The sequence below is a fragment of the Streptomyces sp. NPDC050504 genome, from assembly GCF_044458065.1.
Lineage (GTDB): Bacteria > Actinomycetota > Actinomycetes > Streptomycetales > Streptomycetaceae > Streptomyces.
The window spans coordinates 4141-61811 of sequence record NZ_JBITHO010000017.1 but is presented as its reverse complement, the minus strand read 5'-3'; the positions used below and the strand labels follow the sequence as shown (position 1 = coordinate 61811).

Sequence of the window (57671 nt, the reverse complement as noted above, 5' to 3'; positions counted from 1 at the left end):
TCGACCCCGACGGCGCCTGGCACCGCGTGTACCGGGGGCGCATCCACCTGTTGGCGGGACGCCACACCGAAGCGCTCGCCGATTTCGACCGGGCGGTCGAACTCGACGCCGAGCAGGACTGGGCCCTGGCCAGTCGTGCCGAACTCCACCGCGTTCAGGGGCGGTACCAGGAGGCGCTGGCGGATCTGGACCGCGCGCTCGGCATCGACCCGCAGTACACCTGGGCCTACGCGGAGCGCTCCCGCTGCCTGTGCCGACTGGAGCGGTGGGACGAGGCCGTCCGCGACCTGGCCAGGGCGGCCGACCTGGACTCCGGGCCGGGGTGGTACCGCGTCCGGCTCGCCGACCTGCTCCTGGACCTCGGACGGCACGCGGAGGCCCTTCACGAGGCCGACCGGGCCCTGGCCGACCGGGCCTTGGCCGACCGGGCCTTGGCCGACCGGGACGAAGAAGGACCACGCGGCCGGCCCTGGCCGTACACGCTCCGCGCCTGGGCACTGCACGGCCTGGGCCGCGACGCCGAAGCCCTGGCCGACCTCGACCACGCGATCTCCCTCGACGACTCGTGGGAGATCGCCTTCGCGATGCGCGGATGGCTGCGGTGGGAGGCGGGGCGACTCGCGGAAGCGGAAGAGGACTTCGACCACGCGCTGTCCGAGTACGGGCAATGGCCGTGGTGCCTGGCGGGCCGCGGCGTGGTCCGCGTGTACGCCCAGCAGTACGAGGGAGCCGTCGACGACCTCGCCGGGGCCTTCACCGTCCTGTTCGGCATCGCCGAGGCGGAAGCCGAGATCGCCCGGCCCCTCGTCGAACTGCTGCGGCGGCACCTGGCGACGCACCCCGCCGCCCTCAAGGCCGCGATCAGACTCGCGGCGCTCCTCAGCCACCAGATCCAGTGGCCCGGCCTGGCCCGGCAGATGGGCTCCGTCCTCGCGCTGCGTCCCGGCCCCCGACTGCTGGCCGACGGCCTCCGACTGCTGCGCCGCGTCACCACCGCCCTCGACGACCTGCCCGAAAGCGCGGACAACCAGCGGACTTCCTGGTCGCGCAAACTCCTGTCACCCATCCTGCGCGTCCTGGAGCCCCGGGGGCCCTCGACGCACACGGAACCGGAATGAGACGGTGGGGCCGGGGAGACGGCGCGGAGCCACACGTATCCTCCGAGCTGTGACACCGACATATGTGCTGGACGGCAGGGAGATCGGAACGCTGGAGGACTTCTGGCGCGTGATCGGCGAAGCGGTCAACGGTCCCGGAGGCTACTTCGGCCGAAACCTCGACGCCTTCGCCGACTGCCTCAGCGGTGGTTTCGGAACGCCCGACGACGACGCCTACGTGGTGGAGTGGCGCGACCACCGGATCTCGCGCCGGAACCTCGGCCACCTTGAGACGGCCCGCCAGTTGGAGATCCGGCTGTCCCGCTGCCACCCCGCGAACCGCCCCTCGACCCGCGCGGACCTCGAAGCGGCGAGACAAGAGCGCGGGAGCACCGTCTTCGACTGGCTGGTCGAAATCTTCGACGACCGCGCTCCTGGAGTGCTGCGGCTGCGGTGACCCGTCACGACGGCACCGGTCCGGGCCGGACCGCTACCCGGGTGGGGCCGTGCCGCGTGCGGGGAGAGCCGTGTGCGGGGAGAGCCGCGTCGTTCAGAACCCCGGTGTGCGCCGCCGCGTCAGGCGCGTCGGACGCGTCGGGGAAGACCGTCGTCCGCCGATTCCCCGTCCGCGTCCCGGGGCCCGCCAAGGGGCCCCGCCCGCTCGTCCGTCGGGCACCCGCGGCGAACCGTCGGCCTTCCGCAGTCCGAGGCTGGCGTACAGCAAGGAGGGGTCCGCGGCCTTCGCGGCGACGTAGGCGTCCTCGAAGAAGGGGAAGACCACCCGGCCCCGGCGCTCGCGTTCAACAGCGACGTAGGGCTCCAGAGCCTCCCAGGTCTTGACGATCCTGTGCTGGGCCAGGCTCATCAGGATGACCGGGTTGGTGAGTTCGAACCGCAGCATGATCGATACGGTCTCGTAGACGATCCCCACGTTCCAGGCCCGCAGGTTGGCGGGTTCGGGCAGTCCTTCGAGCCCGTTCTCCGGTCCGTGCTCGGCGGAGAGTCCGTTCAGGACCCACAGCTGGTCCCGCTGGAACTGCGGGTCTCGTACGTGGGTGAGGATCAGGTCCGTCGTCATGGCCAGGTCGCTGTCGGCCCTGGCCCGCGAGATCTGCAGGCGCACGCCCCACGTCGAGGCGGCCACCGCCACCACGGACAGCACCAGCGAGAGCACGTTGAACCCCATCGGACCCCCCGTCCGTCGGCTCCGTGCCGCCGGCCCCCGCGCCCGGCCGCATCCCCGGAGGTGGCGCCAACTATCCCGGCGGGCAAGGGATCTGGCTATGCGTCAGTCAGCCCATTGACGTACTGCGGCGCACGGCTCCCGGTCCCGCCGGACAGCGGCCGGGCGCGAGGCCCTCCCGCAGCGATCGCCGATCGCCGATCGCCGCGAGAGGGCACGTCCGCGCGGGGGCCGCTACGGGCGGGTGGCGCTCAGGGTCTTCTTGGCGAGTTCGTAGGCGGGCAGCATCTCCTTGTGCTCCTCCTCGTCCAGCCCGCCGAGGTCCAGGACGACCGCGCCCTGAGGGGTCGTCACCGCCAGCGCGGTCTTGGGGCGGGATTCCTCCATGAGCTTGCTGTAGGTCGTGTACGAGACCTCGGTGGCGGCGAAGGTACCGGCTTTGACCTCGCGGTACTCGCTCTTGGTGACGTCCGACGTGTCATCGAGGTACGCCTCCAGCACCTGCCGGGGAGTGCTCTTCCCGGCGTTCCCGGTCCAGACGCCGAGAGAGCCGAGCAGGCCGGCCGGTTTCGCGTCGACCTGGCAGACCAGGGTCACGGGACCGTGCTTGGCGAGCGGGCCGAGCAGCTTGGCGTCCTCCGCGGCGACCGCCTTGGGCTTCCAGTCCTTGGCCGTCTCGAACGACACGGGCAACTTGCACGGCGTTCCGGACCCCCCGACACGACCGGCGGCCTCCTTCGCCGGGTCCTCCTTCGCCGGGGCCTTCTTGTCCGCGGTCACGGACCCCTCGGCCTTCCCCGGAGACGACGACGAAACAGCCGGTTTGCCACCCTCATCCGTACCGGACGAACAACCCGCGAGCACGCCTGTGGCGAGTACCGCGCACGCGGCCCCCCGAACCAACCTCTGCATCCATATTTCCTTATATGAATTCAACAAATCGGCCAGACGCTACGTGGAGTTACCGCTGAAGGCAAACGGCCCGCAGGCGCGGGGCGGGGGACCGGGAGGGTCGGGGGCGGTCCGCAGGCCGCTCCGAAGAATTCTGAACGCGTTCAAATATGCGACGTGGCCGGTGTCCTCAGGGAACCCACAGCCGAACCGGGCTCCTCCCGCACGGACGCCTCATAACCGGGCCAGGAGCTTTCCGGCCCTGGAGTTCGACTTCCCGGCAGGGCAGGATCGGGCACATGTCCAGCCAACGTGAGGTCGTTCTGCCGCCAAGCATTCGGTTGTCAGGAGACGGGATACTGCTGAGGGAGTGGGCCGATTCCGACCTGTCCGCGCTGGTTGAGCTCTATGACGATCCCGAGATCGCCCGATGGACTCCCGTGCCCTCTCCGTTCGACTCCACAGCGGCACGCGAGTACCTGGCCAAGGCTCGCGAAGACCGCGGGGAAGGACGCGGGAAAGCGCAATTGGCGATCACCACCGACGGCGAGCGGCCGCGCGGTGAGGTGCTCCTCTTCCGCAGCGAGCTCGACGCGCGGGACATCGAGCTCGCCTATGGCATCGGCAGCCGACACCGGCGGCAGGGCCTGGCCTCACGAGCTGTCGAGTTGGCGGCCGACTACGCCTGTCGCCAACTCGACGCGAGGCGCGTGCTGCTGCGCATTGAAACGGAGAACTTCCCGAGCGTGGCTGTCGCCCGTGCGACAGGTTTCCAACTCACCGACGACGAGCCCGTCACGCGAAAGGCGAAGGGCCGCCAGGTGACACTGCGTACCTGGCGTTATCGAAATGACGGAGAAGATTCCCTTCCGGCTTCGGCTCCGGCTTCGGCCTGAGCGGCTGCGACGCGTGGCTTCGTCGAAGGGTTCGGAGGCCCTGCGCCGCGAGCGGGCCTCGTACTGAGGAGGTTCGCCGCGGGCACCGGCTCAGGGCCGCACCGGCGCGGCCGCCGGTGCGGCCGCCGGTGCGGCGGGCAGACTTGTGTGCGTGCAGCTGCCCGCCGATGCCGTCACCGCCACCGTGCTGATCGAGGTCGTACGGATCTCCGCCCTTCCCCCGGGACGGGACGACCCGTACCCCGGCCCGGTGGTCGCCCACTGGTCCGGGAGCGAAGCCGCCGACGCCCTGGCCCTGATCGGGAGCCTGCCCGGCAGTGAACAGCACCGCTGCGGCTTCTCGCCCGGCTGGGGCATTCGGGCGTACGACGACTCTCTCGGCCTGGCGCTCTTCGAGGCGGCGTTCTGCTTCACCTGCCACGAGGTCCGCACGCGGGGTACGGCTGTGCCGTCCGCTCTGGCCACGCAGTTCTTCGATCCGGACGCGCTGCCGGCCCGGTCCCTGCTGGCTCTCTTCCGTACTGCAGCTCCTTAGCGCGCAGAGCAACAGCCCTGAATCGTGGGCGAGTTGACGTCGGCTTGAGCGTGGCGGCGCGCAAGAGCGAACACTCCCGCAGGCGCCGGGCCAGCAAGGGGTGGTCGTTCGTGGCCCGGGGCAATGCCCGTACCCAGGTGCCGCAGGACGGCGGAGCGGGCCGTCGCCCGGTACGGATCGCCGCCACGCCAACACCGGATGAGCACGAGGAAACGTTTTGGTGTTGCGGCCGTTGCGCGTGAGGACCGTTGAGCGGCAACACACGATTCGTTCGACACGCACCTGACCTGCGCAAATACAGCGTGGAGCGTCCGTGTGCTGCCACTGGGGACCAATCTGCGTGAACACGGTGCGCAACGCCGCGAGTTCACTCCAAGCTGTCTGCTGGTCGCGGCGATTCCGCGGCCACGGCCGGCCACGGCCGCCTGGCAGAAGGAGAGACCATGGAACGGTCGCTGCTGTCCCCGCGAACCGCGCTGGTGCTGCTGCTGGCGATACTCACCGGGACGGGCGCAGGCGTCCTCGCCGCGCTGTCGGGCAGCGTCGTGGCGCAGGGCGTGCTGTACGGCGCGGCCGCGTTCGGCGCGGCGGTCCCCTTCTTCAACCACCTCATCGCGCCCGACACGCCCGACGCACCCGACGCATCCGCCGGCCGCTCCACGAGCGATCGTACGGACGAGGCGGAGGGACGCCATGGGTGAGCTCAAGCCTCTGGGCCCCGACCTCGACGACGAGGCGCGCGCGCTCGCCAAGGCGCTTCGGGAACTCTTCGACGGGCTGGGAGTGTCGGTGCGCCGCTACGCGGCGCGCCGCCATCGCGACGCGGGAACGCTCTCCAGGTACTTCAACGGTACCCGCGTACCCCCCTGGGAAGTGATCCTGGACCTGCTCACCGACCTCGCCGAGCACCGCGGCCAGCCCGCCACCCCGGCGGCCATCGAGCTGCTGAACCGACTGCACCGCGCTGCCGTCGCCCACAGCAGCTCGCCCCGCCACGCGGTGGAGGTCATCGAGCAGCAGCTCGCCGACGCCGACCGGGTCGCGCGCAGCGCCAACGTCACCGGGGACGTGATCGGCAGCGCCCTGCTGGAACGCCAGCACCGGATCGCCGACCTGGAGGTGCGGCTCAGCCAGCTCGAAGCCGACTGGGTCAAGGAGCGCGCCCGCGCGGACGCCTACGCCCAGGACGCTCCCGGTCTCGACGAGCTCCGGGCCGAGCGCGACAGTCTCCAGGCCGACGTCGCCCGGCTCACCCACGAGCGCGACGACGCGGAGAAGCGCCGCGTGGCGGCGGAGGAGCGCTGCACGCTGTTGGAGCGGCAGTTGGAGACCATCGAGGCCGCTCAGGTGGCGGGCCCCGGGCACGCGCTGGTGCCCGCCGCCCGCAGCGAGGCCGTCGGGATGCCCAAGATCCTGATCGTCGACGACCAGCCGGACAACCTCCTGGCGATGTCGGCGATCCTGGCCACCCTCAACCAGGAGATCGTCGCCGCCACGAGCGGGCGCGACGCCCTCAAGGCGCTGCTGGACCACGACGACATCGCGGTCATCCTCATGGACATCCAGATGCCGGGGATGGACGGCTACGAGACGGCCGCCCACATCAAACGGCGCCCGCGCACCCGTGACGTCCCGATCATCTTCCTCACGGCCATGGGCGCCAACCCCGAGCACACGGCCCGGGGCTATGCCGCGGGCGCGGTCGACTACATCGCCAAGCCCTGCGACGCGTGGGCGCTGCGGGCCAAGGTCACCGTGTTCACCGGCTTCTACCTGGACCGCCGCGCCGCCCGCTGACCCAGGGCCCGCCGTCGCGGGGGAAGGAGGACCCCGCGGCTCGGACACCCCGGCGATCCCGCACCCCCGGGGACGTGGTGGCCGCAGCGCGGGAGCCATTCGCGTGCGCTCCGCGTCCCTGTGCACAGGAATGCCGGGGAGGGAACGCATGCCGAGCGGCGGAGAACAGAGACGTACCAGACTGAGACTGGCCAGGCGGCGCCCCGCACCGATGAGGGTACGGGCCCGCGAACGGGCCGAGGAGGGGCCGGAGGGCGGCCCGGGTCCCGGGCGGCTCACCCTGCTCACCCTGGGCGCGGTCGTCACGATCGTGGCGAGCATCGGGGGGCTGGTGACGACGGCCGTGGGCACCATCTGGAGCGCGCGGGTCGCGGCGGACCAACTGGAGCAGTCCCGGGAGCAGACGGAGGAGAAGCAGCGGGACCAGGCGGCCCGGGTCTCGTACTGGGTCGGCAGGGGCCAGAAGGGCGAGGGCCGGCTCCAGGTGATGAACCGGTCCGCGGACCCCGTGGCGAACCTGGGCATCACCTTCGTGGTCACGGAAGGGGACACGCGCCGGGGCCCCGTGGCGTTCAAGGTGGTCCTCCCCTCCCTGCCGCCCTGCTCGTCCGTGGTCATCGAGGGGAAGTCCCTCAGGTACACGAAGGCGGACCCCCAGAAGGACAGGGGGACGTACTGGCTCCCCGTCACGGAGGCCAACGACTTCGACCTCGACCTCAAGGACTTGCCGGACTACGCGGCGTTCGACCGGGCCGGCATCGACTTCCAGGACCGCGACGGCACGTACTGGCTCCGGCAGCGGGGCCGACTGGCCAAAGACGAGTTCCTTTCCGTCGAGCACACGCCGGCCGGTTCCGGCAGGGTCCTCGGAGAGCCGCCGGTGCGGTCCGTCGAGTCCTGCGGAAACGGCTCGGGCGGTTAGGGGCCCCGCCTCGGTACGTACATCCGGCAGCCGATGCGGCAGCGCGGCCCGGCCGATGACTTTTCCGCGCCGTGCCGGTCTGTACGCCGAACACCGAACCACGGGAGGCTGACGCCATGCGGAAACTGACCTTTGGCATGAACCTGAGCCTGGACGGATACGTCGCCGCGCCCGGCGACGACCTCGGCTGGAGCGTGCCGAGCGACGAGCTGTTCCAGTGGTGGTCCGACCGGGTGGACGCGACGGACCTGGCGCTGTACGGGCGCAGGCTGTGGGAGACGATGAGCTCCCACTGGCCGACCGCCGACAAGCAGCCGGGTGCCACACCGGCGGCGGTCGAGTACGCCCGCCGCTGGCGGGACATGCCGAAGGTGGTGTTCTCCTCCACGCCCGGCGCGGTCGGCGCGGTCGACTGGAACACCCGCCTGTTCACCGGCGACGCGGTCACCGAGATCACCAGGCTCAAGGCCGACGACGACGGTGGCGGTGGTGGTGGCGACGGCGGTCCCATGGACATCGTCGGTGCCACGCTCGCCGCGGCGGCCATGCGGGCCGGGCTGATCGACGAGTACGTACTGCTCACCCATCCGGTCCTGGTGGGCGGGGGCACGCCGTTCTTCACCGCCCTGGACAGCTGGGTGAACCTGAACCTGGTGGAGACCCGGACGTTTCCCGACGGTGTGCTCCTGACCAGGTACGAGACCAAACGCTGAGCGCTCGGCGCCGGATCGGCGCGGGCGTCGGGGCGTGTTGGGGCGTGTTGGGCAGGGCGGGCCGCGCGTCGGAGGGGCGGGGAAGGGCGGCCCGCCCGCCGCTGTCCGGTACGGCCGGGTGGGGCGTGAGCGGCGGACCGTACGCTGTGCCTGTTCTTCGTACACGTAATACACGTCATACAGGTATGGCTATGTGGGGGAGTTGGAGTGGGAGAGTTCCGACGAGCGCGGCTGGCGGCGGCGGTTGCCGTTGCCTGTGCGACGGTGGCGGGTGTGGTCGTGGGGGTGCCGTCGACGGCGGTGGCGAAGCCGATCGCCGCGCCCGCCGATTTCAACGGTGACGGTTTCCAGGACCTGGTGGTGCCCGCGCCGAACGCCACGGTCGGCGGGAAGGAGGGCGCGGGGGCGGTCGCGGTCCTCTACGGTTCGCGCAACGGTGTGTCCGCCGCGCGCAAGGCGGTGTTCACGCAGAACACCCCCGGGGTGCCGGACGCGGCCGAGGCCTGGGACTACTTCGGCAGTTCGACGGCCTTCGCTGACCTCGACAAGGACGGCTACAGCGACCTGGTCGTGGGCGCGCCGGCCGAGGACGTCGGCAGGGTGAGGGACGCCGGTTCGGTCACCGTGCTGTGGGGCGGCAGGCGCGGCCTGTCCGGGGCCCTCGCGCTCCCCGTACCGGCGTCCGAAACCGGCCGGCTCGGCCAGGACGTCGCCGCGGTGCGCGACGCGGGCGGACCGCGCGTGCTGGTCGCCGGGTACGCCGGGTCCATCGAGTTCAGCGGCACCTTCCGGCGCGACGGGCGCGACATCCGCAGGACCTCGTACCTGAAGTTCGTCACGGACGGTCTCGGCGTCGCCGACTACGGCGACTTCAACGGTGACAAGGTGGCCGAGCGCGTCCTGACGTCGCACAGGGGCGAGGGCGGGAGCGGCGGTTCGGTCCACATCGACCCCGTACGCGGCAGCCGCAATCCGCTGCCCACGGACGGGACGACCACGGCGGTCGGCGATGTCAACGGCGACGGCTTCCAGGACCTGGTGGTCGGCGACCCCGACGAGCCGGTCGCCGGGACGCCCGGCCACAGGGGCGGCCAGATCACCGTCTGGTACGGGAGCCGTACCGGCCTTGCGAAGAAGCCGGCCGTCGTCCACCAGGACACCGCCGGGGTCCCGGGCGCCTCGGCGCGCGACAACGGCTTCGGCACGGCCGTCGCGATCGGCGACCTCAACCGGGACGGCGCGGGCGACATCGTCGTCGGCGTGCCGGGGCAGGCCTTCAAGCGCCAGCTGAATGCCGGAGCCGTCGTCGTCGTCCCGGGCAGGAAGAGCGGCGCCCTGGGCGCGGGCGCCTACCAGCTGTCGCAGGAGACCGCGTCGGTGCCCGGTGACTCCGGGCTGAACGACTCCTTCGGGCACACGCTCGCGGTGGGCGACGTACGGGCCGACGGCCGCCCGGACGTGATCGTCGGCGGGGGCGGCGAGGACGACCACAGGGGCGGCCAGTGGCTCCTGCCCGGCGCGGTCAACGGCCGCCCGACGGGCCTGGGCAGCGTACTGATCACGACGAAGTTCCTCGGCATGGGCTACTTCGACTCTCCTGCGGTGGGCGGTTGGCGGTCGCTCTGACCCCTTCCCGCCAGGTGGGCGCGGAACGCCCACCTGGCGGGAGGCGCGGTTCCCGCACGCGCGGCGGTCCTTGGGACGGGCCCTGGGCTAATCCTTGCGTCACTGGGCCGACCGGTGGTCACTGGACAGGCCGGCTGCGGCCGCCCAGAAGAAGACGTGCCCGCACGTGGGCGACGGCATACGCGAGCGCTCGGCGAGGACGGTCAGCGAATGGCTCACTTCTGTGCTCAGCCGATGAAGTCGGTGGCTGTACGGCCCGCTCCGGTAGGTGTACAGCCGGAAGACCATGACGGCCAGTTCGTCGCGCTCGTCGGCGAAGGTGTCCGGGAGCCCGGCGAGAAACTCGAAATCGCGTTTGCCGGTCGCCGCGTCAGCCACCGCGCTCAGAGGCAGGACATCGAGTTCCGCGGCGGACGCGGACGTGTCGAGCGCGACGGCATGGGCGGTCAGGGCCGCGAACACCTCGATCAACCGTTCGCCCTCCACGGTGCTGATGCCCCAGGCGGCCAGGTGCTCGCGGCGGCGCTCGCGGCGCCACGCCTCCTGGTCCACCACAGGCAGCAGGATCCGGCCCAGGCGCACGCAGCGGCGCCACAGCAGGTCGTGATCGGAGGCCACGGTCGATCCTCCCCGGGTGAGTGAACGGCATGGGGCCGAGGGCGGGCCCGACCACCGCAGGCCCTCCAACGTCCCACCGCGCGCAAAGCACGTACAGACCGCGACCAAGACGCCCTGTCCGGTACTGGGAATCCTCGATCCGGCCGACGCCGTCGGTCTCGCGGCCCGTACCCGGGCTACCGGTTCTTCGTGGCGGATGACTCGTGGGCGGCGAGCTCTTCGGCCAGTTCCATGCAACGCAGGCGGGCCGGAGAGAAGTCGTAGGGCATCTTCCCGATGGCTTCGAACGCGCTCATGGACCCTTCCCCTCTGCCGGAGCTTCGACCTGCTTCGTCCCCACCCTCATCCTCACCTTGATCTTCACCCTCGTCGGTGGCAGCGGGGTGCGAAGCGTCCCAGGAGTCGAAGAGCGCGTCGTCGTCCTCCGCCAGGCCGGAATCCTCGATGACGGCGTGCAGCGCCTCTTCGAAGGCGTGCCGTTCGGCGGCCACCCTGGCCACGCGGGGGTCGTCGACGGCGACCGTGTCGTCGAGCGCCTCCTCGGCGGCATCGACGCGGTCGGATTCCGCCCGCAGATCCGGGTGAGTGGCCAGGGCGATGAAACGGGTGGCCTGGACGGCCGCACCGAGCGGGCCGAAGATCCGCTCGGTGACCAGCAGACTGTCCAGGTCCGCCTGGCGCAGGGAGCCCTCGGGCAGGCCCGTCAAGCGGCCGGTGACGAAGTCGGAGAGCAGGCCCACCCTGCTGCCCTCGGCGCGCATGCGCTGTACGGCGGTCCGCTGCCGCCGCAGTTCCGCTTCCTGGGCGGTGAGGGTCTGCTCCAGCCGTTCCAGGATGCTCCCGATGCCGTCGCCCTCGCCGCCGCTGTCGCGGTCGGAACCGTCGGAACCGGCAGCACCGGCCACACCGGCGGAAGCCGTATCGGCGAAGGCGTCACGGATGTCGTCCAGGGCGATCCCGGCGTCGGCCATCCTGCGGATCCACAGCAGCCGGATCATGTCGTCGTAGCCGTAGCGGCGACGGTCGTCACCGCCCCGCGCGGGCTCGGGGAGCAGGCCGATCTCGTGGTAGTGGCGGATCGCCCGCGGTGTGGTGCCGACGAAGGCCGCCGCGTCACCGATCTTGACCTGACGCGGCGGGACGAAGGGCGAATACATGGGGCAGGGGCCTTCCTCGGTGGGGCGGGACGTGGGTCCACCGGACCACATGCCGCTGCGGAAGGTGCAACCCGGGCCGCGCCGGGCGTCAGATGTCGTCCTCGGCGGGGTGCGGCGCCGAGCGGTCGAAGAAGAGCCGGCCGGGGAGCGTCACGCCGGGGGCTGCGATGACGGTGAGGGTTCCCGCGACGAACCGGAGCCCGGCGTCGTCTCGTTCCGCGTCGCCGACGAACACGGCGGGACCCAGCGCCGCCACGTACCCCACCTACGCGCCGCCGCCCCTCTGCGCCGCGGCTGCGTGCCCACGTTCCCGGGCGGCAGCCACGCCCTGTCCGAGCCGATGCTGGAGCGCACCGTGAACCGTGGGCGCCGTCAGCCGCGCGGCGGCGAGGCCCAGCATCCGCACCGCCGCCACCTCGCCGTGACACCCCAGCCGACCCGACAGGTCCGCGCCCTGCGCGACGGCCCCCCGTACCCTCGTGCTTCCGCACCCCCCTTACGCACCGCGGAGTTGGCGGTCCAGGAACTCGATCAGTCCCGGCTCCGAATCCGTCAACCGCTCGCGTTGCTCAGGCGGAAGGGACGCGAGGGCATCGACCAGAACCCGCTTCCGCGGGATGTGAACCATGTTTCCTGAGTAGATCCTGCAAGGTGAGCACCAGGCGAACCCGATGCAGCGCTCGAACATGGGGGATTCGGGCGGATGGTAGCGATACGCGTACGAGCGGACGGGCGTCCCGCATGCGGCACAGATCCGCAGCTCGCCGTCCAGAACGGACCAGCTGGTCCCGACCTTGCGCCAGTGCTGCCGTCCGGCCGGTGCTCTTCAAGTGTTCATGTCCGGCATTCTGTCCGACAGGGACCGTACGGCACAGCCGGCCGTGCACATCCCGGCCGTCGAGCACAGACCGTGACGGCTCTTGAGCGGCTTCACGAAATCCGGCGGCGCTCAGTCTCAGGCAACCTGCCCGACCTGCCGGACCTGCCCGTCTCGGTCGTTGTGCCCCTGGAAACGAGTGGTCCGGTTCAGCGGCAGAGGCTCATGACGGTGTCGTCGAAGTCGGGGAACTCCTGTGCCGCCTGCTCGATCACGATGGCTGCCGGTACGCGCCCGTTCGCCGCGTACCGCTCCGCGACGGCCGTCAGTTCACGGTCGGGGCGAGGGGTCCAGCCGGGATCGGAGGCGTACGAGGCTGTCGCCTCCCACGGGCCCAAGCCGTCGGACAGGAGCCACAGGAAGGCACCCAGGTTCCGGGCGACGACGCCGGTCTCCCCCTCGGAACCGAGGAAGACGACGGGCTGCTCGACGAGCGGCCGGTCAGGGCGGATCAGCCAGAAGGCGGCGTATCCGCCGGTGCCGTCCTGCCCGAACACGCGGAAGGCGTCGCCGTTCACTCCGCTGTTGCCGGTCCACGCCTGGAACCAGTCGGTGGTCTCATCGGCGGGGAGGAAGGACTCGTAGGGTTCGAAGTCGACGCCGTCCTCACCGACACGGGCGAGGCGGACCGCCATGGCGGCGGCGAGCGCGGGAGGGAAACGGCGGTCTTCGGTCGGCGTCACGCGAACAGGTTAGCGACCGCCGGGATCTCGGTGGCGCCGCTCGGGGGAGCCCCTGGAGCCGGACCGATCCGGCCGGTGCTGGTGCTGGTGCCGGGGCTGGTGCCAGTGCCGGGGCTCGGGTTCGAAGGGGACTCTTCCTGCGGGGCGGTCAGCTCGTCCAGGTTCTGATCTGAGCGGCGACTTCACGTACGGAAAGTCCGTCCCGGGCGGCACGGGCAAGCGGGACCACGGTGTCCAGGCCGGGGCCTACCGGCTGACCGCAGGCCGACAGGTAGGCCGCGGTCACCGTGGCCGCGTACAGGAGGTTCCTGGCTTCCAGGCTCGGGTTCCTCGCGAGCTCGCACAGGAGCGCCGCGGCCTTGTGGTGGGTCTCGGGGTAGACCTCGTGGTCCAGGATCTGTGCCCGGTGGCGGGCTTCCGCCGCGACCGGGACGCCGTAGTCGAGGATCTGGGGGTCTCCCGGGATCTGCTGCGCCACCGCGAGGATCCAGGCAAGGTCGATGCGGAGGTTCACGCGGTGTCCTTCGGCGCGGTCCTCGCCGGCTTGGCGGTCTTCGTCGGCTCGGCGGTCCTCGTCGGCTTGTCGGGGAGGCCGGGGTAGCGGTCCTCGCCGATCTCCGCCTCGAACTCTTCCGCGTACGCGGCCAGGAACGCCGCGGCACCGGCCATGAAGGCGGCGCGCGACTGGTTCACATCGGCCTCGATCAGGTCGGCCACGTACCCCTGCAGGCTCAGGCCGCGGCGCTTGGCCCGCTCTTCGGCGGCCGCCTTGATGTCTTCGTCCAGCCGGATGTTCGTCTGCTTTCCCATGCCCACCAGCCTAGCTAGCCGCTGGTATCGACGACTAGCAATCGACGGCGACTCCACGAGGCAGGCGACTCCTCCAGCTGAGCGACTCCTCCGGCTGAGCGACTCCTCCAGATGTCTGAGAGGCGTCCGAGGGCGCTGCCCATGGGCGCACCACACGTCGCGCGGCCGGTGTCAGAGGCGCGTCGTAGTCTTCCCGGAGTTCAACTGCTCCGGGAGATCCGTATGTTCGCTCGCGCCCGACTCCGCGCCGTCGTCCCCTTTCCCCTGCCCCTGGCTCAGGCCGGTCCACCGGAGATCACAGGGCAGCCCGGCCGCAGGATCCTCGTCCAGCGGAGCGACGAGGAGGCCGTCGCCCTGGCCCTGGACGATGCCTTCGTCGCACGCCCGGGGGCGGGCCTCCGCTTCCCCGCGCCCTGGCCCCGTCACCGCGGGACCTGGGAAGTGGCACCGGACGCCGGCCTGGCCGTCTTCGCCGGAGTGCACGCGGTGTGCGCCGTGGAGCCGTCGGGCGCGGTGCGCTGGGAGGTCCGCCACGGGTGCCGGTACAGCGGGTGCCGGGACATTCACGAGTCGTACGCCGAGTACGCGGACCGGCCGGACCACCGGTACCCGGAGAGCGGGTCCGTCGGCTTCTCGGCGGACGGCCGGCTCGTCTGGGCCCACATACACGGCCCGCTGCCCGAGGGCGAGTTGTTCCCCGACACGGCCGACGAGTGGCTGGTCATCGACGCCGGGACCGGGCGCGTACTCGGCCGGACCGACGCCCGCGCCGGGGCAGCGGGCAGCCTCCACTTCCCCCACCCGACCGATCCCCGCCAGATGGCGCTGAGCATCGGCGAGGGCCAGGACGGGGCGTCGCTGCGCTGGGGCAGGTGGGACGGGCGGGCGCTGACCGTGGACTGCCTGGACGACGACCTGTGCCTGCTGGGCCTCAGCCCCTCGGGCGACCGGCTCATGACCGTCTCCCACGACCAGGACTCCCTCGCCGTACGCACCGTGCGGGGTTCTCGTGGTGCCGCCGTGGACCGGCTGGAGTGGGACGCCGAGGCGGTGATTCCCCGGCACCCCGACGCCCCCGCCCCTGCCCCCGCCGAGGGCGACGACGGGGGCTATGACGAGGACGAGGTGTACGTCTGCTGGGACTGGGCAGGCGGCTTCCTCGACGAGAAGACCCTGATCGTCTCGACCACCGAGTGCGACGAGGAGTGGGGACAGGAGCGGCACTGGCTGGTCGATACGGGGACAGGTGGATTCGTACGGGTCGACTACCCCGCGCCGGTCTCCTGCGAGCCGACCGCGCTGGGCGGCAACGCCTGGTCGACGCTGTCCCCGGACCGCGACGCCCTGCACGTCTGGGAGTTGGAAGGACCGGAGGACTGATCCCGGCCGGACGGCGGTCGGCACGGAGCGGCGCGGAACAGACTGCCGGAAGACCGACGCGGAACGGACCGCTCGGTGAACGCGCGGGCGTCCGGGCCGAGCGGAACACCTCACCCGGTAAGGGCGGAACACCTCCGCCGCTGAGGAGGGCGGATCCCACGCGATGAATTCGGCACGCGGATACAGCGGGGCTTTCGAGCCGAGCAAGGTACAACCTGGCGTACTGAACGATACGCTCGGAATGGAATCACCATCCGTGAATGGAGACGCCGTGAGCGACCAGCCATGGACCATCGAGCGCATCTGTGATGCCCTCGGCAGTCCAGCGCTCACCCAGAAGTTCCTCGGTGAGATCAACAAGGCCCCCGCCTACCAGCTGCTCGATACGTTCGCGAAGTGGCAGGGCCGCGCCGAACAGATCCTCGCCGCGGTCGAACGCGGAAGTGAGATCGCCGCCGCCGAAGCCCGCGGGGACGAGCCGCCCGGCAACTGGATCGACGTCACCGACCGCGTCCTCCGAGAAGCTGCCCGAATCCGCGGACGGGGTGCGGCCTGACCTGACAGGCTGGATGCCGTGTACCGGCTCCTGTGCGACGAGACCCTCCAGGCTGTCTGGGACAGCCTGCCCGATGACGCCGGCCAGCAGCTGACGGCCGCTCTCGCCGACGCCGTCTACGAGCCGTACCTGGAGACCGAGCCGTTCGGCGTCGACGACGGCATCAACCGGCAGTTGATCCGGCCCCTCGTCACCGCGGTCCTCGCCGTGAACGACAAGGCCCGTACCGTACGGATCTACATGATCCAGCACACCCCGCACTGATTCCGCGCAGCGGTGGCTGGCGTCCACGTGGTCCTGGTCCGGGTCCAGGACCAGATCCTGGTGCACCAGACGTCGTCCCGGTGCCCGCAGAGTTCGCCCGAACGAGAAGGCGTAAGACGCCGTGGGCTCCGCGAAGGCCTCACCGATCCCCCGTTATGTTCTTCGCGGCTCTCCTGCAAGGGCCGCGAAGAACGCGACGCGGGGCTGCCGTCGGCCCTGACCACCAGCGTTCGGTGACTCAGGACCAGGAGGCCGTCTGTGGGGCTGTGGCTGCTCAACAACACGAGCACGTTCACGCTGACCGTGCTCATGGTCGGGGCGATCGTGTTCGTGGCTGTCGCGGGCAGCGTGCTCGCCCGCCGCCGGTTCCCCCGCCTGGCCGAGGGCGAGCACAACGAGATGGTCGGCGTCGTGCTGGGCGTGTTCGGCGCGATCTACGGAATCATCCTCGCCTTCGTGGTCGTCACCCTGTGGACGCAACTGGACCACGCCCAGACCGTGGTCTCGCAGGAAGCCACCGACATCGCCCTGGTCGTCCGGGACACCCGGAACCTCCCGCCCGCGGAACGGGAGCGGATCGACAAGGCCGTGAGCGAATACGTACACGCCGTGGTCGAGGTCCAGTGGCCGAGGATGCGCGAGGGCCGTCCGAGCTTCGCCGTCACCGCCGAGCAGGTCGAGGAGATGTACGACGCTCTCCAGGCCTACAACCCGTCCACGCCGCGCGACCAGGCCTTCTACGGAGAGGCCGTCACCCGGCTCAGCGACACGGCCGCCATGCGGCGGGAGCGGATCGACATCGCCACGAACGAGCTGCCGATACTGCTCAAGGTGCTGGTCTACGGCGGTGCGCTGGTCATCATCCTGCTGACCTTCCTCTACGGGCTGCGCAACCTGAAGATCCAGTTGCTCTTCGTGGCGAGCGTCGCCGGACTGATCGGCTTCAGCCTGCTCCTCGTCCTGGTACTGGACCGGCCCTTCGCGGGCGAACTCACCGTGAGCCCGGAGCCGTACAAGGAAGGGGCCCTGTCCCAGTTCTGGCCGCGGAGCGGGCCCACCCCACCATGACGACGGGCCGGGCAGGCGCACCCGCTTGTCGGCAAGGGGCCTTCAGGACCGAGCCGGAGCAGCATCCGGGGAGGGCGTGCCGTCCTTTGCCGTCCCCACCGGCCCGGCCGGGCGGTCCCTCCGGAGGACTCAGGCCCGGCGGCGATGTCGCGGTACTGGCGGTACTGGACGGGAACCGTCTCCCGACCCGCGCAGCCCCGGGGCGCGACTCGCTCTCGCCCGCCGAAGTGGCCGCAACAGCAGACAGGTTGACGACCCGCGGCCTACGATCGACTGATGACGATCGCCGCGGAGGCCCCCACCGCGCCCAGGCCGCTGCGGTTCCTGTCCCTGGAGATCACCGGCCGCTGCCAGCTCACCTGTCCGTCCCTCTGTTACGCCGCGTCCGGTCCTGCGCGGGACCACGGCGGCATGACCGAGGACGACTGGTTGCGGACCATCGACCAGGCCGTCACGCTCGGCACCGAGGAGATCCAGCTCATCGGAGGCGAACCGACCCTCCACCCCGGCTTCGTCCCGATCGCCCGGCACGCGGTGGACGTCGGCCTCCGGGTCCGGGTCTACAGCAACTTCTTCCGCGTCCGCGAAGAGCACTGGCGGCTCTTCGAGCACCCAGGCGTCCGGCTGGCGACGACCTATCACAGCAGCGTCCCGGCCGAACACGACGAAGTCACCGGTCGGGAAGGCTCACACGAGGCCACGCGCGCCAACATCGTCGAGGCCGTCAGGCGCGGCATCCCGCTGAACGTCGCCGTCCTCGACGGCGGTGACCGCGACGGCGGTGACCACGACGGCGGCGGTGGCGACGGCGGCGGTGGCGACGGCGACCGCGACCGCGAACGCGTCGAACGGGCCCGCGCGGAGTTGCTGTCCCTCGGCGTACGCGACGTGCACGTCGGAAAGGTACGGGCCGTCGGCAACGCAGCCCGCACCGCCGCCCGCACCGCGCTGCCGTCCACCTCCGCGCTGTGCGGGCGCTGCGGGGACCAGAGGGCCACGGTCCTGCCGAGCGGCGATGTGGCGGTGTGCGAGATCGGGCGGTTCCTGACCGCGGGCAGCGTCCTGGACACGAGCCTGAACGCGGTGCTGTCCAGCGCCCGGTGGGCCGAGGCGAGCGCGAGCGTCCCGCGGAAGACGGACCCGACGGCCTGCGCCCCTGACTGCCAGCCCGCCGACTCCGACTCCTGCGACCCGGGCAAGAGCGAGCCCTGCAACCCGATGGGCTACGCCCCCGCGGCGACGGGCTCGCCCGCGACCGACGCGCCCACGCTCCCTTGAACGACCAAGGCGCTCACCCGTCCCCGAACGACCGAGACGCCCACGCTCCCTTGAACGGCCGACGTGCCCACGCTTCCCCGAACGACCGAGGCGCCCACCTTTCCCCGAAAGGCCGACGCGCCCACCCTGCCCCGAACGACCGGCGTTCCCACGCAATTCCCGAACGGCCGACGCGCCCACGCTTCCCCGAAGGGGGCCCCGCCCATGGACCGGACGCCAGCGGACTGGAACGACCGTGCCGCCAGGATGGCCGACGCGACCGTACGCCCCGAGTCCCGCTGGCACCGCCCCCTGGCCACCACACCCCGGCACCTGTTCGTCCCCCGATGGTGGACGACCAGGGAGCAGGACGGGACGTGGGCCTACGAGCTGCGCGACGGGGCCGCCGACCCCGACGCGTGGCTGAGCAGCGCCTACGACAACAGCCTCAGCGTGATCACCCGCGTCGGCCCCCACCACGCCGACCACGCCGCTCCCGGCGCCGTGGTGCCGGAGACCCGGCCCACCTCGTCGGCCACGCTGCCCAAACTGGTCGTGACGATGTACCAGCACGCCTTCCTCGCCGACGACTCCCGCCTCCTGGTGACCTGCGGCAGCGGCTACGGGACCGCCCTGGCGTGCCGGCGACTGGGCGACGGGCTGGTCACGAGCGTCGACGTGGACCCCTACCTGGTCCAGGCGGCACAGGACCGCCTGGCCGCGACGGGGCACCGGCCGCGCCTGGAGGTCTGTGACGTGACGGGCGAGCTGCCCGGCGGCTACGACCGTATCGTCTCCACCGTCTCGGTACCTGCCGTCCCTTCCTCCTGGCTCACCTCGCTCACCCCCGGCGGCCGCATGGTGACCACACTGTCCGGAACCGGTCTGCTGATCGTCGCGGACAAGACCCCCGACGGCGGCGCCGCGGGCAGGGTCGCCCCCGAGCCCGCCGGGTTCATGAGCACCCGTCACGGCGACGACTACCCCCTCGCCCCCGACAGCGCCGACCTGTGGGACACCGCGCGGAAGACCGAGGGCGAGAGCGTCACCACGGGCCGCTATCCGGTGATGAGGGTGAGCGGCACCTGGGACGTACGCTCCACGCTCGAACTCACCGTTCCCGGCATCGAGCACCGCATGGAAACGTCCCCGGACGGCACCCGCACCGCCTACATGCTGCACCCGGACGGCTCCTGGGCCCGCGCCACGGCAACCGGCGCCCGGGAACTGCCCACCGTCCACCAGAGCGGCCCCCGCCGCCTGTGGGACGAGCTGGACCGCATCCGCACCTGGCTCGTCATCGACGGCGACCTGCCCGTCGCGGGCGCCGCGGTGCGCATCGACCCGGACGGTACCTGCCACCTCTCGCGCAGCGGCTGGTCGGCGACCATCGGCGCCCGGTGAACGGCGGGACCACGCTGCTCTCTTGTGTTCCTGTCCGCGACAGCCCCGGCCGTGAAGGTCGCGCGGCACCCGAGTGCCGTCCGCGTCAGGACAGTTCCTCCGCGAGCAGGTCCATCAGCAGCCCGTCCTGCCAGGCGCCCGTCCGGTGGTCGCGTCCGTACGCTCGCATGATCCCCACGGGTTTGAACCCGACCTTGCTGTAGCAGCGGATCGCCGCGGTGTTGGCCGCGGCGGGATCGATGGTCAGCCGGTGATGGCCGCGTTCGTGGACCAGCCACCTGGCCAGTGTGCGCACCGTGTCGGTACCGAGTCCCTTCCCGTGGCGCCTCGCCGTCAGGAAGATGTCGATTCCCGCACGGCGGAACTCGGGATCGGTCTCTTCGTCGAACTGTACGGCGCCGATGACCTCGCCCTCGAAAACGACGGCCAGCATGTCCTCGTAGTCGTCCGGGGGCGACCACCACGCCGCGACTTCCGGTTCTCGTACGACCTTTTCGAGGATCTCGGTGTCGCCATCGGTCACCGGCCGCAGCACGACCTTGTCCCCACGCAGTTCCATGCCCGCATTCTCCCTGAGCGATGAGGCACCCTTCAGCCCTTCCTCAGCCCATCCACAGCCCACCTTCAGCCCGTGCGGACTCCCGCCACGTCACGAGCCGATCCACGCGGCCCATCCACCCAATGGCGCTGATCCACCCAGCGGTACGGCGACCGGCAAGGCCGACCCGGCGAGGGCCTGCGGTCCCAGCGCGTGGCACCGCTTCCTCCGCCGCGTGGGGGAGGCGGTCCGGCCTGCCGGTGGATGCCCGATGACCCTCCCCGCTGCGATCTTGGACGGCGAACGGGCCCGCCGTAGGCCCCACGGGATCGGGGGACCTTCCATGCCGCAGCTCCTGGACGTCGACGGCTCCGCCCGTACCCGGCCTGAGCGCGCGGCCCGTACCCGATCCGGGCGGTTCCGCGCGGCGTGGCGGGCGGCTCACGCCCCCGTCGCCGGGGTGTCCCCGGCGACGCGGCGCATGGCCTACGCCGTGCAGCTCGCCGTCCTGCCGTCCTGCCTCTGGCGGCTGCCCATCGTGTTCGACAGCGAGGCGGGGCCTGTCGGGCGGATGTACCCCGTCCTGCTGTCGGTCCTGTCCGAGGCCGTCGCGTTCACGGCGTTCGGGCTGATCGCCCGCTGGGGCGAGGTGTTCCCGCGTTGGGTCCCGTTCCTCGCCGGGCGCCGGGTGCCGACGGCGGCGGCGGTCGTTCCGGCGGTGACCGGCGCGGTGATCCTGACGGTCATGTGGACCACGGCAATCGTCACCGACTTCTTGGACGTCACGATCCGGGGCGATGCGCAGCCCGCGGACTTCCCGGGCGCGGCCGGCGGGCTGGAGTCGTTCTGGTACTACATCTGCTACACGCCGCTGCTCCTGTGGGGCCCGCTGCTGGGCGTGCTCGCCGTCGCGTACGCGAAGCGCCGCCGCGTGACGGGCTGAGGGTCCCGTCGGCCCCTCGAAGGAGCTGAGGGCCCACCGGGCGGAGGCTTCCGCTCACGGCGGCGGCCGACCACGCCGTAAGCGGCGCGTGGAGTACGAGCGTCGGACCGCCCGCCGCGGGCGTACGCGCCCCGCACCGGCGGCCGAACGGGACCGGCGGCCGGGGCCTCCGGCCGGTGAACCGGCCGGAGCCGCAGGGTCTTCCCTCGATGAACGCTGATGAACGCCGATGAACGCTGATGAACGCTGATGAACGCACCACCGAGCCAGGAGCGCCGCCCATGATCGCCACCCTGCCCGTTCTGCCGTGCAGACGGAGAACACGGTGAGCATCCAGGCCGTGAACGCGGTCTTCGCCGCCGGCGGCATCCCCGGCTCGGACCGCCTCGTGCTCCTCGCCTACGCGAACTACGCCGACGCGTACGGCTACTGCTGGCCCGGCATCGAGCGCGTCGCCGACGATTGCGGCGTCTCCGCCTCCACCGTGAAGCGTGCCCGCGCCCGCCTCACCAAGAACAAGATCATCAAGTCCGTACGGCGCATCGACGCGCGCGGAGAGCCGATCACCAACCTGACCCGGCTGAACCTGCCCCTCCTGGAGGCGATGAAGCGCGCCCCGCGCATCTACAACGACAACCTCGTGAACCGGATCAGCTTCGAACCGGACCCGCCGTATGCGGGCTCAGTGACCAGTGAATTAGCCGCTGACCTGCTGATGGGTCAGGTTGAGCCCGACCTCGGGGTCAATCTGACCCCACCCACAGGTCAGATTGACCCCTTAACCATCAGTGACCCATCACTCCAACCGTCAGACGCCCCGGGTGACGGCCGTAGGCCAACCGCGGGTGGTTACGCGCGCGCGAAGAACACGGGGGCCGCGGGCGCGAAGAACAAGAAGGCCACGAGCGCCGCGAACACGGACGCCGCGAGGCAGCGCCCTGCGACCAAGCGCGTACGGACCACGCCCCGCACGAAGCCCGCGGGCTTCGAGGAGGTCGCCGCCGCGCTGCCCCCGGAAGTCCAGCCGTCCCCGGGGCGCCCCCTGGCGCCGACCCTGGTCCGGGCGATCTGCGACGTGCTCACCGGTGTCCCCGACTCCCGGCAGCCGGGCGCGTACCGGATCCCGCCGCGCACCCCCGCCCATCTCGTGGCGCGGATCAACCGCCGCTGGTACCAGGCGCGCGGCCCCGAGCGCGCCGCCTACGGCTACCGGGGCGAGGACCCCATCAGGCGCCCGGTCGGCTACGTCGCCGAACTCCTCCTGGCCCAGGAATGCCCCGACCCGGCCTGCGAGGACGGCCGCCTCCTGGACACCGGCAAGGCGTGCCCGGCCTGCCGCGAACGCCGCGCCGCCGAGCGGCAGGACGAACAGGAAGCCCGAGCCGCCCGCCGCGCGGCAGAACAGCGCCTCGCCGCCGAATCCGCCCGCCACCGGAATCAGCGGGACCAGGACGCGGCCGCCGCCGTACAGGAACAACTCGTACGAAGAGCGCTCGCCGCGGCCGGTGCCCACGGCGCCTACCTGGAGCACCACGTCGCACAGCTCATGGCCGCCTGGAGGCACGACCACTGAAGCGGCCGCAGCCCGGCCGACCAGCCATGACCACCCTGGCGCCAGCCCCAGCGCCAGCGCCAGCACCAGGACAAGGACCGATGCCGGTGCCGGTGCCGGTGCCTCTGCGGCGCCCGGCCCGGACCGGGCCTGACCGATGGCGTAAGTTCACCGCCGTGCAGACTGCACCACAGGAAAACCAAAGATCAGAGGGCATACCCGCCCAGGTAGTCGCCCCGGGCGCGACCGTGCCGCCCCGGCACGGCAAGCCCTGGCTGTGGTGGAGCGTTCCTGCTGACGGGCGGCGCCTCCGGCGCCCCGGAGCTGCGCTACCGGATGAGTGACAACCTCTGCGCGGACGCGGAGTTGACCAGCCTGAGCAAGGTCTACGACCGCGGGGACGACGCCACCCACGGCGAGCACCGCCATCGGGCTCTCGACGTGGCGGAGTGCAACGACTCCGTCACCTGGAAGGGCCCCGCCGGAGACCGCAGCGGCGCCCTGACGGTGCGGCTCAAGCTGCACAAGTCGACCGACCCGCGCCCGGAATTCGAGGCGAACGGGGAAGCCGTCGAGACCAACAGCGGCCCCAAGACCGTGAAGACACCCATCGAGGGCCTCGGTGAACGTGCCTACTTCGGGACCGTCGACACCGGGAACGTGTCTGTGCTGATCGTCATGGCCCTGGACGGAGGCGCGGAGTTCTCCACGAGCGTGGTCGCTGATGGCGCGCACTCCTCCGAGGAGCTCAAGCCCTTGATGATCAGAGACATGCGCGCGCTCATGGCGCGCCTCAAGGCCTGAGGCCGCGAGCGGGAGAGGGCCGCGCGGCAGCACGAACAGCGCGGCCCGAACAGCGCAGCCCGAACAGGGCGGCCCGAACACGGCGTCCCCGCACGGCGTCCCGGCTTCCGTTCCCGAACCGGCCGCTCGTCGCACGCACGGCGAACACCCCTTCACCCGCCCGGCACAGCATGCCGCCCGTACGGGGAGGGGTGGACGCGTACGGACGCGGAGTGCGACCTGGCGGTCAGGCCTTCGCCCGCGCGGCGAGCCACCCCGCCATCGCGCGGACGCCGATGCCGATGGCCCTGGTGTCGGGGTCGAAGGCACTGAAGTGCGGGACGCCCTCGGTGATGTCGGCGCCCGGCCGCCGTACGCCGAGGAAGGAGTACGTGCCCGGGATCCGGTCCAGGAACAGCGCGTAGTCCTCGCCGTTGAACGGGAAGGCGGCGTGCATGACGGTCACGCCGTCCGGGCCGAGGACACGGCGCAGGTGCCGCCCCAGAGCGCGTGCGTCGCGCTCCGGGCAGACCATGGCGGGGAACGGCGCCCGGTCGAAGTCGACCACGGCACCCTCGTACCTCTTGACCAGCCCCCGAACGGCCTCGCGTACCTCGACGTACCGCTCCTCGGGCCAGCAGCGGTACCACACGGAGACCGTGACCTGCCCCGTGTCCTCGGCCTTCGCCGCCTGGGCCGAGACGGTGACGAACCTGGCCAGCGGCCCGTCCTCGATCTGTACGTCAGCGACCATCTTCTCCAGATCGGCGGACGTCTCCGGGGGCGCGACGGTGCTGAGTGCGGTGATGTCGGCGGCGAGCCGCCCGGCCCGCGCGAGCGCGTCGGCGCCGTTCACCTCGATGACGGTCCCGTCCTGTCCTGGCAGCCCGCTGCCGGGGGTCACGGCGAGCTGCCCCACGGGGAAGGGCCCGCAGTGCAGGGCGTGGATCTCCTGGGGCGCGAACTTCTCCAGCACACCGGCGTCGATCATCGCGCGGGCCCCCTGGAGGGCCTCCTCACCCGGCTGGAAGAGGAAGACGACGGTACCGCTGAGGAGGTGCCGCAACCGCGCGAGGGTCTGCGCGACGCCGACGCCGACGGCGGTGTGGACGTCATGCCCGCAGGCGTGGGCGGGCCGGGTGGCCTCGGGGAAGATCCCCTCCGCCGGTACGGCGTCCATGTCGGCGCGGTAGGCGACGGTACGTCCGGGCCGCGCGCCCTTCAGCACGCCGACGACGCCGAAGCCGCCGACCCCGGTGGTCACTTCGAGCCCGGCGGCGCGCAGCAGGTGCGCGACGATCCGGGACGTGGCGACCTCGCCCTCGGAGGTCTCGCTCTTCGCCGTCTCCGGATGGGCGTGCAGGTCGCGCCGCAGTTCCACGAGGCCGCCCTCGACACGCCGGACGACGGCGTCGATCGCACCCTGGTCGAGGGACCCGCGCCGCTGGCCCACGCCCTCTGCTGCTGCGGCGGCGGTCCCGGAGGGCACGACGACACCGACACCGGCCGCGGCGGTCCCGCCGAGCAGGGCGCGACGGTTGAGAGCGGGCTTGTTCGGACGGGTCATTCTTTCCCCAGGGCAGTAGTTCCGAGGGCGCAGCTGAAACACCGGCCCACGTGAAGCTCGCCCCAGTCAATCAAGAGCCCTCCCCGAACCCAACTGCCCCCGCCAGAAAGGGAACTGGCAGAAGCGACTCCGTATCACCCCTACAGCCCGACACCGCTGCGCCCCGGCTGCCGTGCAGGCGGGCCGGGGCGCAGCGGTGCGGGTCAGGCGAGGGCGAGGCTGATCTGGTCGTTGAAGACGACCCAGTTCTGTCCGCGGTCGGCGCCGTCGCAGGGCTTGGTGGAGATGTTGGGGGTGTTCCAGGTGTTGGCGAGGCAGTAGGCCGGGGCGTAGGAGAGGGAGATCTTCTGGTTGGTGATGTTCCAGTACTGGCCCTGGTCGCTGGGGTTGCAGGGCTTGACCGAGACCGTTGCGGTGTTCCAGGTGTTGGCCAGACAGTAGGCGCGGGCGTTGGTGAGGGCGATCTGGTGGCCCGATACCGTCCAGTGCTGGCCGCGGTCGGCGGTGTCGCAGGGCTTGGTGGAGACGTTCGGGGTCTCCCAGGCGTTGGCGAGGCAGTACAGGGCGGGGGCCTGCGGTGCGGTGGCAGCGGCTCCTGCCTGGCCGGCGGGAAGGAGGGAGGCCGTCGTCGCGAGCGCGGTGAGAGCGAGGGTCTTGCGGAGATTGATTCGCATGCGCGGATTCCGTTCTCGACGCGGCCGGGAGATATTTCGGCCCGGCCGGAAAAGGGATGGTTCCGCTCGGGTTCGAGCTCATGAAAAGTGATACCAGGATCCAGGAAAAGGCAGTTAAAGAGCATCAAGCATTCCTCCGGACGAGGGAATGTAAGGATAATCAGATAAAATCAAAACGGCGCCTTTCCTCGTGCGAGCGCGACCGGCGCACACCGCGCTTCCCTTCGCGGGGAATGACCGGAAAACTGCTGTCCAGCACGCTGAACCGCAGCGCAGGCCAAGGAGTCGCCGCTCCCGCCGAAGACGCGGTACCAGTCCGCCAGGCCGCCCCTTGCGTCAACTCCGTCAACGAAAAAACGCAGGCAGCCAGGCGAGACGCACCCCGAGCGATCTAACGGCCTGAAAACACGGATAAAGGCACGCACGGAAACGCTTCACGGCCCGCCGTGTGACCAGATCATGCCGAAACGTTCCGCGAATATCATTTCCACTCACCGTGACCCGGCAGGGAAATCGATATCAAGCCGGATCCGGTAAAGCGGCCCGCCCACTGCCGCATCCGGCCGCCACCCGTGTCCGCGGACCTGTCGCGGGCGCTTACGCGAGGCTCCGGGCCCGCACCATCAGTGTGCCGAGTCTGCCCGGCTCGGGTGCGGGCAGGACGGACGCCTCGATGCCGACGAACCCCTGGCTCTTCAGCAGGCCGGCCCAGGTCTCAGGGCCGTACTGCCACCGCAGGACGGTCAGTTCCTTCTCCCGTCCCTCCAGCCACTTGCCGCGCGCGGTCCCCGGTCCCGACGGGTTCAAGAACTGCTGCCATGCCGTCCTCCCGCTCTCACGGGGCCCGCCCCGCCGACGGGCCACGCGGACAGCACACCGCACCCCGGACGCTCCCCGACCAGCCTCCCGGGGGACGGCTGTTCCCCATCACCCCGCCGCCGTCACCCTCTACAGCGTCGGCGTCCACTGGGCCCTGGGAGACGCGGGCGCAGCCCTCGAAGCGGGCCGCACCCTCCACCCCGCCCGGTTCAGGACGGCCGAGCGCCGGGCGAGGATGCACACCGACCTCGGTCGGGCCTGGTGGCACCGGGGCAAGGCGGAACAGGCCGCAAGCTCCCCGCCGGCCGCCGCCCGTGTCTCGCCCGGCGAAGTCCGCGACCGCCCGGTGATCCGTCACATCGTCACCGAACCGGCCCGGCAGCACCGTCGCGGACCAGGCCGCGGCGAAGGCCCCGGATTCACTCGGACGAGACTTCACCGTCACCGCAGTGAACACGAAATACGTCGGCGACATCACATACCTGCCGGTCAAAGACTCGAAGCCGCTCTACCTCACGACCGTCATCGACCTCGCCTCACGCCGGCTGGCCGGGTGGGCGACCGCCGGCCGCATGCGGAGAGAACTCTTCATCGACAGGGAAACACACAAAGGCCGGAAGACCTGGTCGAGCGAGCGCGAGGCCAGTAGCGAATACCCTGGCCTGAGCCGCATAGACGTGTTCAAAAACCGGGGTCAAGGCCCGAGAACGCCGCGCGCCTTCCAGCAGGTTCGTCGATGGTACTTACAGGACGTCAGGGAAGCAGCCGACACGTCGTCACAGATGGTCATTCTTTAGGCCGTCGGGGGAGTAGGGTGTCGTGGGATTGATCCGTACCGAAAGAGAAAACCCCCAGGACCTTGAGCAAGTCGCGGGGGCTCGGCCGGAGAAGACTCCGGCCTGGCGACCACCTTTGTGCAAGAAAGGCGGTGCACACGTGATGCAGGGTACCCGTACCCGCACGTGGTCACACACCACCTCGCCGTCGCAGCGACGCGTAGCTGTCGCTCCGGCCGGGTGTGCTGCTGCCGTTGTCCCCCTGAACCCCTGCGTCGGGATTTCGCTGCCCGCAGGTTCTGAATCTTCCGAGCCGATTCTGGCTACGGGCACGCCTCGCCTGCAGGAGGCTCTCACGTCGTAGATCGCTGAGGCGGCGCTAACTGGGCCTGAAGCCGCCGGGGCGCTCCGTCCGCGAGGTGTTAGCGCACCTTGCGATGAGCGCCCCCTCTTCTGACACAGAGCGGGTTTCGCAGTCCCGCTCGAAGGGGTTGTCCGAGCCGGTTCACAGCCGGTTCGGACGCTCGTACTCGGTTCTCCCAGAACCACGAAGCACCTAGCGGGGCTTCGTCGTGCCGTTTCGGCGATGCCTCAACGACAGGAGTCATTGTGCAGCATCGTCATGGCCTTTTCTACCCCAGCCGCGTCCGTTTGATCCCGTTTTGGGGGCGCTGTCCGGGTGATGTGCTCCATAAGCCGGCCGCAATCCCGGGCAGCGGCGCCTCCTTCTTCTGTCCGGCGAGCCGATGAGCACCTCGACGCACCGCATCAGGACGCGCGAGTCAGATCCTGCTCGCGCGGCCCAGGGGCGGGGAGCGGCCCTCCTGATCGCGCGTCCTCGTACGGAGCTGTCCGATCTGGCTGGGCCGGCCCTGAAGCGGACTGCGTGGCATCCGTTGTCGCTCCGCCGGGACGCTCGTGCCCGTCTGGGGGGCGTGGTGCGCACCCTCCTGGACGCGGCGGGCCTGGACGGTGCGTCGGACGCGGTGCGTCTGGCGGTGTTGGTGCTGGTGTCGCGGACGTCGTCGGAGACCGGGGTGGTGGAGATCCGCACGTCGGAGTTGGGGCGGTGGCTCGGGCTGTCCGCGTCGTACGTCGCCTCGGAGGTCGTACCGGGGCTGCGTCGCTCGGGAGTTGTGTCGGTGGAGACAGCGGAGGGTGAGTACGGCCAGGGCATCGGCCTGACGTGTCGGGTACTGCCGCTGTGGGCGGCGCAGGACATGGCTGGGCATCCACTGAGCTTGGGGAAAAAGGAGTACGCCACCTTGTGGCGGCTGCTGGAGGCTGTGATGGGGCCGGGCTGGACGCACCGGGACGGCTCGGTGACTCCGGCCGGCCTGATCGGTACGCGTACCGGCCGGGGCGCGGCGACAGATCGCCTCGCGCTGCTGCTGCTGGTGCTGGAGGCGCGGGAGTCCGGGCGGGTGCGGCAGTGCGGGGGAGCGGTGGATACCAAGCGTGGCCGGGCGGCGGTGACGGTGGCTCGTCTGCTGGGCTGTTCGGCATCGGCGGGGCAGCGGGTCCTGGAGCGGCTGGAGGGCCGGGGGCTGGTGCGGCGGATTCGGCTCAAAACGGGCTCCGGACTGGTGAACCGGTCGCGGTTGATGGTCCCGGCGGTCGCGGCCGCGCACGGCCGCACCGCCGCCGCCAACGTCCAGGAGGACCGTGCGGAGGCCCTGGGGCCCGAGTTTTCAGACCCCGACATTGCGGCAGTGCCTGGTGAGGCGCCGGAGACGGCGACGGAAGACCAGGTCAGCAGAGTGCGGGTGACCGATGTAACGGGAGTTGCAGAGCCCGACGTTGCGGCAGCCCTTCACACTGACCACCCTCACCTGGCTACTCCCGTCTCTTCCCCCGCTCTCTCTGGTGGCTTTTCCGGCGAAGGCCGTGGTGGGTCCGGTGATCTGCCGGACCGCGCGTGCGCGTGCGAGGACCAGACGGTCGAAGGCGGAGCCGTCGTTGCGGCGAACGGTTCACCGGTGGCCGGTGGCCGGGCAGGAGACGTGGGCGGTGCGGGTCAGGGCAGGCGGCAGCGGGGGAGTGTGCCGCTGCCGCCGGAGGACCTGCGGGCCGTCCTGGAGCCGGTCGACCTGGTGTGGGCGCGCCTGGAGCGTCCCGCCGCGCGCCGTCTGGTGGAGGCTGTCGTCCGGCGTGAGCTGGACACGCTGCGGGGGGTCGTCGGCCGCAGCCGCCGGGAGCGGTCCGCGGAAGCGGAGCAGGTCCTGACGGCCCGCCTCGTCCGGCGCCTGGACGAGCAGCTGCGGCTGGGCGACCGGATCCAGGACCCGGTGGGCTGGCTGATCGGCCGGGCGCTGCCGCAGCGCCCGCAGTGCGGCGACGTACGGTGCGACGACCGGATCCTGCTGGACTCCGGCCAGCCCTGCCCCCGCTGCGCGGAGCACCAGGACGACCGCCGCGTCCAGCGTCGCAGGGTCGCTGCCGCCGTCGACGCCGCGCTGCCCGGCGCCTCGGAGACGGAGCGCCGGGCAGCTGCCGCGCGGCAGCTGCACCAGGACGTGACCGCCAGGGCCTGGGCACAGCAGCGGGAGTGGGCGCATTACCGCGCCCGGAAGGCCGCCGCGCAGGCCCGCACCGACGCCGAAGCCCCCACCGTGCGCCTTGAGGAAGCCTCCGCCCCGGCCGTGCTGCCGCCCGTTGCGGCTGCGCCGACCGAGCCGGTCGTGCTGACCCGGCCGCCGGTGATCGCCGCGCCCGAAGCGGTGGTCGACGACGTCGGCCAAGAGCCGGAGCTCGTGCTGGAAGACCTGACCCGCGAGCAGATCGTCGACTGGCGTGCCCGCGGGATGCACGACCACCGGGTGGTGGTCGACCACATCGACCGGTACGGGGAACCGTCGGCCCGGCGCCTGTTCAGCAACCGGTTGGTGGACCAGGCCCTGCACCGGTCCGGCCTTGGCCACCTGGACCTCGGACCCTGCTGGGGGCAAGCGTGAGCGACCGCGAGGTGACGAGGGGGTGTTCTTGAAGGACGACCTCTTCGCCACCGACAACACCGCCGAAATCGCCAAGACCTGGAAGTCCACCGGCAAGCCCGGACCCGACCTCTACACCGACATCAAGAAGTTCGACCCGGAGATCCCCGACGACCTCATCCGGCGCCGGGACGCTCCCGGGGATCACCGGAAGGAGACACGGAGTCTCCTTTGGAGGCGCGCAGGGACCACCGGTGCGTGTCACGTTGGGAGGCACACCGGGTCAGCAAGCCCTTCGACGCGCACGGCCGAGGTCCTGCGGCGTGGCCTTCCTGTGCCCTTACCTCGACGGCGGTTCAGGCGGGAGTGCTGTGGCCCTCACGGATTTTTTCCCCTCACTCGTGCGACGCGTGCGACCACTCGCGCGACGCGTGCGCAAGGCGCTCAGGTTGCGCGGCGCGCGTTCCCTGGTCCCCGTCTTCGTGCTCCTCGTCTCCGCGCCGTTGCTGGTCGGCTGCGCGCTGGCGGGGCACCAGGGCGCCTTCGTCGCGACGGCACTCGCCGCGTGTACGGCCGACCTCTGGATCCATCGCGCGGAGCCCGGCCTGACGCGCTTGCTCGGACGGCTGCGGCTGGGCGTCGCCACCCGGATCACGGTGCGGCTGGTGCTGCTGGCCCCGCTCCTCGTGGGACTTCCCGGCACAGACCGGGCGAAGGTCAGGGGCGTCGCTCTGCTCGCCGTCCTGTTGGCCGTCGGGTCCGCGATGCTGCTGGGCTCCGTGGGCGTGCTCGGACGGCGCACCCGGCCGCGCGTGCTCACCAGGAACGTCCCCGAAGCCGCGCCGCCCCCGACGGCGCGGGTCGTACGCCTGCTGACCGAACGCCCCGCCCGGCGCCTGCTCCACTACGAGTGCCTGGTGTGGCTCGGAAGCCTCGTCGCTGCCCTGACCGGATCGGCGTTGTGGGTGCTCGCGGCGCTCGCCTGCGCCCTGCTGCTGGTCACCGTGCACCTGGTGGGCGTGCTCGGGCTGGCGGTCCGGGCCCGGCGGCGCAGGTCCGCCGGGGCGGACCTGGCGGCGGCGCAGACCTGGGCGGACGGCTACCGTCCCGACGTGGTCCTCTACTTCAGTGGCTCCCGTCACTCCGCCTACCAGGTCAACATGTGGCTTCCGACGCTGGAGAAGAGCGGCTTCCGTCCGCTGGTCCTGCTCCGCGAGGCGCACGTGCTGCGGCGGCTCGACGAGACGGGACTGCCCGTGCTGTGCGTGCCGTCCGCGGTCGACGTGATGCACCTGGACCTGCCGTCTGTGCGCGCCGCCCTCTATCCGGCGAACGTCGGCAAGAACATCCACTTGCTGCGAGAGCCCGGGATGCGCCACGTTTTCGTCGGCCACGGCGACAGTGACAAGGCCGCGAGCGTCAACCCGTTCAGCAAGGTGTACGACGAGGTGTGGGTCAGTGGCCCCGCAGGCCGCGACCGGTACGCGCGCGCCGCGATCGGCGTGCGCGACGAGGCCGTCGTCGAGGTGGGACGTCCCCAACTGGACGTGCTGACGGACTCGGAGCCCGGTGGCGGGCCTGGCGGCGCGCCCCGCGAGGCGCGTGACAGCGCGCCGCCCACCGTGCTGTACGCGCCCACCTGGGAGGGGTGGACCGACGAGCCCGGCAACACCTCGCTGATCGACGCGGGCGAGAACATCGTCCGCGAACTGCTCGCGGTCGACCCACCCGTACGGATCCTCTACAAGCCCCACCCCTTCACCGGCACCCGCTCCCCGCAGGCCCGCGCCGCCCACGAACGCATCCTGCGAGCGCTCGCGGAGGGCAACGTGCAGCGGTCCGCATCCGATGCGCACGCCCACGTACGGACCGGGGCCGACGGGCCGCCCCTGTACGAGTGCTTCGCCCGGGCTGACGCGCTGATCGGCGACGTCTCCAGCGTGGTGTCCGACTTCGTGGCCACCCTCAAGCCGTACGCCATCGTCGACACCGCCGGGCTGGGGGCCGAGGAGTTCAGGAGACGGCACACCGCCGCCCGCGGTGCCTACGTCCTGGACCCGGGGGCCGAGGGCGTGCGCCACCTGGTGGACGTGTTGCACGGGACGGCCGAGGACGACATGCGTGAGCGGCGCGGCGCCGCCAGGACGTACCTGCTCGGGCCCCGCGACCCCGAGTCCCCCGGCCGCTTCGGGCAGCAGCTCGCACGGCTCGTCGGCAGCTCGGGCACAGGTGCCGAGCCCCCAGTGGGACGCGCGCGCCGATCAGCTGTCGTGAAGTCGACTTAAGTCGGGCGGGATGGCCGACATGCGGTCAGTCGTGGGGTGCACGCCGGGCAGACTGAGAACCAGATGGATCGAACGCGTGTTTGGTCCGTACGGAACGTGAGGCTGCGACGTGCGAATCGGAGATCATGAAACACCAACCGCGTGCCCTGCTCCCCGGGGGCTCCGACGGCACTGAAGGCACCAGAGGCACCGGTGCCACCGGCGAGCGGCCGGGAGCCGGGACCGCGCGTCCACACCCCGGGCCGGAGGAGGAGCCCGCGCCGACGCGGGGAATCACCGCTCCGCAGCCGCGACGCGTGATTCCGCAGCGGCTCGACCCCGAACTCGTGGAGCGCAAGGGCCGTTCCTGGGCGGGCGGCTGGGCCATCGCGGTGACCGTCGCCCTCCTGGCGGGCGCAGTGTGGCTGGTAGCGGCCAGGGGAGTGGTACCGCTGCCCGAGGACATCGCCCCGCGCGGCGCGCCCGGAAGCCTTACGGTGCCCGAGTCCGCCGTGCTCGCGGGTCTGCTGGCCCTGGCGGCCTTCGTCCTCAGCGGCCTCGTCCGCAGCAAGGCGGGCGAGGCCCGGGTACTGGTCCGTTTCGGGAGGTACCTCGGGACCGTGCGCCGCACGGGGCTCGTGTGGATTTCACCGTTCGTGCGGCGGGTCCCGGTCACGGTGCGGCTCAACCACTGGCGCAGCGACCCGATGGCGGTGACCGACGCCGATGGTACGGGGCTGTGCGCGGTGGTCCTGGTCGTCTGGCGGATCAAGGACACCGCGCGGGTGGCCTTCCTCGTCGACGACCACCGAGACTTCCTGCGCACCCAGGTCGAGGCCACCGTCGCGCGCACCGTCGCCCGGCTGCCCGCCGACACCTTCGCCCGCTCGGGCGACGACGTCACGGAGAGCCTGCGCGATCTGGACGCGGTCAGCGACGCGCTGCTGTCCACCCTGGCGGGGGCGTGCAGACCGGTCGGCCTTGAGGTGTTCGCCGCCCACCTGGTGCGCCTGGAGTACGCGCCCGAGGTGGCGAAGGCGATGCACAGGCGGCAGGTCGCGGCCATCGACGCCAGGCACCGCGAGTACGTCCTGGCCTCCGTCCTCGATGCCGTCGACGACACGGTCCACCGGCTCGCCGAGCGGGGCATCGCCGAACTGGACGACTACGACCGCAAGGCGCTGGTCAAGGAACTGACCGTGGCCTTCTACACCGCCCGTGGCGGATCGGCCGAAGCGCACTGAGCCCGTGCCGTTCCCGTCCCGACACGTTCCCCGTGTCGAATCCCCCACCGACCGATCCGGAGGTCAACCACCGTGCAGGCACCCAAGTTCAGTGAGTACGTCCCCGCCCGCTGTCCGTGTCCCTCGTGCGCGGTCCCCGAGGCGGGGTCCGGTTCCGCCGCGTCGCGCGTCACCCTGCGCGGCGCACTCGTCGCCGCAGTGGGAGCCGCGCTTCTGGCGGGCGGCGCCGGCTCGGCGTACGCCGAACCCGCGCCCAGCCATGCGGGCTGGGACGGCTCCAAGTACTGGTACAAGGACGCCACCGGCTGGTGGCGCTGGACCTCCCACCGCGACAAGTACCTGGCTCACAGCGGAGGCCAGGACACCGCCACCGCGACGAGTGAGACGTCCGGGGCGGCGCTGCGGACGGGCGGAGAGCCGCAGTTCCGGGGCAGCCAGGGCTGGGACCCGGTCGACGGGGTCTACTGGTACCGATCGGGCGGGCACTGGTGGTGGACCAGCCACAAGGAGAAGTACGAGCGGCACATGGGCACGAGCGCGGGACAGGACGGCGCGGGGCCGTCCCGGGGCACGGCGCGCCCCGCGCCCCGTCCGGACCAGGACACGCACAGGGGCGGCGCCGAAGCCGCCATAGCCTTCGCCCGGTCCCACCTCGGAGACCCGTACGTCTGGGGTGGTAACGGTCCGGACGGCTGGGACTGTTCGGGCCTCGTGCGCGCCGCCTTCCAGTCGGCGGGCGTGTCGCTGCCGCGCGTCGCGGACGACCAGTACCGGGCGTCCAGGCCGCTGGCCCGGGGCGAACTGCGCCGGGGCGACTTGGTCTTCTGGTCGGGCAACGGGTCGGCGTCCGGCATCCATCACGTCGCCCTCTACCTGGGTGACGGGCAGTATCTGGAAGCACCGCGCCCGGGGAAGTCCGTACGGATCTCCTCCTTCGACTGGTACGCCCCGAACATGTACGGGCGCGTGGTCTAGGGGCGGCCCGCCATGCCTGCTAGTGCGGGTGCGGGCAGGGGCGCCCCGGGGCGACGCCGGCCCTTCCCCCCGCCGGGCGCGTCGGGGGACCGTCCCCGCTACCAGTTGATCGCCGACGACGTGCAGCGCTTCTTCGCCCCCGGCACGCCCGAGGAGCAACTCCCCTCGGTGGAGTCCATCGTGTGGCGCTACGGGGTGGAACACGTCACGGCGCTGTTCGTCCGGCGCGCCCTGGTCACCAGGACGCGTCTGGCATCCGGCGACCTGGGTGGCCCCCCGCCCGCCCGGCGGGGGGCCGTGTGGCGGGGCGTGGCCCGGGACCTCGCGCAGCGCGCGGCCCGGGGGCGGCTCACGGGGCGGCTGCCCGACTCGGTGCGGCTCGCCGCCGAGTACGGCGTGCGCGCGGCGACCATCGACGCGGCGGTGGCCGCTCTGATCGAACAGGGCGTGCTGCGGTCCGTCGGGCACCGGGGGGTGTACGTCGTACCCCGTCACACGGTGTAGAGGACCACTGAGAGAAATTGCCGCACGGGTGTGCGGGGAGGCCCTCCCCGCACACCCGTGCGGCGGTGTGACCTGAGAGATCGAGAGAACTTTTCATGACAACCCTGTCGGTTCCCGCGTTCCTGCGGGACGGCGACACCGTGCCGGAGTGCGCGAGTACCGACCCCGACCTGTGGTTCCCCGAGAACGGCGGCATCCGCGGTGTCGTACGGGAGATCTGCGGAGCCTGCCCCTACCGGCTGCCCTGCCGCGACTGGGCGCGCGCTCGCGACGAGCGCGGCGTCTGGGGCGGGGAGACCGAGACCGGACGCCGCTCCGCGCGGCTCGTGGCCGGATTGGTCAGGGCCCCCGCCCAGCGCGAGACCAAGCCCTGTGGCACCTACGCCGCGTACCGCCGCCACCTGCGCAAGGGCGAGCAGCCGTGCCGCTCCTGCCAAGGGGCTGAGCGGGCCCGCAGGGCGCACGCCCCCGAGGCCGCCTGACACGCGCGAAGGCTCCGGCCCCCACCCCACCGGTTTGCCACCCAGCTACGAGCAACGACAGGAAGCACACGATGAGCGACACCTCCGCACCCGTCACGCCCGGCCTCCGGAACGAGGTCATACGCGCGGTGACGACCGGCACCCAGCCAGGCACGGCCGGAGCAACGCAGGGGCAGCGACCACCCGGGCACACGGCGTCCCAGGCCCGAGGGACGGTGGACGGCCGGGGCCCCGACGACACCAGGGCTCTGCACCGCAGGCCATCGCGCTGGCCCTTCGTCGCGGGGGCGGCCGCCGTCGGGCTGGTCGCGCTGCTCGGCTGGGTGTGGTCCTTCGTCTCCCTCACGGACTTCGTCGCGCACGTCTCGCGCGGCGACGGCCACGCCGACGGGTTCTCGCTGCCCTGGATCTTCCCCCTCGTCGTGGACGGGCTCGCGATCGCCATGTCGGTGACGATCTGGCAGGCGGCGATGGACGCGCGGCCCGCGCTCGCCGCGCGGCTCGTGCTGGCGGGCGCCACCGCGGGTTCCGTGTACTTCAACATCCGCCACGCGGGCACCGTGTCCGACGCCAGGGCCGTCGCCGCGTGGTCCCCGCTCGCGGCCAACCTCGCGTTCGAGTTCCTGCTCCAGGAGCTGCGGACGTCCATCCTGCGCTCCAGGGGGATGCCGGGCCGCACCCCGCTGCCCAGGCCCCACCCGCTGAGGTGGATCCTCGCGCCCGCCCAGGCGTTCACTGAATGGCGCTCTCTGGTCCTGCGGATGACGGTCCTCGAAGCGCCGTGCAAGGGGCCGGGCACGCCCAGGAGCACGGTGGCGCGGTCCCACCCCGCCCAGGCGGCACCGGCCGCCAGGCTCTGACCGGCCGCCGGAGCCCGGGAGCCGTACTCCGTCGGTTCCCGCTCGTCCGCGTTCCCGCTCACCCGCGTGGTGGACTCCACCGGGCGCACGGTCGCCCGAGCCCGTCGAATGGGGCGTAGCCGAGCGTCCAGCGACGGAGGGTGGAGAGCGTATGCCCGTCAAGGTGATGATCGTCGACGACCAGGCACTGATCCGCTCGGGGCTGCGCACGGTCCTGGAGGACACCGGCGGCATCGAGGTGGTGGCCGAGGCCGGGGACGGCGCGGAAGCGGTGGCCAGGGCGCGGGAGCACAAGCCCGACGTGGTGCTGATGGACCTCAACATGCCCCGGATCGGCGGCGTCGAGGCCACCCTCCAACTGCTCAGGCTCCCCGACCCGCCGAAGGTGCTGGTGCTGACCACGTTCAACACCGACGACTACGTGATGAAGGCGCTCGCCGCCGGTGCGTCCGGCTTCCTGCTCAAGGACGCGCGTACGGAGGAGATCGTCAGCGCGGTTCACACCGTGCTGGCCGGGGGCACCGCGTTGTCTCCCCCGATCATGGCCAAACTCCTGGGCAGGGCGGAGGGAACCGGTTCGCAGTTCTACCACCCCGGGGTTCGGGAGAAGCTGGACGCCCTGAGCGAGAGCGAGCGCAAGGTGCTCATGCTGGTGGGCGAGGGCCTGACCAACCAGCAGATCGCCGAGCGGCTGCACCTCTCGATCACCAGCGTGAAGACGTACGTCTCCCGGGTCCTGGGCCGCTTCGAGCTGGACAACCGCACGCAGGCAGCGCTCCTCGCGTACGAGATCGGGCTGGCCGAGCGGAGCTGAGGGCCCGCGCCCGGATCCGGGCCGGGTGTACGAGTGGCCCCGAAATCAGGGCCACGGAGCCGGCACCTGTCGACCTTCGGCGACGGGGACGCCCGCTTTCGCTCTCCATGATCGGCAGTACCCCGCCGTGCGGACGGACGGCGGGCACTGTTCGACTACATGGAAAGAGTCGCCCGATGGACTCGCCGCTGTTCGTGGAAACGCCCCCTGAAGCCGACTGCGTCTGCACCGGATGCACGTACGAGAGGGTCGCGCGGCGCGGGGCCCCGTGGCAGGGCGGTGCCCCGGCCCGCACGGCCAGGAAGGCCGCGGTGCTCGTCGCCGCGGTCGGCACGGTCGTGGGCGGGGGAGAGGCCGCGGTCGCGGCCGTTCCCGGGACGGGGACCCCCGTGCAGCCGAGCGCGGACGCCGCCGTCCCCGGGCAGCGGGGCGGACCGGGGGCCGGGCACGGCGTCGTGTCCACGCCTCAGGGCGAGGTCTCGGGGATGCGCGGTGGCAGCCGGGCGGAGGCGCGGGTGCTCACGCGGCGGTCGGTCACCCGGCAGCAGGTGCTGGACCGCGCACAGCGCTGGGTCGACCAGAGGGTCCCGTACAGCATGAGCCACTACTGGTCGGACGGTTACCGCCAGGACTGTTCGGGCTTCGTGTCGATGGCCTGGGGCCTGGGCAGCAGCCAGACGACCTGGACGCTGCCGTCCTTCGCGACGCGCATCACCAAGGACCAGTTGCGGCCGGGGGACATCCTCGTCTACAACAACCCGGCCAACCCGGCCGCCGGATCGCACGTGACGCTCTTCGGCGGCTGGACCGACTCCTCGCGCACCCGGTACACCGCCTACGAGCAGACCAGGCCCAACACCCTGAAGAGGGCCACGCCGTACGCGTACTGGAACAACTCGTCCGGGTACGTCCCCTACCGCTACAACGGGATCTCCGAGGACGGTGGCAACGGCGGTGGCGGCAACGGCGGTGGTGGCAACGGCGGCGGGGCCGCCTTCCCCGGAGCGGGCAGCTTCGGCCCCGGCGCCAGCAACGCGCACGTGACCCGGCTCGGGCGGATGCTGGTGGCGCGCGGCGGCGGGCGCTTCTACACCTCGGGTCCCGGACCCGTCTGGACGCAGTCGGACCGCAGGGCGACCGAGGCGTTCCAGCGGGCCCAGGGGTGGAGCGGGAGCGAGGCGGACGGTATGCCGGGACCGCACACCTGGAGCCTGCTCGTCGGTGGCGGGGGCCGCGACATCGGGTCGGGCGGTGGCGGTGGTGGCGGCGGTGGTTCCACCGGGTTCCCCGGTGCCGGGAACTTCCGACCGGGGCAGTCCAACGACCACGTGCTGCGCCTGGGGCAGCGCCTGGTGGCCAAGGGGTACGGCAGGCACTACAGCGTCGGCCCCTCCCGGGCGTGGAGCGAGAGCGACCGGCGCAACGTGGAGGACTTCCAGCGGGCACGGGGCTGGCGGGGCGCGGAGGCCGACGGCTATCCGGGGCCGCACACCTGGCGGCTGCTCTTCGGCTGACGGGCGGGCACCGGGCCCGTACCCGGCCCCCTCCGGGTCCACCTTCCGCCTCGGAGGGTCAACTTCCGTCCCTCCCCTCCGCCGACGCGCTGTTCCTACGGTGATGAAGCGGCCGACCGTCGCATTACGGATGCAGAGGGAGAAGAAGTGACGCAAGTGATCGACGCGGAACCGAAGCACCGCAGGTCCAGGGCGCGGCGTGCGGTGATCGTCGCACTGGTCATGCTCCTCCTGGGACTCGGCGCGCTGGCCGGGGGCTCGTGGTGGACGGTCAAGCACTACCTGGGGAAGATCGACCGGATGCCCGGGGTCTTCCCCACGGGCGAGCCGCCCGCCGAGGGCAAGGGCGGGCAGAACTTCCTGCTCGTCGGCATCGACGCGCGCTCGGACCTGCCCACCACGGGCAAGGGCGCCAAGGGCCCGGTGTGGGAGTACGGTGCCCAGCGCAGCGACACGATGCTGCTGGTCCACATACCGGCGGACCACTCCGCCGCCTACTTCGTCTCCCTGCCCCGCGATTCGTGGGTGGACGTCCCCGGCCACGGCGAGGCCAAGCTCAACGCTGCCTTCTCCTGGGGCGGTCCGCCGCTGCTCATCGACACGGTGCAGCGCCTGACCGACCTGCGGATCGACCACTTGGCCGTCCTGGACTGGGACGGCTTCAAGAACCTCACTGACGCGCTCGGCGGCGTCGACATCCCGCTCGCCGACGGCACCGAGCGGCACATGAACGGCAAGGAGGCGCTCGCCTACGTGCGCGAGCGCAAGTCGCTGGCACGCGGCGACCTGGACCGCACCCACCGGCAGCAGAACTACCTGCGGTCGGTGCTCACCGAGACCCTCGCGAACGCCTCGCTCACCAGCCCGTTGAAGACGAAGGGCCTGCTCGACAAGTTCACCGCGAGCGTCAGCGTCGACGACCGGCTGTCCGACGGGGACCTGTTGGGCCTCGCGTGGGACCTGAAGGGGCTGCGCGGACGCGACCTGGAGTTCATGAACGTCCCCGTCACGGGCACGCCCATGGTCCGGGGGCAGTCCACGGTCGAACTGGACCGGGTCGAGAGCCGCAGGCTCTGGCAGGCGGTACGGGACGACGACATGGCCGGCTATCTGGCGGGCGACCGGGAGGTCGACCAGCTGGCGGAGCATCCGAGCTGACAGCCGGGCGCCGCGTGGGGACGTGCTCGTCTTCATGGGCGCAAGCGCCGCCAGACCTCGGGGGCGCGCAGCAGCTCCGCCACCCGAGCGGCGGCCGAGCCGCCGCTCCCGGTGCCGCCGTCGGCCCGGACGCGGTGCAGGCCCCGCTCCCGTCGCCGGGGCGCGGCCAGGTCGCCGAGTGCGGCCAGCGTCGCGTCCAGGTCCGGCGCGCCGAGCGCGACGCAGCCGTCGGGCGCGTCCTGACGGACCACGGCGGCGGGCGGCGGGAGCAGCAGGGCCGGCAGCCCCATCCCGCAGGCCGCCTCGTGCAGGTCCTCGCAGTCGGTGGCGAGAGCGGCGCAGTCGGCCAGCAACCGGACGAACTCCCGCCGCGTCGGGGCGTGCAGGACCGTTGCACCCGCGGCGGCGAGCGCGTAGCCGCGCTCGCGCACGTGCTCGTCCCCCGGGAGCCACGGCGGTACGGCGAAGGAAACCGGTTCGCCGCACTCCCTGAGCGCGCGCACCAACTCCACGGCCTGCCGCAGCCCGCGGCGCCGACGACTGCGCCGTACGTCCGCAGTGAGGCACAGCAGCACGCCCGACGGCGCCCGCTCCGGGGGAGGGAGGGGCCCTCCGGACGTCAGCGCGTCCTGGAGCAGGCTGCCCACCACCGCCACCCGCTCGGCGGGGACCCCCTCGGCCGCCAGCACGGACGCATCGGGTCCGGTCGCGGGGAGGTGGAGCCGCGCGGCGTCCGACACGAGGCGGCGGCGCACCCGGGCGGTGCGGTCGACCGCGTGGCCGACGCGCCCCGCACCGAGGTGGACCAGGGGGACGCTGGCGTCGTCGCAGGCGAGGGCCGTCGCCGTGGCTTCGGGGCTGCCGCCGTTGACGAGAACCGCGTCGGGGCCGAACTCCGCCAGCGCCGTCAGCGCCCTGGAGCGGAGCGGGCCCAGCGACGAGACCACCTCGTGGACCGTGCGGGCGTCGGACGCGGGGAGCGGCGTGCCGGGGTGCGGCTCCAGGAGGCGCAGGCGGTGGTGGCCGCGCAGGCGCTCGACCAGCGGGGGGAGCAGGGCCGCGTCGGCGGCCCGGCCCACGGCGACGAGCAGGCGCTTGGGGCGGGCCGCCGCGAACGGGACCACGGTGGCGTCGCCCATGGGGCTGGTTCCTTTCGGCGGGGAGGTCAGAGCGGGGTCGTGCGGGGCAGGGGAGCGGGGCGCGCGAACATCACGGGGGTCTGCGGCCTGACGTCGAAGACGTGGCCCGTCGACGCGGACACCAGGACGTCGAGCGCGGTCTGCGCCACGGCCCGCGAGGTCAGCGGGGTGCCGGCGGCCCCGGCGGGCGGTTCGGGTGTGACGGCGGGGCGGTCGGGGTTGACGCAGTTGACGCGGATCCCGTCCGGCGCCCATTCCTCGGCCAGTGCCTGCGTGAAGTTCACCACGGCGGCCTTGGTGGAGGAGTGCAGGCTGTGCCGGGCGCGGCCCCGGACGTAGCTGCTCGCGGTGAACAGGAGCAACTGGCCCCGGCTTTCAGCGAGATGGGAGTGGGCGGCCCGGGCGATGTGCACGGGCGCGAGGTAGTTGACCGCGGTCGCCCGGCGTACGTCTTCCAGGGAGACGTCGACCAGGTCTCCCAGGAAATGCTGCCCCGAGGCGATGACGACGAAGTCGATGCGGCCCGTCCGCAACCGGGCGTGCGCCAGCGCCGACGCGATGTCGTCCGGCCTGTCGACGTGCGTGCCGGTCAGCGTGGCGCTGAACCTCATGACCCGGCAGCCGTACGACTCGGCCAGCTCGGTGAGGTCGCTGTCGACGCCGTAGCCGGGGCCGAAGACGACCATGGTCCGGCCCCGGAGCCCCGCCGAACAGGAGGCGGACGAGGCCGGGACGGGCGGCTCCTGGGAGCGCAGTTGGAAGAGCTTGTCCGCGACGAGGAGGTCGAGCGGGTGGGTGATCTTCAGGTTGAACGCGTCGCCCCGTACGACGGTGATGGGGACGTCCGGCAGGTACCGCAGGACGACGGCGCAGTCGTCGGTGGCGGGGGCCGCCCCCTCGTCCGTGCCGCGCGCGGCCAGTTCGTGGGCGCGCCGCAGGACGGGGAGGCGGAAGCCCTGGGGCGTCTGCCCGTGCCGGAGGAGGCACCTGTCCGGTATGCGGGTCACGCGCGGCTCCCGGCCGACGCGCTCCGGACCGTCGCCGTCACCTCCGTTGTCCGCGGCGGCGTCGACGTCGATGATGGTGTCGGACGCGGGCACCGCCACGTCGACGGCCCCGTGGGTGTCCAGCGCGGCGACGCACTCGGAGATCACCCGCTGGGAGACCAGCGGGCGCACCGCGTCGTGGAGCAGGATCTTCGCCCGGTCCGCCGCGCCGAGGTGACCGCTCAGCACGTCGACGGCACGCCGGGCGGTGGCGCCGCGGGAGGGGCCGCCCGCGAGGACCGCGCGCACCTTGCGCAGCCCCGCCGCCCGCACGATCCGTTCGGCCTCCGCGATGTGGTCCCGGTGCATGAGGACCAGGACGTCGTCGACGTCGGGGGACGCCTCGAAGGCGCACAGGGTGTGCTCGATGACGGTCTTCCCCGCCACTTTGGCGAGCTGCTTGGGAACGTCCAGCCCCACCCGGGTTCCCGTACCGCCGGCCAAGACCACGGCGACTACTCGGTCGGAGGACCGGGGGGCGCTGCTGAACACGGCTCGCTGCTCCAGGGGTTCGGGTTGCCGGCGAGGGGAACTCGCTGACGGATCAGAACGTAGTAGCCATATGGCGTCCGCGTAATTCACCAAAGTGGAAAAGTGAATCCAAAAGTGGATCCTCTGCGATTCGCGGGCGGCAGAACACCCTTTTAGAGCAGCTACACTCCTCTTTTGTCGCAGGTGACTTGAGGGGCTTGACGAAAGTCTGTCGAGCCTGACGGAAGGGGATGTCGGATGACTGTCCGGGTCATGGTCGTGGACGATCAGGCATTGATACGTTCCGGTCTCCAGACCGTGCTGGAGAGCGCGGACGGAATTACCGTCGTGGGTGTCGCGGGAGACGGTGCCGAGGCCGTGAGCGGCGCCCGAAGCCTCACTCCGGACGTCGTCATCATGGACCTCAACATGCCGCGCATCGGCGGCGTGGAGGCCACGAGTCAGCTGCTCCGGCTGCCTGATCCGCCCCGGGTGCTGATCCTGACCTCGTTCGACGCGGACGACATGGTCGTCGACGCGTTGAACGTCGGGGCGTCGGGATTCCTGCTGAAGGACGTCGAGACCCGTGAACTGCTGGCAGGTGTGCGGACGGTCGCATCGGGCGGCACGGTGTTGTCGCGCGGCATCATGTCCCGGCTGGTGCGACGGGCCGACCGCCGTTTCCCCACGGGATACTCGGGTCTTCAGGAAAAACTCGCCATGATGACGGAGAGCGAACGCGAAGTCCTCGCCCTCATCGGCACCGGCCTGACGAACCAGCAGATATCCGAACGGCTGCACCTTTCTCTGGCCAGTGTGAAGACGTACGTTTCGCGGACCCTTGCGCGGCTCAATCTGGACAACCGCACGCAGGCGGCGATCCTCGCCTACGAGGCGGGCATGGTGGAGGACGCGCCGCACTGAACGGCGAAGTGCCCGCCGCGAACAGCGAAATTCCCGCCACGTGGAATTCGTGCGGGCAGGGCGAATCGACTTTCGGCGTCATCCTTCGGTCGCCGGATCGTCATACTCCGTCGCGGCCTCCGGCTTCCGGCTGGGCTTCGGGCGGTCGAGGGGCAGGTGAGCATGGTGGAAGGTCGCCGTCTGTCCGAAACAAGGATCCATGACCCTTCCTCGACTCTCTCCGCGAGCCGTCTCCTGGCAGTGCCCACCGCGCCTCGTCGACGTCTTCGCCACCCTGCTGAGCGCCGGATTGACGGTGCTCGCCGTCATCGCGGACGAGGACAGCGGCCTCAGCACCTCGCGCACGGCGGACCTGGCCCTGATCGCCCTGGTCGCCCTGTGCGCGCTGCCGCTCCTGTTGCGTCGGCGGATCCCGGAACTGTCCCTCGTGGCGAGCCTGGCCGCCACGCTCTCCACCAACGACTCGACCCCGCTGATCTTCAGCACCTGGGCGGTCGGCCGCTACGGCCGGTGCTGCCGCGCGGGCTGGCTCGCGGCGGCCGCGGCGGTGTACGCGCTGACCCGGCCGCTCGTCGGGGACCAGCCGTGGAGCGCGGACGTGCTCTACTACCTCGTCGCCAACATCCTGGCGCCCGCCCTGATCGGGGCGCTGCTGCGCCGCCAGGAACACCTGATCGACGCGGTGCGCGGCAAGGCGCTGCGGGCCGAGGCCGCGGTGGAGCAGGCCGCCGAGTACGCGGTGCTGGAGGAGCGCACCCGTCTCGCCTTCGACATGCACGACAGCATCGGACACCACGTCGCGGTCATCGTCCTCCAGGCTGCGGCCATCAGGGCCCGCGCAGGACGTCCCGACGAGGTCCGCGCCGCGGCGGGCGTCGTGGAGCACTCCGCGCGCGCCGCCATGGACGAACTGCGCGAGATCCTCGACATCCTGGGCAAGGACCCCAGCGGGCCGATACCGCCCGCACGGCTCTCCCGCGTCGGCTACGAGAAGTTCATGGGGACGCTGGTGCGCAACATGCGGACGGTCGGCGTCGCCGTGACCTGCTCGGTCGAGGGGGAGCCGGTACGGCTGCCGAAGGAAGCACTCGACGTGCTGTACGTCGCGGGCCGCGAAGGGCTCACCAACGCCATCAAGTACAGCCCCGGCTCCCCGATACGCCTGCTCCTCGAATTCCAGGACCAGCACGTGGAGTTCGCCATGGAGAACGGGGCACCCAGGATGCCGGGCACGATGCTGGGCGGCTCGGGGATCGGCCTGCGGAGCATCGGCACGCGCGTGCGCGAGCTGGGCGGGACCCTGGACGCGGCCCCGACACCAGGGGGCGGGTTCGCGCTCAGAGTCAGGATCCCGACCTTGGGGAAGGGCCCGGACGACGGGTCCTGACCCGTGCGCCCGGCCCCGGTCACTCCCCCGCCAGGACGGAGTCGAGGAACCCGGCCACATCGAGCTGCTCGCACCCGGCGGGCACGATCTGGTAGGCGACGGAGAGGAAGCCGCGCAGCATCCCGGTGGGCACGGCCACCAGGGCCGAACACCGCTGCTCCGCGAGGTCGACGCCGTTCAGCCGGATCATCGTCTCGGCGGCCTCCTGACGGCCCCCGGGGAAGACCCGGATGTCACCGCTGCCGGTGGGGGCCGACATCCCGCAGGTCAGCAACTGCCGCCCCACGTTCCAGTCGGCCACCTCGTGGCTCCCGGAGAGGAAGAGCGTGCGCACGGTGAGCGGATGGGCCGCCGTGTACGTCAGGTGGCAGTGCAGCGGCACCGGCTCACCGACGGCCATGTCCGACGACACGAGACGAACGTCGATGATCTGGGTAACGGTGTGCTGCATGGAGCCGTCCTGTGTGCATGAGTGGGTGGGGCGCTTCCACGGCCAGCGCGAGTTGGGGGAACGCCGGTTCGCTACGGCCTCACGCTAGGGGCCGGGCGGTCGGCCGGGTTCCTGCGAAAGTTGACCTTCGGCCGTGTTCGGTCAATCAATTCGTACTTTTGGCCGCGCGTCCGAGCCTGCGGGGCAGCCGCATCGGGGTCCGCCGCCGCCCGAGGTCGACCGCGTTCAGGGAGAGGTCGCTGTCCGCGGTGAAGAACGGCCGCACCCGCACCGGCCCCCGCTTCGTCCGCCCGAGCACGAGCGGCGGGTAGTTGTGGACGCCCTTCTTGTCGGTGTAGTCCCCCAGCAGCCGGGAGATCCGTACCGGCGGCGCGCCCGGGGACGGCACGAGGAACAGGTCCCACACGTCGTGGGGCCCCGAGCGCCGCTTGGTCGTCGCTCGGGCGGGCACGGTGAAGCGGAACTCCCCGCCCGGCAGGGCCAGTACGGGCAGCAGGAAGTCACCCTCCCGGTTCTCGCGGCCCTTCGCCCAGACCGTGCAGGACCGCGAGAGCCCGGTGCCCCACAAGCGGCCCGACACGGTGAACCCGCGTTCCTCGGGCTCGACGCGCGAGGCCTCCGCGTGGACGTCCCGCATCCAGCTGCGGATCGACAGCTTCCGGTCCTGGCCCACCGTCGGCACGAGAGCGTGCAGCACAGGAGCGGTGCCGCGCGGCACCACGGGCCTCAGCAGGGCCCGGTTGTCGAAGCTCCCCGTGCGCAGCCGCCGCCGCACCGAAGTGGCGGGCGACTCCACGTACAGGTCCCAGGAAGCCTCCGGCAGGCTCCGCCCGTCACGCGGCACCACGGCCGTCACCGCGGGACGCCCGGCCGCCGCGCCTTCCGCCGGGGGGGACGCGGGGCCGAACGGGAAGGCCACCTCGCCCGCCTCCTCACCCGGACCGACGCACACCAGCCGCAGCCCCTCCCCGTGCTCGGGGGCCGGGACCGTCAGCTCGACGTCGCCCTCGTCGGAGACCGTCCACGACGCCGTCGCGGGCAGCGAGCGCGCCGCCGCCAACTCCTGGAACAACAGGCCGTAGCGGTCCGCCACGACGCCGGGCGCGTAGCGCTCCGCGGCCAGCAGCGCAGCCCGCGCCATCCGGGAGCGCGTCGCTCCGTCCGCCATCAGCCCGCGCAGCGCCCCGGCCATCGCGGCGACGTCGCCCACGGGCACCAGCAGGCCGTCCGTGCCGTGCTCGATGATCTCCCGGGGGCCGTAGTCGCAGTCCGTGCTGATCACCGGCAGGCCGTGGGTCATCGCCTCGATGACGTTCATCGGCAGGCACTCGGCCGCCGACGCCGACACCGCGATCGCCCCCTTGGGCCACTCCATCTCCATGTCGCCCGTGGCGCCCATCAGCAACACCCGGTCGTGCAGGCCCAGTTCGCCCACCAGCTTGTCCAGCGCGGTGCGCTCGCCCCCGCGCCCGTAGATCCGCAGCCGCCACGCGGGGAACTCCCCGGCCACGTCCGCGAAGGCGCGGATCAGCCGGTCGTAGTGTTTGCCACGGTCGAGGCGGCCCACCGCCATGACGGTGCGGGTGTCGCCGTCGGAAGGGCGGCCCGCGAGCGGCGGCAGACAGTTGGGGAGCGAGGTGGTGTACGTCCCCGATGGCGCGAGCATCCGGCGCAGGTTCCCGGCGTCCTCCCGGCTCACCGAGACCACCGCGTCCAGGCCCTTCGCCGCCTCCCGCAGCGCTTTGCGCTGCTCCCCGCCCAGCGAGAAGCTCGCCTGGTGGATCTGGGCGACCTTCAGGAAGTCGCCGCCCATCCGGCCCAGACAGACCGCTATGCCGGGGTGGCAGGAGACCACCACGTCGGCGTCCGTGCCCGCGAGGTACTCCGCCAGCCGCACCTCCACCAGCCTGGTGTTGTCCTTGGTGCGCATCCCGTCCTTCACGGGGAACACCCGCACGGGGGCTCGCGTCAGCGGGTCGTCCCCGTCGAAGCGGTGCGACGTCGTCCGCAGGTCGACCAGGTCGACCGCGCCCACCCGGGGGTCCAGGGGGAGGTCGGCGTCCTCCCTGTCGCGCAGCAGGGACACCACCTCCACCCGGTGGTCGTCGGCCAGGGCCGCGGCCAGGTTCACGGTGCTCTTGATCACTCCGCCGATGGCGTAGCGGTTGTGGATGAGGAAGGAGACCTTCACGACGTTCCTCCGCGGTGCGGGATCTGGACCGGTGCCCGGGCCCGACGGGCCCGGGGTCGAGCGGGAGCGGCGGGCGCCTACTCCAGGAGGTTCTTCGCCCCGGGCGGCTTCGCCCTGCTGATGTGGGGACAGTCGCCGCCCGGCGCGCAGTGATGCCAGGAGACGGGGTCGCGGCGCAGCCAGGAGGACGCGTCGGGTGCCAGTACGTCGAAGACCAGCGTCGCCGGCTCCGAACCGCCTCCGCTGCCCACGGCCGCGAAGGAGATCCGGTGGGTGCCCGGCAGCCAGTCGTGGGGCAGCCGGAACCGCCAGGAGCCGTCGTCGGCCACCTCGGCACGGCCGAGCGGTCGGCCCTCGCAGAAGGCGGCCACCGTACGGACGCCCTGCGCGGCCGTCCCCTTGAACACCGGGCTCGGCCCGTTCAGCGACCGGGGCGCCGGGGCGGTGACCACCGGTGAGGGCACCGCGAACCGCACCCGGAACCGCACCTGCGCGGGCCGCGACCGCCCCCGGTCCGACACCGCCACCGCCTCGACCGTGTGCCGCCCCTGAGCCCAGCCCCGCACGCCGCGCCAGCACCACCGTCCGTCGGCGGCCACCCCCGTGGAGCCGAGCACCGCGCCGTCCACCAGGAACAGCACGCGCTCCACACCGGGGCCCGCCGTCCCGGTGAACCTCGGCGCGGGGGGCGCGGGCCGCACCCCGGTCGGTGTCTCCACCACGGGTGCCGGGTGCACCTCGGGACCCGCCTCCCACTTCGGCCACCGCGCCGCCAGGACGTTCCGGCTCCAGCGCACGGTGCGCGGCGGGGCCGGGCGGTCCGCGGGGGGCGGGACGGAGGCGGGCAGCACCCCGAGCCGACGCAGCCCGCGCGCCGCCAGGTACGCCACCGCCTGCGCGCCGTTCCTGTTGAGGTGCAGGGTGTCGACGATGCCGTCCGGGCAGGCGGGGTGCTCCCCGGCGTCGTACCAGCGGAAGTAGCCGCGCGCCAGTTCGGGTCCGCACGCGTCGAACAGCCGGGACGTCGACCGCTGGAGGTCCAGCAGCGGCACCCCGCGCTCCGCCGCGACCCGGCGCGTGTGGACCGAGTAGTCGCCCGCCACCGCCCGCAGCTCGTCGTGCTCGTCGAAGACGTGCCTGGCCACCTGAGTCGTCAGCACCGGAACCACCCCGCGCGCCGTCAGCACGTCGACGTACGCGTGCAGGTGGGCCCGGAACTCCTCGGGCGTCAGGTACAGGTCGGGGCGCGTCAGCGCCTGGTCGCACACCCCGAAGCCGATCAGGAACACGTCGCCGGGCGACAGCCGGTCCAGCACCCCGGGGAGCCGGTTGCGGAAGTACCAGCGGGCCGTGCAGCTGTCGGACGCGGTGTTGACGACGTCCACCGCACCGCCGAGCGCGTCGCCCAGGTGCTGGCCCCAGCCGGAGAGGACCTCGTTGGCCTCGCCGCGCGTCGCGGCGACGGAGTCCGCCGCGACGACGACCGTACGGCGGTCCCCGCCGTCGTGGATGTCGTCCGCCCTGCGGCGCCGTTGTCCGAACAACCTCACTGGGAACCTCACTTGTGGTGGGCGGGTATCGGGGAACCGGTCTCGTCGCCGCTGCCGCGCAGGTCGTCGCCGAGCCTGGCCAGCTCGGCCGCCGCCTGCTTCAGGGCCTGGGCCGCTGCGTCGTAGCGGCTCTCCATCTCGTCGAGCTGCGCCTCCCGGGTCGTGCACAGCTCGATCAGTTCCTCGCGGGGCAGCGCGTCGGCCGGCTCCTCGGCCCTGACCGGAACCGGGGCGAGCGCGGCCTCCGGTTCGTCGTTCCTGCGCAGCCTGCGCCTGAGCCTGCCCATGCCGCGCGCGGAGTCGCCGGAGCGCTCCCGCAGGTCGACGACGTTCACGGACAGCTCGTTGGCGACCGTGTAGTACGGGCGGGTCCTGGCCCGCCCCCGGGGAGTGCGCTCCAGCAGGACCGACTGGTACCGGTAGACCGCCTTGCGGTTCACGCAGTCGCCGGTGAGCCCCGCCACCCGGATCGGAGGGGTGGACTCGCTGCTCACGTACAGGTCCCACACGTCGTGTCCGGTCGTGTGGCGGCGGCCGAACTCGTCGAACGGCAGCGCGAACGTCAGGCGCGAACCGGTGCGCGAGCGCACCGGCAGCTCGAAGTCGAGCGAGCCGCCGTGCCGTGACTGCGCCACGACCGCGAGCCGCTCGGGCAGCGGTTCGGGGCTCCGGACGTCGACGGTGACCAGGGACTCGGAACCCTCCGCCCCGTCGGTCTCGACGCTGACCACCTCGGCGTGCGAGCCGCGCACCCACACCCGCAGGTCGACCGTCTCGCCTGTCCCCGAGTAGGGCAGCAGCGACACCAGGGCGGGCTGCCCCGGCGCGGCGTCCTGGTGACGCACCGACATGAGGGTCCGGTTGTCGCAGCTGCCGGTGTGCAGGCGCCGCCGCGCACGCCCGTCGGCGGCCTCCGCGTACAGCTCCCACACCCCTTCGGTCAGCGGCAGCGCGTCCCGTCTGATGCGGCAGAGCAGCGGGGCGCCGGGCCGGTCCTCCACGCGGGTGAAGGGCAGCGAGACCGTCGGCTCGGGCGCGAACCCGTCGCTGCTGACGCACAGCAGCCGCAGCGCGTCGGTCGCCAGGTCGGGCGCGGCGACGCGGACCACCACGTCGCCCCGCTCGTCCGTCCACCAGTCGGCGGTGTCCGGCAGGGCCTGGTCGGCGTGGAGCTGCCCGAACAGGTCGACGTAGGAGCGCGCGATCGCCTCGGGGGCGTACCGCTGGGGGATGTCCAGGGCGTTGGTGCCCATGCGGGCGCGCAGTTCGTCGTCGTTGATCAGCTGGAGCATCGCGTCGGCCAGCGCCTCCGGGTCGCCCTTGGGGGTGAGCAGCCCGTCGTGGCCGTGCCGGATGATGCTGCGCGGCCCGTCGCACGCCGTGCTCACGGTGGGCACGCCCGCGCGTCCCGCCTCCACGATCACCAGCGAGAACGCCTCGGCCTGCGAGGAGGAGACGGCCAGCGACGCCTTCGCCCACTCCACGTCCATGCGGGACGAACTGCCCATCAGATAGACGTGGTTGGACAGGCCGAGCGCGTTGATCTCGTCCACGACGCGGCCGCGCTCGGCGCCCACGCCGAAGATCCGCAGCTGCCAGTCCGGGCGCTCCTGGGCGACGTGCCCGAAGGCCCGCACCAGCTCGTGGAACCTCTTGACGGGAGCCAGCCGCCCCGCCGCCACCACGGTCTTCGAACCGAGGTCGGAGGGCGCGAGCGAGGTCGCGGGCAGGCAGTTGGGGATCGTCTCGATGCGCGTCCCCGCGTGGCCGAACGCCAGCTGGGCCTTGCGCGCGTCGTCCGGGTTCACCGTGATCACCGCGTCCATCTCGCGGTACGCCTCGGTGAGCCGCTGCCCCAGCGGACTGTTCGGGGAGGCCAGTGCCTGGTGCTCCTGCGCGATGCGGATGCGCTCGCGCGAGCCCATCGAGGCCAGGCACACCGCGATGCCCGGGTTGGTCGCGACGACGACGTCGGCGTCCGTGCGGGCCAGGTACTCGCCCAGCCTGATCTCGGTGAGCCGCGACACGTCCTGGTAGCGGGCTTTGTCGCCCTCCGGGTACACCAGCGGCGCGGTGGTGAAGGCCGGGTTCTTCCCGTCGTAGGCGTACGAGGTCTTCCGGGTGTCGACGAGGTCGATCACCTCGACGGCGGAGCTGAGCGGCAGGGACGGGCGGTCGCGGTCGCGCCGGGTGGAGACGATCTCCACCGTGTACGTCTCGGCCAGCGCCTCGGCGAGGTTGAGCGTGCTCTGGATGACGCCGCCGATGCCGTAGCGGTTGTGGAGGAGGAACGAGATCTTCATGGGTCAGCTTCCTGGGGTGGGCAGCAGGGTGGCGGTGAGGGGCGGCTGCTCCGCCGCTTCCTCCCGGCGGAACTGCTCCTGGTTGCCTTGGTCGACGAGGCGGGCGAGCGCGGACGAGAAGCGCACCCGCGACGGGGGCTCGGCGGGGCCCAGGAGGTAGGCCCTGACCGCTTCCCGCGCCTCGCGCATCGTGTCGTTCGCCGGGAACCGCAGCGACTCGACCAGGCCCCGCACGCCGCGCGCGTCGGGCGTCAGGACGTAGGCGCCCCTGGCCGCCGTGTTGCGCAGCCGGAACTCCTCGCCGCCGACGCCGACCGTGTCCGTGATGGCGTACGGCTTGAGCGTCGCGACGAAGTCGGACACCACGCTGGAGACGTCGCTGATCAGCAGGTCCGCCGGGCCGAAGCAGTCGTACAGGTGCGGGCCGTCCCGCTCGACGACGACGTGCTCGTGCGGGGCGTGGGCCGCCCAGAACAGCCGGTCGGCCTCCGCGCGCAGCTCCGCCAGGCGGTGCAGCCCCGGCAGGTCGGGACGCGCCGTTTCGCGCATGCGCTCGGCCTCGTCCCCCGCCGAGTGCCGGATCCGCTCCTCCAGCTCCGCCAGGTCCCGCCGCGCCACCAGGAGATCGCGCGCCGCGCTCTCGCGCCGGTTGCGCTCGCGCACCGAGCCGCGCAGCACCAGACGGCGCGACGCACGCCTGTTGGCGCCGGCCAGGGCCCGCATGATGCCCTCGTGGGCCCGGCGGGCCTGCGGCGACCTGATGCCGGTGAAGGGGTGGGGCTTGTAGAGGATCCGTACGGGTGGGTCGACCGCGAGCAGTTCGCGGACGATGTTCTCGCCCGCGTCGATCAGCGAGGTGTTGCCGGGCTCGTCGGTCCACCCCTCCCAGGTGGGCGCGTACAGCACGGTCGGGACGCCGGAGACCGGGGCCGCCGCGGAGGCCCGGAGGAGGTCCAGCTGGGGGCGGCCCACTTCCACGATGCGCGTGTCGTCGACGCCGACCCGCGCCAGCGCGTACCGGTCGCGGCCCGCCTCGCCCCCCACCCAGATCTCGTCGTAGACCTTGCTGAAGGGGTTCACGCTGGCGATCTTGTCGCTGTCGCCGTGTCCGATGAACACGTGCTTGATCGACGGATCGCGCAGCAGGTGGATGTTCTTGCCGACGTTCGCCGGATACAGCGCCACCCGCACCGACGACAGGTCCATCGCCATCAGGTCGACCGGCGACGGCACGCAGAGCACCGGCAGCGACGTCGGGTCGAGCTGCTGGAGCAGGTGCCGCTCCCGCAGCAGCACCAGGGGCCGCGCCCGCATCCCGGCCAGGGTCTCCAGCCACATGTTGACCTGGTACGAGGACTCCCGGGAACCGCTGAAGTACAGCACGACGTTGGGGCGGTAGTGCCCGAGCCAGGCGTCGACCTTCTGGAGCACCTTGGCCGCGGGGGCGATCCGCCGCGCGTTGAGCACCGACGCGCACAGCAGGAGGAGCACCAGCACCATCGCACAGCCGGACACCGTCAGACCGACGGCCAGGGGCGCGAAGGAGTGCGTGGCCACCGCGGCGGCCAGACCCGCCCAGACCACCAGCTCGTGGTGGAGCAGCCGCTGGCCGGGCCAGCCGGTCAGCCAGCGCGAGGGGGCGGCGCCGATCCGCAGCCGCGCCAGGTCGATGTTGCGGGTGGACACCGGCAGTTGGCGCTTGCGGCGCAGCGCGGCGGTGAGACCGGAGAACAGCGCGATCCCGACCGCGAGCAGCAGCGCCACCAGTACCGGGAACTGCTCCTGGCCCACCGTGATGAACGGCGTTCCGGCCAGCAGCGGGGCCAGCAGCACCAGGCGCGCCAGCACCCGGTTGGTCACGCCGGCCCGCCGCGTGCCCCACAGCCGCATCAGGGCCGGGTCCGCGCGGTGGAGGTACAGGTCGGCCGTGCCCGAGACGAACGCGGCGCAGACGAAGACGACGGGCGCGGCCGACAGCGCGCCGCCCAGCATGGCGAGGAACCCGGCCACCAGCAGGACCACCGCGCACAGGCCGCGCAGCCTGGCCACGCGGAATCTCTTCTTGATGCGCAGGGCCCTGCGTGCACGAATGCTCAGGGTCGTCAAAACGTGCTCCCGTCTCGTCTGCTGCCGCATTTTTGATCTCCGTCGACGAGACGGTGAGAAATGCGATCTCGAATCTCAGAATGGCACGCACAAGAACCCTTGCCGCACCTCCATACGATGACCCTTGGTCGACTTTAGGAGAGTGGGGGCAAGGGGTTCGGGCTGTTAGCTTGATATAGCTCGAAGGTGTGGAATCTTTTTCGGGGCGGTGAAACCGATGAATATGTTCACCAAGGGAGGAGCGACCGATGGTCGAGGTTGTTGTAGCCGAAGGCCGGGATATGGCGCGGAGTCTTTTTAAGTTTTCCTTCGAAGGAGCCGGCATGAAGGTCGTGGCGACGGTGGGCCACTGCGCCGACGTGCTGGGCCTCGTCGAGCGCGAGCGGCCTGACGTCCTGCTGCTCGACTTCGACCTGCCCGGCCGCGGCGCGGTCGAGGTGCTCAGGGAGCTGCGGTCCGCGCAGGCCGGGACGAGGACGCTGGTGGTCGCGGCCGGTGCGACGGAGCAGACCCTCACCGACGTCTTCGCCGCGGGGGCGTCCGGCCTGATGCTCAAGTCCTGCAGCACGCGCGAGCTGGCCGCCTCGGTCAGGACCGTCGCCCGCGGCAAGGCGGTCGTGTCCGCCGAGTTCATCCCCTGGCTGGTGGAGCGGGCCGGCCGCGCCGTGCGCTCGTGCCCGGGCGAGTCCGACCGGGGCAAGATGGACTCCCTCACCTTCCAGGACCGCCGGGTGCTCGTGCTGCTGAGCGAGGGGCTCACCAACAACGAGATCGCCCTCCGGCTCGGCGTCGCCCCGGCGACGGCGAAGACCTACGTCTCCCGGCTGCTCCAGCGCACGGAAATGAGCAACCGGACGAAACTCGCCCTGTGGGCCGCCCGCCTGGAGTCCGCGGGCGCGCTCTCCGCCTGAGGTCGGGGCCGTACATCTAGACCTGTGGCCAGCGGATGTCATCCACTGGTCGGGTTTCTCCGTCATCGGCGCGGCCAGGCTGTTCGGCGGCCGACATTCGCCGGATACCGGAGAAAAAACAGAAAATGATAGAAATAGACAAAAGCGTTTCGACGTCCGTACGGAGAGGGACGCGCGCACCGAGAAGGAACTGGCTGAACCGCTGCGCGCGGGCCGCGGTCCTGGCCGTGGCACTGGCCGGGGTCACGGCCCCCGCCCACGCGGCGGAGGGGAAGGGGTCGGGCGGGGCGAACGGCTCCCTCATCCTCGGGGACTCCTTCACCGGAACGTCGATCGCCGACCCCCACCTGCTCCCCCTCGGGGACGCCTGCCTGACCGCGGCCGTGGACGCCCCGCCCCCGGGTTCCTCCGCCCTGGGCCCCTGCGCCCGCACCGAGAACGCGCCCGCTCCCGGCGCGGCCCCCGGCTACCTCCAGTTGACGGACGCCAGCAAGCACCGGTCGGGAGCGGTCGTCTACGACCTGCCGCTCCCCGGCAACGGCGGCCTGAGCGTGGAGTTCGAGCAGTACCAGTACGGCGGCAACGGCGCCGACGGCATCGGGTTCTTCCTGGTCGACGGCTCCCGCACGCTCAAGCGGACCGGCGGTACGGGCGGCTCGCTCGGCTACGCGCCCCTTGAGGACGTCCTCGGCGTCGACGGCGGCTACGTCGGCGTGGGCCTGGACACCTGGGGCAACTACGTCAAGGACACGGAAGGCAGGGGCGAGGGCTGCGCCAAGCCGTCCCCGCACGCCGAGAAGATCCCCAACGCCGTGTCGCTGCGCGGCCCGGGAGACGGCGGCAAGGGCTACTGCCTGCTGCGCACGACCGCCGACGAGGCCGGGAAGTCCACCCTGCCCGGTCAGCTGCGCGGCACGTCGCTCAAGGACGCCAAGCGGACGGTCAAGGTCGTGATCTCCGCGGAGAAGCGCCCGGTGGTCACCGTCTCCCTGGACTTCCACGACGGCAGCGGCTACCGCGAGATCCTGAAGCAGCGGATGTCGAAGGACGCCCCCAAGACCTACAAGTTCGGTTTCGCGGGCTCGACCGGCGGATGGACCGACACCCATCTGATCCGCAACCTCGAAGTCTGGTCGCTGGAGCCGCTCGGCGAGCTGAACCTGGTGAAGCAGGTCGACCAGTCCCACGGGGTGCAGCCCGACCGCTACCGCGTCGGCGACACCGTCCCGTACCAGTTCATCGTCACCAACACCTCCCCCTTCACCATCTCGGCCCTGAAGGTCGACGACCCGAAGATCAAGGACGTGTCGTGCCCGGTGACCGTGCTCAAGCCCAAGGGCGAGGTCGGCGCGAGCGCGGTGTGCACGGGCGAGTACACGGTGACGCGGGCGGACGCGGAGGCCGGGCGCGTGGTGAACACCGCACGGGCCAAGGGCGACGGGTCGCAGGGCGCCGAGATGGTCTCCAACGAGTCGACGGCCGAGGTCCTGACCGAGGAGCCCGAGCCCGAGCCGGAGCCGGAGCCCACGGACGACCCTTCCGAGGAGCCCGGGCCCGGCCCGACGGACACCCCGTCGCCCGGCCCGACCGGCGACCCGGCGCCCGGCGCGTCGGAGGAGCCGTCCCCCGCTCCGTCGGCCGGGGCGTCCGACGGTCCGTCAGGCGGAGCGCCCTCCGACGACGGTGACGACGGAGGAGGCGCCCTGGCCTCGACCGGCGCCCAGGTGACGCTCCTGTTCGGCCTCGCTGCCGTGCTGTTCGGCCTCGGGCTGCTGCTGCGGCGCTCGTTCCGCGGGCGGAACTGACCGGCCGGTTCCGTCGCGAGGGCCGGTACGTGCGGTTTCCCCGGGGCGCCGAGCGCGCTCCGGGGAAACCGCACGCGTTTGCCGCAGCGGGGGCGCCTCACCCCCGGCGGTGGTGCTGCCACCCCAGCCAGGCGGACTCCACCATGTCCCGCACGCCGTGGCGGGCCTTCCAGCCCAGCTCGGCGGCGACGCGGTCGGCCGACGCCACCACCCGGGCCGGGTCACCGGCCCGGCGCGACGCGGTCTCGGGCGCGATGCCGATCCCCGTGACCTCGTTGATCAGGTCCACCATCTCGCGCACCGAAACGCCTTCGCCCCGGCCGATGTTGACCGTCAGGTCGCCCGCACCGCGCCCGGGCAGCGCGCGGGCGACCGCGAGGTGGGCGTCGGCGAGGTCCGCGACGTGGACGTAGTCCCGTACGCACGTGCCGTCCGGCGTCGGGTAGTCGGTGCCGAACACGCGCGGCGCCCGCCCCGCGTCCAGCCTCTCCAGCACCATCGGCACCAGGTTGAACACCCCCGTGTCGGCCAGCTCCGGCGCCGCCGCGCCCGCCACGTTGAAGTAGCGCAGGCACGCCGTGGAGAAGCCGTGCGCCTGCCCTGCGGCCCGCACCAGCCACTCACCGGCCAGCTTCGTCTCCCCGTACGGGCTCAGCGGCGCGCACGGGGTGTCCTCGGTGACCGCGTCCGTGTCGGGCATCCCGTAGACGGCGGCCGACGAGGAGAACAGGAAGCCGCGCACCCCGGCGGCGGCCACCGCCTCCAGCAGGACGGTCAGGCCGTGCAGGTTCTGCCGGTAGTAGTGCAGCGGCACCTCGACCGACTCGCCGACCTGCTTCTTCGCCGCGAGGTGCACCACCCCCGTGACGCCGTACCGGTCGAGGGTGTCCTCGACCGCGTCGCGGTCCAGGACCGAGCCGACCACCAGCGGCAGGCCTTCCGGCAGCCGTCTCGCGTCGCCCGTGGACAGGTCGTCCAGGACGACGCAGCGCTCGCCCGCTTCGGCCATGGCCCGTACGACGTGCGCGCCGATGTACCCGGCTCCGCCGGTGATCAGAAACGTCATGGGTTCCCTCTCGTGTGAGGCTCCTTGGTGGCGGAGGAACGGCGCCCTCCGCTGAGGGCGCGGGGCGGGGGGGCCCCGGGCCCCCCCCCCCCCCCCCCGCCCGGGCCCCCCGGCCCCCGGCGCCCCGCCCCCCTCTGGGGGGGCGGGCTCAAGAGCTATACCAACAAGGGCATCTCGAACGGGTTGC

Annotated in this window: 52 protein-coding genes and 2 pseudogenes (1 of these 54 running past the window's edge); 34 read left to right on the top strand and 20 right to left on the bottom strand. The window is 71.9% G+C overall.

Annotation, left to right across the window (positions count from 1 at the left end):
• Positions 1-1118, top strand: the 3' portion of a protein-coding gene (locus ACIBNE_RS39505; protein ID WP_399280642.1) for a tetratricopeptide repeat protein. It extends 1798 nt beyond the left edge of the window; only the last 1118 of its 2916 coding nucleotides appear in the window; the start codon falls outside the window, past its left edge; the stop codon is at positions 1116-1118.
• Between the two features lie 49 nt (positions 1119-1167).
• Complete coding sequence (locus ACIBNE_RS39500) at positions 1168-1554, top strand: barstar family protein (protein WP_399280640.1); 387 nt, start codon at positions 1168-1170, stop codon at positions 1552-1554.
• A 93-nt stretch (positions 1555-1647) separates the two neighbouring features.
• Here ACIBNE_RS39500 and ACIBNE_RS39495 read toward each other — a convergent pair whose 3' ends face one another.
• Together ACIBNE_RS39495 and ACIBNE_RS39490 are read right to left on the bottom strand one after the other, a co-directional pair.
• Entirely contained in the window at positions 1648-2283 is a 636-nt protein-coding gene (locus ACIBNE_RS39495) for a hypothetical protein (protein ID WP_399280638.1), read from the bottom strand.
• A gap of 231 nt (positions 2284-2514) precedes the next feature.
• A complete protein-coding gene (locus tag ACIBNE_RS39490) occupies positions 2515-3192 on the bottom strand; it encodes a lipoprotein (RefSeq protein ID WP_399280636.1) in 678 nt (225 codons plus the stop codon).
• Positions 3193-3470: 278 nt separating this feature from the next.
• On the opposite strand from ACIBNE_RS39490, the gene ACIBNE_RS39485 reads away from it, so the two are divergent.
• From ACIBNE_RS39485 to ACIBNE_RS39455, 7 genes are all read left to right on the top strand, one after another.
• Complete coding sequence (locus tag ACIBNE_RS39485) at positions 3471-4067, top strand: GNAT family N-acetyltransferase (protein WP_399280634.1); 597 nt, start codon at positions 3471-3473, stop codon at positions 4065-4067.
• Positions 4068-4218: 151 nt separating this feature from the next.
• Positions 4219-4602, top strand: coding sequence for a hypothetical protein (locus ACIBNE_RS39480; RefSeq protein WP_399280632.1), 384 nt, complete (start codon positions 4219-4221; stop codon positions 4600-4602).
• Between the two features lie 443 nt (positions 4603-5045).
• The gene (locus ACIBNE_RS39475) at positions 5046-5303 is read left to right on the top strand and encodes a hypothetical protein (protein WP_399280630.1); all 258 of its coding nucleotides are present in this window, start codon (positions 5046-5048) and stop codon (positions 5301-5303) included.
• Entirely contained in the window at positions 5296-6399 is a 1104-nt protein-coding gene (locus ACIBNE_RS39470) for a response regulator (RefSeq protein WP_399280628.1), read from the top strand. Before ACIBNE_RS39475 ends, ACIBNE_RS39470 begins: the two co-directional genes overlap by 8 nt.
• A gap of 211 nt (positions 6400-6610) precedes the next feature.
• Positions 6611-7321 carry a hypothetical protein gene (locus tag ACIBNE_RS39465; RefSeq protein ID WP_399280626.1) on the top strand — a complete coding sequence of 237 codons (711 nt, stop codon included), beginning with the start codon at positions 6611-6613 and terminating at the stop codon, positions 7319-7321.
• Between the two features lie 116 nt (positions 7322-7437).
• Positions 7438-8034, top strand: coding sequence for a dihydrofolate reductase family protein (locus ACIBNE_RS39460; RefSeq protein ID WP_399280624.1), 597 nt, complete (start codon positions 7438-7440; stop codon positions 8032-8034).
• A 207-nt stretch (positions 8035-8241) separates the two neighbouring features.
• Positions 8242-9660: a hypothetical protein gene (locus ACIBNE_RS39455; protein WP_399280622.1), complete on the top strand. Its 1419-nt coding sequence runs from the start codon at positions 8242-8244 to the stop codon at positions 9658-9660.
• A gap of 99 nt (positions 9661-9759) precedes the next feature.
• Here the strand turns inward: ACIBNE_RS39455 and ACIBNE_RS39450 are convergent, their stop codons facing one another.
• The 3 genes from ACIBNE_RS39450 to ACIBNE_RS39440 form a co-directional block, all read right to left on the bottom strand.
• Entirely contained in the window at positions 9760-10278 is a 519-nt protein-coding gene (locus tag ACIBNE_RS39450) for a hypothetical protein (protein WP_399280620.1), read from the bottom strand.
• Between the two features lie 176 nt (positions 10279-10454).
• The gene (locus ACIBNE_RS39445) at positions 10455-11435 is read right to left on the bottom strand and encodes a MerR family transcriptional regulator (protein ID WP_399280618.1); all 981 of its coding nucleotides are present in this window, start codon (positions 11433-11435) and stop codon (positions 10455-10457) included.
• 88 nt (positions 11436-11523) lie between these two features.
• Complete coding sequence (locus ACIBNE_RS39440) at positions 11524-11691, bottom strand: hypothetical protein (RefSeq protein WP_399280717.1); 168 nt, start codon at positions 11689-11691, stop codon at positions 11524-11526.
• Here ACIBNE_RS39440 and ACIBNE_RS39435 point away from each other — a divergent pair.
• Positions 11626-11787: pseudogene (locus ACIBNE_RS39435) on the top strand (glycosyltransferase family 2 protein); the annotation flags it as partial. The gene ACIBNE_RS39440 and the pseudogene ACIBNE_RS39435 sit on opposite strands and share 66 nt — an antisense overlap.
• 674 nt (positions 11788-12461) lie before the next feature.
• On the opposite strand, the gene ACIBNE_RS39430 reads toward ACIBNE_RS39435, so the two are convergent.
• From ACIBNE_RS39430 to ACIBNE_RS39420, 3 genes are all read right to left on the bottom strand, one after another.
• Positions 12462-12995, bottom strand: a complete 534-nt coding sequence (locus ACIBNE_RS39430; RefSeq protein ID WP_399280616.1) for an SMI1/KNR4 family protein — start codon at positions 12993-12995, stop codon at positions 12462-12464.
• Positions 12996-13143: 148 nt separating this feature from the next.
• Positions 13144-13509 (bottom strand): hypothetical protein, encoded by a 366-nt coding sequence (locus ACIBNE_RS39425; protein WP_399280614.1) that lies wholly within the window; start codon positions 13507-13509, stop codon positions 13144-13146.
• Complete coding sequence (locus ACIBNE_RS39420) at positions 13506-13805, bottom strand: hypothetical protein (protein WP_399280612.1); 300 nt, start codon at positions 13803-13805, stop codon at positions 13506-13508. Before ACIBNE_RS39420 ends, ACIBNE_RS39425 begins: the two co-directional genes overlap by 4 nt.
• Before the next feature lie 222 nt (positions 13806-14027).
• Here ACIBNE_RS39420 and ACIBNE_RS39415 point away from each other — a divergent pair, with 222 nt between their 5' ends.
• The 6 genes from ACIBNE_RS39415 to ACIBNE_RS39390 all read left to right on the top strand — a co-directional run bounded on the left by ACIBNE_RS39415 (position 14028) and on the right by ACIBNE_RS39390 (position 19734).
• The gene (locus tag ACIBNE_RS39415; protein ID WP_399280610.1) at positions 14028-15185 is read left to right on the top strand and encodes a hypothetical protein; all 1158 of its coding nucleotides are present in this window, start codon (positions 14028-14030) and stop codon (positions 15183-15185) included.
• A gap of 271 nt (positions 15186-15456) precedes the next feature.
• Positions 15457-15741: a hypothetical protein gene (locus ACIBNE_RS39410; protein WP_399280607.1), complete on the top strand. Its 285-nt coding sequence runs from the start codon at positions 15457-15459 to the stop codon at positions 15739-15741.
• 18 nt (positions 15742-15759) lie between these two features.
• Complete coding sequence (locus ACIBNE_RS39405) at positions 15760-16005, top strand: hypothetical protein (RefSeq protein ID WP_399280605.1); 246 nt, start codon at positions 15760-15762, stop codon at positions 16003-16005.
• A 258-nt stretch (positions 16006-16263) separates the two neighbouring features.
• The gene (locus ACIBNE_RS39400; RefSeq protein WP_399280603.1) at positions 16264-17073 is read left to right on the top strand and encodes a DUF4239 domain-containing protein; all 810 of its coding nucleotides are present in this window, start codon (positions 16264-16266) and stop codon (positions 17071-17073) included.
• Between the two features lie 276 nt (positions 17074-17349).
• Positions 17350-18351 (top strand): radical SAM protein, encoded by a 1002-nt coding sequence (locus tag ACIBNE_RS39395; protein WP_399280601.1) that lies wholly within the window; start codon positions 17350-17352, stop codon positions 18349-18351.
• A gap of 204 nt (positions 18352-18555) precedes the next feature.
• Entirely contained in the window at positions 18556-19734 is a 1179-nt protein-coding gene (locus ACIBNE_RS39390) for a methyltransferase type 11 (RefSeq protein WP_399280599.1), read from the top strand.
• An 85-nt stretch (positions 19735-19819) separates the two neighbouring features.
• On the opposite strand, the gene aac(6') is transcribed toward ACIBNE_RS39390, so the two are convergent.
• Positions 19820-20293, bottom strand: coding sequence for an aminoglycoside 6'-N-acetyltransferase (gene aac(6') / locus ACIBNE_RS39385; RefSeq protein WP_399280597.1), 474 nt, complete (start codon positions 20291-20293; stop codon positions 19820-19822).
• A gap of 322 nt (positions 20294-20615) precedes the next feature.
• Here aac(6') and ACIBNE_RS39380 point away from each other — a divergent pair, with 322 nt between their 5' ends.
• From ACIBNE_RS39380 to ACIBNE_RS39370, 3 genes are all read left to right on the top strand, one after another.
• Entirely contained in the window at positions 20616-21215 is a 600-nt protein-coding gene (locus ACIBNE_RS39380; protein WP_399280595.1) for a hypothetical protein, read from the top strand.
• Between the two features lie 325 nt (positions 21216-21540).
• Entirely contained in the window at positions 21541-22788 is a 1248-nt protein-coding gene (locus ACIBNE_RS39375) for a helix-turn-helix domain-containing protein (RefSeq protein WP_399280593.1), read from the top strand.
• A gap of 315 nt (positions 22789-23103) precedes the next feature.
• The gene (locus ACIBNE_RS39370; protein WP_399280591.1) at positions 23104-23571 is read left to right on the top strand and encodes a hypothetical protein; all 468 of its coding nucleotides are present in this window, start codon (positions 23104-23106) and stop codon (positions 23569-23571) included.
• Between the two features lie 226 nt (positions 23572-23797).
• Here ACIBNE_RS39370 and ACIBNE_RS39365 read toward each other — a convergent pair whose 3' ends face one another.
• The 3 genes from ACIBNE_RS39365 to ACIBNE_RS39355 form a co-directional block, all read right to left on the bottom strand.
• Positions 23798-25117 (bottom strand): M20 family metallopeptidase, encoded by a 1320-nt coding sequence (locus ACIBNE_RS39365; protein ID WP_399280589.1) that lies wholly within the window; start codon positions 25115-25117, stop codon positions 23798-23800.
• 203 nt (positions 25118-25320) lie between these two features.
• A complete protein-coding gene (locus tag ACIBNE_RS39360; RefSeq protein ID WP_399280587.1) occupies positions 25321-25791 on the bottom strand; it encodes a ricin-type beta-trefoil lectin domain protein in 471 nt (156 codons plus the stop codon).
• A gap of 597 nt (positions 25792-26388) precedes the next feature.
• The gene (locus ACIBNE_RS39355; RefSeq protein WP_399280586.1) at positions 26389-26598 is read right to left on the bottom strand and encodes a hypothetical protein; all 210 of its coding nucleotides are present in this window, start codon (positions 26596-26598) and stop codon (positions 26389-26391) included.
• A 419-nt stretch (positions 26599-27017) separates the two neighbouring features.
• On the opposite strand from ACIBNE_RS39355, the pseudogene ACIBNE_RS39350 reads away from it, so the two are divergent.
• From ACIBNE_RS39350 to ACIBNE_RS39300, 11 genes and pseudogenes are all read left to right on the top strand, one after another.
• Positions 27018-27197 (top strand): annotated as a pseudogene (locus ACIBNE_RS39350) (DDE-type integrase/transposase/recombinase); the annotation flags it as partial.
• 1124 nt (positions 27198-28321) lie between these two features.
• A complete protein-coding gene (locus tag ACIBNE_RS39345; RefSeq protein ID WP_399280584.1) occupies positions 28322-30340 on the top strand; it encodes a hypothetical protein in 2019 nt (672 codons plus the stop codon).
• Between the two features lie 428 nt (positions 30341-30768).
• Positions 30769-32604: a CDP-glycerol glycerophosphotransferase family protein gene (locus ACIBNE_RS39340; protein ID WP_399280582.1), complete on the top strand. Its 1836-nt coding sequence runs from the start codon at positions 30769-30771 to the stop codon at positions 32602-32604.
• Positions 32605-32900: 296 nt separating this feature from the next.
• Positions 32901-33827, top strand: a complete 927-nt coding sequence (locus tag ACIBNE_RS39335) for an SPFH domain-containing protein (RefSeq protein WP_399280580.1) — start codon at positions 32901-32903, stop codon at positions 33825-33827.
• A gap of 72 nt (positions 33828-33899) precedes the next feature.
• Positions 33900-34802, top strand: a complete 903-nt coding sequence (locus ACIBNE_RS39330) for a C40 family peptidase (RefSeq protein ID WP_399280578.1) — start codon at positions 33900-33902, stop codon at positions 34800-34802.
• 12 nt (positions 34803-34814) lie between these two features.
• The gene (locus tag ACIBNE_RS39325) at positions 34815-35306 is read left to right on the top strand and encodes a hypothetical protein (protein WP_399280576.1); all 492 of its coding nucleotides are present in this window, start codon (positions 34815-34817) and stop codon (positions 35304-35306) included.
• Positions 35307-35401: 95 nt separating this feature from the next.
• Entirely contained in the window at positions 35402-35788 is a 387-nt protein-coding gene (locus ACIBNE_RS39320; RefSeq protein WP_399280574.1) for a WhiB family transcriptional regulator, read from the top strand.
• Positions 35789-35859: 71 nt separating this feature from the next.
• Positions 35860-36648, top strand: coding sequence for a DUF2637 domain-containing protein (locus tag ACIBNE_RS39315; protein WP_399280572.1), 789 nt, complete (start codon positions 35860-35862; stop codon positions 36646-36648).
• Positions 36649-36799: 151 nt separating this feature from the next.
• The gene (locus ACIBNE_RS39310; protein ID WP_399280570.1) at positions 36800-37462 is read left to right on the top strand and encodes a response regulator; all 663 of its coding nucleotides are present in this window, start codon (positions 36800-36802) and stop codon (positions 37460-37462) included.
• A 176-nt stretch (positions 37463-37638) separates the two neighbouring features.
• Complete coding sequence (locus tag ACIBNE_RS39305; protein ID WP_399280568.1) at positions 37639-38976, top strand: peptidoglycan-binding protein; 1338 nt, start codon at positions 37639-37641, stop codon at positions 38974-38976.
• 147 nt (positions 38977-39123) lie between these two features.
• Complete coding sequence (locus ACIBNE_RS39300) at positions 39124-40134, top strand: LCP family protein (protein ID WP_399280566.1); 1011 nt, start codon at positions 39124-39126, stop codon at positions 40132-40134.
• Between the two features lie 32 nt (positions 40135-40166).
• On the opposite strand, the gene ACIBNE_RS39295 is transcribed toward ACIBNE_RS39300, so the two are convergent.
• Together ACIBNE_RS39295 and ACIBNE_RS39290 are read right to left on the bottom strand one after the other, a co-directional pair.
• Positions 40167-41273, bottom strand: coding sequence for a UDP-N-acetylglucosamine 2-epimerase (locus tag ACIBNE_RS39295; RefSeq protein WP_399280564.1), 1107 nt, complete (start codon positions 41271-41273; stop codon positions 40167-40169).
• A 26-nt stretch (positions 41274-41299) separates the two neighbouring features.
• A complete protein-coding gene (locus ACIBNE_RS39290) occupies positions 41300-42769 on the bottom strand; it encodes an SDR family oxidoreductase (protein ID WP_399280562.1) in 1470 nt (489 codons plus the stop codon).
• A 279-nt stretch (positions 42770-43048) separates the two neighbouring features.
• Between ACIBNE_RS39290 and ACIBNE_RS39285 the strand changes: the two genes are divergently transcribed.
• A complete protein-coding gene (locus ACIBNE_RS39285) occupies positions 43049-43714 on the top strand; it encodes a response regulator (protein WP_399280560.1) in 666 nt (221 codons plus the stop codon).
• Between the two features lie 199 nt (positions 43715-43913).
• Positions 43914-45101 (top strand): sensor histidine kinase, encoded by a 1188-nt coding sequence (locus ACIBNE_RS39280; protein WP_399280558.1) that lies wholly within the window; start codon positions 43914-43916, stop codon positions 45099-45101.
• 19 nt (positions 45102-45120) lie between these two features.
• Here the strand turns inward: ACIBNE_RS39280 and ACIBNE_RS39275 are convergent, their stop codons facing one another.
• The 5 genes from ACIBNE_RS39275 to ACIBNE_RS39255 all read right to left on the bottom strand — a co-directional run bounded on the left by ACIBNE_RS39275 (position 45121) and on the right by ACIBNE_RS39255 (position 53702).
• Positions 45121-45552, bottom strand: coding sequence for an SsgA family sporulation/cell division regulator (locus ACIBNE_RS39275; protein WP_399280556.1), 432 nt, complete (start codon positions 45550-45552; stop codon positions 45121-45123).
• A 145-nt stretch (positions 45553-45697) separates the two neighbouring features.
• The gene (locus ACIBNE_RS39270) at positions 45698-47743 is read right to left on the bottom strand and encodes a glycosyltransferase (protein WP_399280554.1); all 2046 of its coding nucleotides are present in this window, start codon (positions 47741-47743) and stop codon (positions 45698-45700) included.
• A 77-nt stretch (positions 47744-47820) separates the two neighbouring features.
• Entirely contained in the window at positions 47821-49293 is a 1473-nt protein-coding gene (locus ACIBNE_RS39265) for a GDSL-type esterase/lipase family protein (RefSeq protein ID WP_399280552.1), read from the bottom strand.
• Between the two features lie 8 nt (positions 49294-49301).
• The gene (locus ACIBNE_RS39260) at positions 49302-51596 is read right to left on the bottom strand and encodes a glycosyltransferase family 4 protein (protein ID WP_399280550.1); all 2295 of its coding nucleotides are present in this window, start codon (positions 51594-51596) and stop codon (positions 49302-49304) included.
• Positions 51597-51599: 3 nt separating this feature from the next.
• A complete protein-coding gene (locus ACIBNE_RS39255; protein ID WP_399280548.1) occupies positions 51600-53702 on the bottom strand; it encodes a hypothetical protein in 2103 nt (700 codons plus the stop codon).
• Positions 53703-53950: 248 nt separating this feature from the next.
• Between ACIBNE_RS39255 and ACIBNE_RS39250 the strand changes: the two genes are divergently transcribed.
• Positions 53951-54613: a response regulator gene (locus ACIBNE_RS39250; RefSeq protein ID WP_399280546.1), complete on the top strand. Its 663-nt coding sequence runs from the start codon at positions 53951-53953 to the stop codon at positions 54611-54613.
• A 227-nt stretch (positions 54614-54840) separates the two neighbouring features.
• On the top strand, positions 54841-56418 hold the full coding sequence (locus tag ACIBNE_RS39245; protein ID WP_399280544.1) for a hypothetical protein: 1578 nt from the start codon (positions 54841-54843) through the stop codon (positions 56416-56418).
• A gap of 97 nt (positions 56419-56515) precedes the next feature.
• On the opposite strand, the gene galE is transcribed toward ACIBNE_RS39245, so the two are convergent.
• A complete protein-coding gene (gene galE, locus ACIBNE_RS39240; RefSeq protein ID WP_399280542.1) occupies positions 56516-57484 on the bottom strand; it encodes a UDP-glucose 4-epimerase GalE in 969 nt (322 codons plus the stop codon).
• Between the last annotated feature and the right edge of the window lie 187 nt (positions 57485-57671).

Coding starts and splice junctions, on each gene's coding strand:
- ACIBNE_RS39495 (WP_399280638.1), bottom strand. CDS start 2,283: ATGGGGTTCAACGTGCTCTCGCTGGTGCTGTCCGTGGTGGCGGTGGCC.
- ACIBNE_RS39490 (WP_399280636.1), bottom strand. CDS start 3,192: ATGCAGAGGTTGGTTCGGGGGGCCGCGTGCGCGGTACTCGCCACAGGC.
- ACIBNE_RS39485 (WP_399280634.1), top strand. CDS start 3,471: ATGTCCAGCCAACGTGAGGTCGTTCTGCCGCCAAGCATTCGGTTGTCA.
- ACIBNE_RS39475 (WP_399280630.1), top strand. CDS start 5,046: ATGGAACGGTCGCTGCTGTCCCCGCGAACCGCGCTGGTGCTGCTGCTG.
- ACIBNE_RS39470 (WP_399280628.1), top strand. CDS start 5,296: ATGGGTGAGCTCAAGCCTCTGGGCCCCGACCTCGACGACGAGGCGCGC.
- ACIBNE_RS39465 (WP_399280626.1), top strand. CDS start 6,611: ATGAGGGTACGGGCCCGCGAACGGGCCGAGGAGGGGCCGGAGGGCGGC.
- ACIBNE_RS39460 (WP_399280624.1), top strand. CDS start 7,438: ATGCGGAAACTGACCTTTGGCATGAACCTGAGCCTGGACGGATACGTC.
- ACIBNE_RS39445 (WP_399280618.1), bottom strand. CDS start 11,435: ATGTATTCGCCCTTCGTCCCGCCGCGTCAGGTCAAGATCGGTGACGCG.
- ACIBNE_RS39420 (WP_399280612.1), bottom strand. CDS start 13,805: ATGGGAAAGCAGACGAACATCCGGCTGGACGAAGACATCAAGGCGGCC.
- ACIBNE_RS39415 (WP_399280610.1), top strand. CDS start 14,028: ATGTTCGCTCGCGCCCGACTCCGCGCCGTCGTCCCCTTTCCCCTGCCC.
- ACIBNE_RS39395 (WP_399280601.1), top strand. CDS start 17,350: ATGACGATCGCCGCGGAGGCCCCCACCGCGCCCAGGCCGCTGCGGTTC.
- ACIBNE_RS39390 (WP_399280599.1), top strand. CDS start 18,556: ATGGACCGGACGCCAGCGGACTGGAACGACCGTGCCGCCAGGATGGCC.
- ACIBNE_RS39380 (WP_399280595.1), top strand. CDS start 20,616: ATGCCGCAGCTCCTGGACGTCGACGGCTCCGCCCGTACCCGGCCTGAG.
- ACIBNE_RS39370 (WP_399280591.1), top strand. CDS start 23,104: ATGAGTGACAACCTCTGCGCGGACGCGGAGTTGACCAGCCTGAGCAAG.
- ACIBNE_RS39365 (WP_399280589.1), bottom strand. CDS start 25,117: ATGACCCGTCCGAACAAGCCCGCTCTCAACCGTCGCGCCCTGCTCGGC.
- ACIBNE_RS39360 (WP_399280587.1), bottom strand. CDS start 25,791: ATGCGAATCAATCTCCGCAAGACCCTCGCTCTCACCGCGCTCGCGACG.
- ACIBNE_RS39325 (WP_399280576.1), top strand. CDS start 34,815: ATGCCTGCTAGTGCGGGTGCGGGCAGGGGCGCCCCGGGGCGACGCCGG.
- ACIBNE_RS39320 (WP_399280574.1), top strand. CDS start 35,402: ATGACAACCCTGTCGGTTCCCGCGTTCCTGCGGGACGGCGACACCGTG.
- ACIBNE_RS39315 (WP_399280572.1), top strand. CDS start 35,860: ATGAGCGACACCTCCGCACCCGTCACGCCCGGCCTCCGGAACGAGGTC.
- ACIBNE_RS39310 (WP_399280570.1), top strand. CDS start 36,800: ATGCCCGTCAAGGTGATGATCGTCGACGACCAGGCACTGATCCGCTCG.
- ACIBNE_RS39305 (WP_399280568.1), top strand. CDS start 37,639: ATGGACTCGCCGCTGTTCGTGGAAACGCCCCCTGAAGCCGACTGCGTC.
- ACIBNE_RS39295 (WP_399280564.1), bottom strand. CDS start 41,273: ATGGGCGACGCCACCGTGGTCCCGTTCGCGGCGGCCCGCCCCAAGCGC.
- ACIBNE_RS39285 (WP_399280560.1), top strand. CDS start 43,049: ATGACTGTCCGGGTCATGGTCGTGGACGATCAGGCATTGATACGTTCC.
- ACIBNE_RS39280 (WP_399280558.1), top strand. CDS start 43,914: ATGACCCTTCCTCGACTCTCTCCGCGAGCCGTCTCCTGGCAGTGCCCA.
- ACIBNE_RS39275 (WP_399280556.1), bottom strand. CDS start 45,552: ATGCAGCACACCGTTACCCAGATCATCGACGTTCGTCTCGTGTCGTCG.
- ACIBNE_RS39260 (WP_399280550.1), bottom strand. CDS start 51,596: ATGAAGATCTCGTTCCTCCTCCACAACCGCTACGGCATCGGCGGCGTC.
- ACIBNE_RS39250 (WP_399280546.1), top strand. CDS start 53,951: ATGGTCGAGGTTGTTGTAGCCGAAGGCCGGGATATGGCGCGGAGTCTT.
- galE (WP_399280542.1), bottom strand. CDS start 57,484: ATGACGTTTCTGATCACCGGCGGAGCCGGGTACATCGGCGCGCACGTC.